We start from the raw sequence: 56,030 nt of genomic DNA on the forward strand, positions 1-56,030 counted from the left end.
TGGTGCCGTCCCGCCGGTTGCGTTCCCGCAACAGGGTGAGGACTTCGAGCTGGTGGCGCAGGTCAAGCCACGTGGTCGGCTCGTCCAGCAGCAGGTAAGGCGTGTCCTGCGCCAGTACGAGGGCGATCCATGCTCGCTGGCGCTGCCCGCCGGACAGCGTGTTGAGCGGGCGGTCCATTTGGTCGTCCAGGCCGACATGCCGTAGGGCGGTGGTGCATTTCTCCAGATCCTGCGCGCTCCAGGCCGCCAGCAGCCCGCGCCACGGTGTCCGGCCGCGCTTGATCAGCTCCATGACAGTGATGCCGTCAGGCGCATTAGGCGCTTGCGGCAGGATCGCCATGCGTCGGGCCAGAGCCCGTGTGTCGAGGGCGAAGACATCTTCTCCGTCCAGGGTGACGGTCCCCCGCGACGGACGGAGCAGTCTGGCAAGGGCGCGGAGCAGGGTGGATTTCCCACAGCCGTTCGGGCCGAGAATCGAGGTTACCTGCCTGTCCGGGAAGGCGAGCGACAGGTCGTCGATCACGGCCCGGTCGCCATAGCCGAGGGTGAGCCCTTCGGTTTTCAGAACGGTTTGCGTCACAGGTCCCCCGTCTCCATTTCCCGTACCAGAAGCCAGATCAGATAAGGCGCACCCAATATTCCCGTCATCACCCCGACCGGCAATTGCAGGCCGGGAATGGCCGCCCTTGCCGCCAGATCGGCCAGCACCGTGATGATGGCGCCTGCCGCCGCCGCCGAAGCCAGCCGGCCTGCGGGGTGCCTCGCGCCGGTCAGTCTTGCCCCCAGCGGGGCGGCCATCAGGGCGATGAAAGGAAGTGGGCCGGCTACGGCGACGCCGGTTGCGGCAAGCAGCACGCCGGTCAGGGCCAGTAGCCCGCGCGACCGGGAAATCCGTGTGCCCAGTCCGGTGGCGAGGTCGTCCCCCAACTCCAGCAGCGAAAGGGAGCGGACCTGCAAGGCGAGGGCGAAAGTCAGGGCCGCGCCCAGGCCGAGAACCTGAAGCGCATGGCCCCAGTTCCGGGCGGCAAGCGATCCCGTCAGCCAGCGCTGCGCCTCGGTGGCTTCCTGGTGCGGCAGACGGGTCATAATGAAACTGCTGGCAGCGGCGGCGAAGAAACCGACCCCGAGCCCGACGAGGATGAGTGTCAGGGGCGGCTGCGATCCATTCCGGTCTGTTGCCAGGAAAATCACGGCGCCGGCCGCGACCAGGCCGCCGATGGCGGAGAATAAAGGGATGGGAAGGGCGATCCCGGCGGACACCCCCCAGATCGCCGCCAGCCCGGCACCGGAAGTGAAGCCCATGACGTCCGGCGAGGCGAGGGGGTTGCGCAGCAGGATCTGGAAGATCGCACCGGACATGCCGAGCACAGCGCCCGCGCCGAGTGCCGTGCCGACGCCGGGGCCGCGCAGCACCCGAAGGAACAGCGCGCCTTGGCCGGACCCGTGCCAGAGCCCGTCCCACAGCGCGGCGGGGCCGATCATGACCTGACCGACAGAAAGGCTGAGCAGTATCGCGAGCAGGAGAAGGGCGATGACGAGCAGCGTGCCTTTCATGTCAGCGCTCCGGGTCTCAGGCGTCTCGCGATCCAGATGAAGACCGGCGCCCCGATCAGGGCGGTCATGATGCCGACGCGGATTTCCGCCGGGGCAATCAGCAGGCGCCCGGCCGTATCCGCCAGCAACAGGATGGTGGCGCCAAACAGGGCGGAGATCAGAATTTCGAAACGCAAGGTGTGGCCGCTGATGCGCCGTGCCAGCGGCGGTACCATCAGGCCGAGGAAGGCAATCGGACCGGCGATCGACACGGCGGCCCCCGTCAGCATGGTCACGACTGCGAGCGCGCCGAGCTGAATGCGCCCCGGCCGCGTGCCGAGGCCCTTGGCGAGCCCGGAGCCGAGAGCCAGAGCCTCCAGCCTGGGTGCCAGGAGCAGGGCCAACCCGGCACCGAGGGCGGCAATGGTGCTCATTTCCAGCAGCGGGCGCACATTGGCCTGGGCGAGCGATCCGGCGGCCCAGAAGCGGAAGACTTCCAGCGCTTCGGTCCGCGTCAGCACGATGGCGGAGACGAGCGACATCAGCAGTGCATTGAGGGCGATCCCGGCGAGCGTCAACCGGACCGGGCCTGTCTCGCCGCGCAAGCCCCCGCCGATGGCGAAGACGGCGAGCGATGCCAGGGCGGCGCCGGGAAAGGACAGGGCGGCGATGAACCCGCCATCCGCCCGGCCCAATAGGAACGCACCCAGCACGATGGTGAAAGCGGCGCCAGCATTGACGCCCATCAGGCCGGGATCGGCCAGCGGGTTACGGGTGAGCGATTGCATGATGGACCCGGCCATGCCGAGGCTCGCACCCGCTGCCAGTCCGGCGATCAGGCGCGGCAGACGGATATCCCGGACCACGATATGCAGCGGGTTTGTTTGATCGAACGCCGTAAGGGCATGCCAGATCTCCGGCACGGGAACGGAGCGCACACCGGCGGCGAGAGTCGCGATGGCGGCAAAAACCAGCAGCAGGACGGGAAGGGCGAATCTCACCGGGTCAGCCCGGCCTTGACGCTGGAAGGCACGGGCGTATCCGTGCTGCCGTCGACGGCGAGGGCGATATCGCTCTCAAGGGCTTTCAGGGCAAAAGGCAGTGACAGCACGCTGCCGAACGACAGGGCGCCGGCAATGAACGGGCCGGCGAATACCTCGCGCCCCTGCCAGTGAGCGTTCAGGGTCTTGCGCATGGGGAGAGCGACGATGTCTGGCGCCTTGTCGACGGAGGATATCCAGATCAGCAGATCGGCATCGAGCGGGGCCAGGTCCTCCGGTGACAGCCGGGCAAAGAACGAGTCCGGCGCGGACAGGCTGGCGATCGCATCGGGCGCTGTAAATCCCAGCTCCTTCAGGAAGGTCGCCCGAGTATCGGTGCCGATAAACGCGCCGGTCTCGCCGCTATAATGATAGGCGCAAACGGCAGTCTTTCCTTCCCATTCCGGGTGGGCTTGCCGGGCGCCGGCAAAGGCGCCTCTGGTTTCCGCGATCAATTGCTCCGCCTTGTCGGCCTTGCCTGCGGCCCGGCCGAGAATGCGTGTAACCACATCCCATGACGTGCCGTATGCGTCATGGCCTTCCGGCTGCATCAGCACCGGTGCAATCTGTGAAAGCAGATCGTATTCCGCCCGGGAAATACCGGAGCCGATGCCGACGATCATATCGGGTGCGAGCGAGGCGACGATTTCAACGGAGACTTCGCCGGAAATCAGTGTCGGTTTGCCGTCGCCGAGATACGGGGCCGCCCAGGGCCAGACGCCGTAAGGCAGGTTCCCGTACCATTCGCGGATTCCAACCGGCACGGTGCCGAGCGCCAGGAGAGGATCGTGTGTCGTATAGCCGAGAGAAACCACCCTTTTGGCCGGTTTCGGCAGAACGGTCTCGCCGAATGCATGCTTGAAGCGGAGTTCCTGTTCCGACGCGAAGGCGGGTGGGGTAAAGACTGGCGGTGCGGCAAGGCTTGCGAGGAGCAGCCCGCCGCCGGCCAACAGTGCGCGGCGGCTCGGCTGCATGCAGGACGGTGTCGCCGAATTGCTCTTCTTTCCCGCGTCTTCCACGTCTCGTCTCCTGCAGGCCCGGCCGGGCACCGGCATTGCCAAAGATAGCCAGGCACCGGCAACGCCAAAGATATGCGGCTGAAATCGTTCGATGATGCGCGTAGGTCTATGGAAAATGCGAATGCAAGTCAATTGCGTCCGGGGCCCGGCGCCGATCTCTTCACGCAATGCTCAATTTCCGACGAAACCGCCGCGCTCCATGTCGCCGCCCGGCGCGCTTCGTTTCGGCCGGCCTGATGCACTAGTGTCAGATTCAAGACCGCCGGGCGCGCCGGTGGCGAGGGGAGACATATCGATGAAATCGCATGCGCAAGTCGTTGTTATCGGCGGGGGCGTCGTTGGCTGCAGCGTTCTCTATCACCTGACAAAACTGGGCTGGAAAGACGTGGTCCTGGTGGAGCGCAGCGAGCTGACATCGGGCTCGACCTGGCACGCGGCGGGCGGCATGCACACGCTGAACAGCGACCCGAACGTCACCAAGCTGCAGAAATACACCATCGATCTCTACAAGGAGATCGAGGAGATTTCCGGTCAGGCGACCGGGGTGCATCTCTCCGGCGGCATCATGGCTGCCGGGACGCCCGAGCGGCTCGACTATCTGAAGACGATGGTCGCCAAGGGCAAATATATGGGCCTCGATATCGACTTTATCTCGCTCGACGAGGCGCAGCGCCTGCATCCGCTGGTCGATGCCAGCCATTTCACCGGCGCCGTCTACGATCCGAACGAGGGCCATGTCGATCCGTCCGGTGTAACCAACGCCTATGCCATCTCGGCCCGGAAGGGCGGTGCGGAAATCTATCGCCACACCAAGGTCGAGGAACTGGTCGCGGAAAAGGACGGCACCTGGTCCGTCGTCACCGACAAGGGCACGATCCGGTGCGAGAAGGTGGTGAATGCGGGCGGCCTCTGGGCCCGCGAGATCGGCCGCATGACCGGGCTGGAATTACCGGTGCTGGCGATGGAGCACCATTACCTGATCACCGAGCCGCTGGACGAGATCAAGGCGCTGGATGCCGAGCTGCCGCACCTGATCGACTTCGAGGCGGAGATCTATACCCGCCAGGAAGGCCAGGGCTTCCTGCTTGGCACCTACGAGAAAGCTTGCGTCCCCTGGTCGCCGCACCAGACGCCGTGGGATTTCGGGCACGAGCTGCTGCAGCCGGATCTCGACCGGATCGCGCCGTCCCTCGACATCGCCTATCAGCACTTCCCGTTCCTGGCGAATGCCGGCGTGAAGTCGATGATCAACGGGCCGTTCACCTTCGCACCGGACGGCAACCCGCTGGTCGGCCCGGTGCCGGGCCTCAAGAACATGTATCTCGCCTGCGGTGTGATGGCCGGGTTCAGCCAGGGCGGCGGCGTCGGTCTGGCGCTGGCGCAATGGATGATCGAGGGCGAGCCGGACATGGATATCTATGCCATGGATTGCGCCCGCTTCGGCTCCTACGCGACCAAGGGCTATACCTACGAGAAGGTGAAGGAAAACTACTCCCGCCGCTTCTCCATCACTTTCCCGAACGAGGAGCTGCCGGCGGGCCGTCCACTGCGCAAAACCGCGATCTATGACCGGCTGGCGGCGCAAAATGCCGTGTTCGGTGCGTCATATGGGCTCGAACATGCACTCTGGTTCGCGCCGGAAGGCATGGAGCCGGTGGAGAATGTGACCTTCGGCCGCTCCAACGCTTTCGGCCCTGTGGCCGAAGAGTGCAAGGCCGTGCGTACCGGCGTGGGCATGATCGAGATTTCCAGCTTCGCCAAATACGAGGTGACGGGCGAGGGGGCGGAAGCCTGGCTGTCCGAGCTGATGGCGAACAAGATGCCGCGCACTGGCCGCATGGTGCTGACGCCGATGCTCAATCGTCAGGGCAAGATCATCGGCGATTTCACCATCGCCAAGCTGGCCGACGACCGGTTCATGGTCTTCGGCTCCGGCATCGCGGAAATGTTCCATCTGCGCTGGTTCTGGGATCACCTGCCGGAGAGCGGCGTCGCCATCCGCAGCCGTTGTCAGGAACTTGTCGGGCTCTCCATCGCCGGCCCGAAATCGGCCGATCTGCTTGCCAAGCTGACCCATGAGGATGTGTCCACCGAAGCCATGCCGTTCATGTCCTTCCGGGAGATGGACCTCGGCATGCTGAACGCCATGGTTGGCCGGGTTTCCTTTACCGGCGAGCGCGGCTACGAGATCTGGGTGAAGCCGGATTACCTGATCACGCTCTACGACATGCTGGTCGAGGCCGGTGCTGAATTTGGGCTGAAGCATTTCGGCGGCAGGGCACTCAATTCCCTGCGTTTGGAAAAGAGCTTTGGCGGTTTCCGGGCCGAATTCACGCCGGATTATTCACCTTTCGAGGCCGGACTCGACCGCTTTGTCGACATGTCGAAGAACAGCTTCATCGGCCGTGACGCGCTGGCAAAAGAACAGGAAAGTGGCGGTGGGAAATACAAGCTGATCACGCTGACCATCGATGTCGAGGACATCGATCCGATCGCCGACGAGCCGATCTTCCATGACGACAAAGCCATCGGCTGGGTGACATCGGGGGGCTACGGTCACTTCACGGGCAAGAGCATAGCCATCGGGTACGTGCCGAAGGAGTATGCCGCCACGTCAGACGGGTTCGAGGTCGAGATTCTCGGCAAGATTCTGAAGGCACACCGGGTGGCCGCGCCGCTGCACGACCCGAAGGGCGCCCTGATGCGGGGCTAAGCGCCTCGGCTCCGCTCCACGATGCGCAAGCTCGTCTCTACCCGAGCTCCCACCCGGTCGCGGCGGCGAGGTCTGTCTTGTTGACGCCGACCACGGTGACGGTGCCGCCGTCGGAGAACGTGACGAAGGTATTGCCGCCGCTCTCGACACCGCCGCTGACCCCGAGCCCGGCCTCGAGCGCCAGCGTGTCGGTGCCGGCCTGGAAGTCGTTCACCTGATCGTTGCCGCCGCCGAAGCTGAAGACGAAGGTGTCCGCGCCCGCGCCGCCCGAGAGCGTGTCGTCGCCCGCATTGCTGCAGATCAGATCATTGCCCTCTCCGCCGGCCAGCGCGTCGTTGCCTTGACCGCCATAGAGCGTGTCATCGCCGAGATTGCCGAACAGCGTGTCGGCGCCGGCATTGCCGTAGACGATGTCGTTGCCCTGGCCGCCATAGAGCAGGTCCAGGCCGCCGCCGCCGGACAGCGTGTCCGCGCCCTTGTTGCCGTAGAGCATGTCCGCGTCGTTGCCGCCGTTCACGATGTCCGCGCCCTGACCGCCGAAGAGCGTGTCCAAGCCGCCGCCGCCAAAGAGAGAGTCGGAGCCCTGGTTGCCGTAGATCAGGTCCTCGCCGAAGCTGGAGCCAAGCGTGTCGTTGCCGCCGCCTCCGGCGATCGTATCGTTCCCGTTGCCGAGCGAGACGAGTTGGGCGGCATCGTCGCCGACGACATAGTTCGTGCCGTTGCCGCCGATGACGGTGGCGTTGCCGAGGATGGCGGCGAAGTCGATATGGTCGAGCTGCAGGGTCGAGCCGGGTGTAAGGCCGGAGGTGTCGATGATGAAGGCCTCGCCGCTGTCCGAGGAGGTACCGGTGAACTGGATTGTCTGCTGCGATCCGCTGCTGTCTGAAAAGGTGATGGTCCGGATATCAACCGGGGCTCCGCCGAGGCTGTTCACGAAGGTCTGGCCGTGGCTGTCGAGGAAGGTCTGGGCCGTGGTTGAAGTGCCGGATCCCTGGATCTGGCTTGTGAATGTGATTCCCGCCGCATCGCCGCTGACCGCCGTGCCGGTGCCGCTGTTCGTAAGGGAGAGTCCGGCCGGTAGGGTGACGGTGACGGTATTGCCGCTACCGGTGTCCGAGATCAGCACGCCGCTCGCGACTGACCCGGTATTGTTTGTCAGCGTATGGCTGGTCTCCGTGCCGGAGCTGTCGCCGGAGCTCTGGCCGGTTTTCGTCAACCCGCTGTTGCCGGAGGATTGCGGCGCGTTGGAGAAGGTCAGTGTGGAATGCGTACCGTCGAACGAGACGGAGATTTGCAGGCTCCCTGAAACGTTGGTGACGTTGACCGCGTTCGAGCCGCCGAGGCTGATCGAGCTGCCGACGATAGACCCGTTGAGGGAGCTCAGATCTGAGCTTTTCACATAGATCGAGTCGCCGATCTCGAGGCCGTGGATCGTGTCGCCGTTCAGTTTTGAGGCTGCGCCAAAGGACGCGCCCGTGAAGAGGTCTGCGCCGGATCCGCCGACGAGAATATCTTTGTCACCGCCGCCATAGAGGCTGTCGTCACCGGTGCCGCCATAGAGCGTGTTCCCAGTTCCCCCGCCGCCGTCGTCGGCTTTCGAGCCGGCATAGATAACGTCGTTGCCCTCGTCGCCATAGAGCAGGTTGAGGGCCTTGCCGCCGTCATCGTCGCCGTAGAGCGTGTCGTTGCCGGTGCCGCCATATATCGTGTCCGGGCCGTCGTCCGAGTGGATCCAATCGTCGCCGGCATCGCCGTACAGCACCGCCCCGGTGGTGGTTCCGGTGCCGGAGCCGCCCGGGCCCTGGACGGTGTCGTTCCCATCGCCGCCATAGAACACCGCGCCGGTATTGAAGATGAAGCCCGAGCTGAAATCGTCCCCGGCCCCGCCATAGAAGGTGTCGGCACTGGTGTCGGAGTCGCTCGAAGATCCGAGCGTATCGTTGCCGTCGCCGCCGAAAAGCACGTCGCTGCCGGTCCCGGCCCGGAGCGAATCATTGCCGTCGCCGCCATAGAGCGTGTCGTCGCCACCGTCGCCATAAAGGATGTCGTTCAGGGCATTGCCGTAGACGAGGTCTTCACCCAGGCCGCCATACAGCGTGTCGTTGCCGGCATTGCCGGAGAGCGTGTCGTTCCCGGCATTGCCGTAGATGATGTCGTCACCGCCGAGCCCGTCGATATTGTCGGCGGCGGCATCGCTGGTCAGCGTGTCGTTCCCTGCGGAAGGCGTCCCCGTCACCGCGAGGCGGTGCGGATAGGCCTCCAGCGCTGATGCCGTGAAGAGTGTCGCCGCGTCCGGTAGGCCGAGCCATCCTGCATCCCCGCCGAGCGGAATGGCGGAGGCGCGCGCACTGACGCCGAGGGTCTCTTCCAGTGTGTCGATCAACTCCGCACCGGTGCGCCCGGCTCCGGCGAGGCAGGAGATCAGCACCAGCTCCGCGCCGGGCGCGAGCGTGTCCCGGATGCGGTCGAGATTGTGCCGGTTGGCCGTCAGCGCCGCGCTGTCGACCCGCCGTTCGGAGAGTTCGACGGCGCCAGGGGAGCCATGTGCCAGGATCGAGATTTGCCGGACGCCCGATGCGCCGGAAAGCACGGCCGCGATTTCCGCGATCGGATCGCCTGAAGTCGCAAGCGTGCAGACCTCGGTCCCCGCCCGCAGATTGGCGGTGAGGAGGTTCGTGTCATGGACCGCCGGATCGACGAAGAGATAGCGCTTGTTGTGATTCATACTGCACGTACCCGCTGGCTCTGAGAGATGAAGCGATAGTTCGGGAAGCGCACAATGCTGGTGTGGGGAGTATCAAGATATTGGAATTATGGGAATTTTTGGAAAACGCTTTGGAAAAATTGGAAAAATTGGAAAACGTTTTGGAAAAATTGGAAATTGGGTGTGAAGCTGATGGATGGGGTGGATTTCGCTGATTTTTGCCGGTTTTGGCAGGCGCCGGGCAGGCCGCTCGTCGATTGACATCTGAGGTGCTACCGCTCAGCCTCCGGGACTTTCATTTGGGGCGGCTGATGATCATGGCAGAACTCGTTGGCAAGGTGGCGATCGTGACCGGGGCTTCCGCTCCACGTGGCATCGGCCGGGCTGTTGCCCTGCGTCTGGCGGCGGAAGGCGGGTCCGTCATCGTCAGCGACATCGGGACACCTGAAACGACGAACCTACTCGCGGATATCGTCTCGGAGATCACGGCGGCCGGGGGAACGGCATTGGCCGTGACGGTCGACATTACCCGGAAATCAGATATCGAGACCGCGGTGAAGCTGGCGAGGGAGCATTTCGGCCACATCGACATTTTGGTGAACAATGCGGGCTCTCTCGCCGGGTCCGCGCCTTTCCTGGAAACGAAGCCGGCCGAATGGGAAGCGAGCTTTGCCGTGAACCTGCTAGGCCCGGCCATGTTCACCCAGGCGGTGATCCCGGAGATGCAGGCGTCCGGTGGCGGCAGCATCGTCAATATCGGCTCCACCGGCAGTCTCGGTGCCGATGCCGGATTCGGCGCCTATACCGCCATGAAACACGGGCTGGTCGGTCTGACCAAGACGGTCGCGGCGGAGTTCGGCGTGGATGGCATTCGCTGCAACGTGGTCTGCCCCGGCTTCATCGCAACGGACATGCATGCGGCGGCGAACGAGCGTCTGGCGCGCGAAAGCGGCCGTCCGGTCAAAGTGGTGAAGCAGGAACGCTATAAAACCGTGGCGATGCGCCGGGCAGGGGAGCCGGAAGAGGTGGCCGAGGCCGTTGCATTTCTTGCCGGCCCGCGCGCGGAATACATCACCGGGATCGCCATGCCGATCAGTGGCGGTACGCCCGTCGGGCTTTGACACATACCCGCGCCGGTCACTGTTTGCGGGCGATTACGAATAGCGCCTTTGCCGGTCCGGGGTGCCAGCTTTCCTCTATCTCAAGCCCCGCCGCTTCGAAGTCGGCGATCAGGGTCTCGGCGGTGAAGAAGCCGACCCACGGTACGAGACCGAGCCAGCGTGCCGGTGGGAGAACGAAGCGCAACCAGCCCAACCGGCCACCGGCAAGGCACGGGGTGGAGCTGATGAAGAGCCCTCCCGGCTTCAGCAGGCGCACCGCTTTCGCGATGGCGGTCCGGCGGTCCCGCAGCAGGTGCAGGATGCTGTGCGCCATGACGATATCATAGTCTCCGTCTTCAGCCTCCAGGCTGTCGAAATCCGCAACCTCGAAGGTGATATTCCCGACGCTGGCGGTTTCCGCCTTGCGGTGTGCGATTTCCAGCATTTTCGGTGAGATATCCACCGCCCGGATATGCGCGACATGCGGGGCATGATGCAGGGCCGTGGTTCCAGTGCCGCAGCCGAATTCGAGAACCTCCATGCCGTGGGTGAGGCGTGCGCGGGTCAGGGCGAGCTTGCGTTCGTACGCTGCCTCGTCCCCGACGGGGCGTTTCGCATAGCCTTCTGCGTGTTTGTTCCAGAATTTCGCCGTATTCGTCATCCGAATCTCCCCTTTGCGGGAGCTTTGTGTGGCGAAAGAGGCATTCTGTCGACCGGGTAAAAAGGATGCGGACACACAAGACTGTGAGCGCTGCAGGACACCCGTTCAGCGTTCTGTTCCGGCCCGGTGCAATTCACTCACGGCCATGCGTTTATAGGTATCGACGAGTTTCGCTCCTTCGTCCGGCTCGACCGAAATCGCGAGCCGCATGGCGGCTTCGCCAAAATGCATGATCAGGAAACAATCTGTGGCGGCGCGCTCGGGGTCACAGTCCGGCGCGACACGGCAGAGAGCCTCGGAAAGCAGGGCGCCGCTCTTGCGGCTTTCCGCGATTTCCATGTCTCTCAGGGTCTTGTCGGCGCCTATGCCGGAATAGATGTCGCGAATGACCGGTTCCGCTTCGAAGAGAGCGTAATAGACGTCGATCAGCTCGTTCAGCGCATCGCAGAGGGCGTCTAGCGTCTCCGCTTCCGACAGCCCGTCCCTGATGCATCTGAGGCATTCCGCACCGTAATGCTCGGCGAGTGCCCGGATGATTGCGCTCTTGTCCGGAAAATACTGGTAGAGCGAGCCGATGGAGACGTCGGCCAGCCGCGCCACCTCGCTCATCGTCATCGCCTCGCTGCCCTTCTCGGCGATCAGCTGGATGGCGCAGTTCAGCATGTGTTCGACACGTGCGCGGCTGCGTTCCTGATTGGGCATGCGGCGGAGCGAGATGTGCTCCAGCGCGACCTGCGACATGTCCGGCAAATTCTTCGACATAACCACTCCGTGAACTCACCCCGCATCTGAGCAAATTTCGTTGACTTGGTAAATGTGAGAGTTTATCAGATTTCAAAATATGAGTAATCCTCACATTTATGGAGAACGTGATGAACAGATACGACGAGACGGCGCCGATCCTGGTGTTGGGCGGGACGGGCAAGACCGGACAACGGGTGGTGAAGCGGTTGATCGAACAGGGACAGCCTGTCCGAATCGGCTCCCGTGAAGCAGCGCTGCCGTTCGACTGGGACGCGCCGGAAACCTGGGCGCCTGTGGTCGAGGGAACGCGGGCCATCTACATCGCCTATCATCCGGATCTTGCTGTTCCGGGCGCCCTGAAAACGGTCGGCGACTTTGTCGAGACGGCGCTCCGTGCAGGTGTGAAGCGCATGGTTCTTCTGTCCGGCCGGGGCGAGGAAGAGGCCGAGCAGACGGAACAGATGCTGATCGCCTCGGGCGCTGACTGGACCATCGTCCGGGCGAGCTGGTTCTTCCAGAATTTCAGCGAGACCTTCCTGGCCGACGCCATCAATACGGGCGAGGTCGCGCTGCCGATCGGCGATGTGAAGGAGCCGTTCATAGACGTCGAGGATATTGCCGATGTGGCGGCGGCGGCCCTTACCGATCCAGCGCATATCGGCAAGCTCTATGAGGTCACCGGCCCGGAGCTGCTGAGCTTTTCCGAAGCCGTTGCCGGTATTGCAGCTGCATCGGAGAAGCCGATCCGTTATCGGCAGATCCCGGCGGCGGACTACAAGGCCGCGATGGAGCAGGCCGGCGTGCCGGAAGATATGATCTCGCTTGTCCTGTACCTCTTCACCACTGTCCTGGACGGGCGCAATGCCAATGTGACGGATGGTGTAAGCCAGGCGCTCGGCCGTCCGCCGCGCCGTTTTACAGACTATGCGAAGCGGACCTCACTGACCGGCATCTGGGGTGTCGAAACGGCTGCACTGGCCTGAGGGCTGGATTACCAAAACCGTCCCGCGCCTGAATGAAAAACCCGCGACAAAAAGCGTCGCGGGTTTTTCATTTGTCGTGTGAAGGATCGGGCGCACATTGACAGCATGGTTAATCCTAAACTTCTCAGCGTCGCGACCGCCGTGCCCCGTCACCGCCTGTTGCAAGCCGATGCCCTTGCCCATGCCCGCCAGATCTTCGAAGAGCGGGTGCCGGCCTTTGCCCGGTTGGCACCGGTCTATGTCAATGCCGGGGTCGAGACGCGCTATCTGTCCGTACCGCTCGACTGGTTCGCCAGGCCGCGCAGCTGGGCAGAGGCGAACCGGATCTATCTCGAGGTCGCCGAGGACCTTCTGGCCGAGGCCGCAGGCCGGGCACTGGAGCAGGCCGGTCTCGCCGCTTCGGACGTGGACACTCTGGTCGTCGTCTCCAGCACCGGCATTGCAACGCCGAGCCTGGATGCACGGCTGCTGCGGCGGCTGGATTTCCGGGACGATGTGAAACGGGTCCCGCTGTTCGGGCTTGGCTGTGCCGGTGGTGTCCTCGGCCTTGGCAGGGCAGCACAGCTTGCGGCGAGTGGGGAGGGAGAGACGGTCCTGCTGCTGGTGGTTGAGCTGTGCAGTCTGACCTTCCGCTGGTCCGACACCGGTAAATCCAATCAGGTGGCGACCGCGATCTTCGGCGATGGCGCGGCGGCGGCTTTGTTGCGCGGTGGTGAAGGCGGTGAAGGTGCGGCTGTCTCTGCCTGGGGTGAGCACGCCTGGCCAGACTCCCTCGACGTCATGGGCTGGTCGGTGGAGGAGGATGGCTTCGGCGTGATCTTCAGCCCGCGCATTCCGGAGATCGTTCGCACTGGCATGCGCAGCGAGGTGGACCGTTTCCTGGCCCGCCACGGATTGAGCCTCTCTGATATCGACCTGTTCGCCTGCCATCCCGGCGGTGCGAAGGTTGCTGATGCGTTGGAAGAGGCATTCGACCTGCCGGAAGGCGGACTTGAGCATTCCCGGTCGGTGCTGCGGGATTACGGGAACATGTCGGCGGCGACTGTGTTTTTCGTGCTGGAACGGATGAAAGCGGACGGCATCGGCGGCCGGCGCGTTCTGGTGCAGGCGCTCGGCCCCGGTTTCACCGCCGGCTTCGCCGTGCTGGAAGGGTGAGCGGGATGGAATTGGGATGGGCACAATGGACGGCGCTGGTCGTGGCCGGGCTGCGCCTGGCTGAGCTGGTCTATGCGCGGCGCAACCTCGCGCGTCTGATAGCGCGGGGCGGGCAAGAGCATGGCGCCGGGCATTATCCGCTGTTCGTCCTGCTGCACGGAAGCTGGCTGCTTGCCCTGTTCTTTCTGGTGCATGAGGCAAAGGCGCCAAGCCTGTCATTGCTCGCCGTTTTCGCCGCCCTGCAGGTTGTCCGCGTCTGGATCATCGCCAGCCTCGGGCCATACTGGACCACGCGGATCGTGACCTTGCCGGACGCGCCTTTGGTTCGGCGCGGCCCGTATCGCTTTCTCCGGCACCCTAACTATCTGCTGGTCGCGGTGGAAATCCCGCTGCTGCCGTTCGCCTTCGGCGCCTGGGACATTGCCGTGTTGTTCGGTGCCGCCAACCTGGCCCTGCTGGCCTATCGGATACATGTCGAGGAAGCGGTTCTGCAAGAACGTCGAACGCTTTAGGCAATTCCCAAATCCGTCGTCCCGCTTTCCGGCCGGGATGACGATCGGTGAATTGCAGAGTGATTCACTACTGAAGAATCTCCCTTATCCTGAAGTCACTTAAATTTGAGTATAAAATTACTCATAATCGCGCTATGATTGCGTTTCTCATTAAGAGGAGGGTGAGATGACGTTAAAACTCATATCAAACGTGTTCGGCGTAGCTGCTGTTTGTGCCGCTGCAATGAGCGGATTGCCCCGGCCGGCACATGCGCAACAGCTTCTATGCTCGGGGTCGGAGGGCGTGGGCCAGGGACTGCAATTTGTGATCCCGGCTTCCGAGGCGACATCGGCGGAGGCAACCCGCGAGCTGTTCTCGGATTTTCAACAAAACCGGCATACGGCGACGGTTTGCCTCTGTCAGGGCAACGGCACGCAGGTGAGCTTCAATATACAGCTGATCGATCCGTCAAATAGTGTGAGCGAGGGGACGTTGCGTGTGTCCCCAGGCTCGTGTGGAACCGTGCAGTCCGTTGGTTTTGTGAAGGCGCAATTACCGCAAGGTGGCCAGACCGTTCGCGGAGTGATCTACGTTTCCGCCGATGCGGAATAAGGCGTAGTGATAGGGCCACCGCCGCTTCTCCACCCGGAGCGGCGGTGGCCTATTTCGACGTATGGAAAGCGGCTCAGAACCCGGCGTCGCCTTCCCAGTATTTGTCGTTCAGGTTCCGCATCAGCTTGTCGTGGCTCTTCTCGAGGCAGCCGCGCAGGCGGACCTTGTAGCCCTGATCGCCATAGGCCTTGCAGCGCGCGTAGGCGTCGCGGGCGGCCTCGATGCCCTGCGGTGCGAACTGCCGGAGATTGGCGGGTGTGGTCGCCTTGTCCCAGACGCCGCCGCGCAGCGCTTTCCCTGCATACCCGTCAGCCGGCAGGAGGTTGATCATCCGGGAGATCAACGCGCCGCTATCGGCGCGGGGCGAGCCATTCTCGAAATAGCCTTCCGCCAGCACCCGCTTCTCGCCGAGCGCCGTTTCCAGATCCTCTTTACTGGGCAGGGCCGCGACAGTCGGCTCGGAACGCGGCAGCAGGGAGACCCGGCGCGGCACGCTCAGGGAGATCGAGGCGGCATCGAGGGAGGCGAGCCGCCCTGCATCCATGGAGATCCGGACCGAGGTATAGGCGCCGGTGCTTTCGAAATGCAGTAGGCCCGCGGCCGAGAACTCGGCTGTGCTGCCGTCCTTCTTCGCGACCACCATGGTGATATCGCCTTCCCCGGCGACGTCATAGACATGGCCGGCGTCCGGCTTCGGGCGATGTTCCTGCAGGCAAAAGGCGGAGAAGAAACCGGTGCAGGTGCCGTCTGTGCAATTAAGCGGGACGGGGAGCTTGGTGGCGATGAGGCCGAGAACCTGGGGCAGTTTTGTTTCGGCCGCGCTGGCCTCGGCTTTGCTGCTGGCGATACCGGCGGCAAGGCCCAAGCAGAGGGCGAAAGACGCAATATGTCGGAACATGGCTATCTCCTCCGGAGCTGGCCGGTCTGTCCCGCAACCATGAAGGCCGGGACGTCCGGCTTTATGCGTTGAAGAAAGCATCTCACCGCCCGCGCATAGGTTCAATTGCCTATTCATGCATGCCTATGGCCCTGTGCCGTGCTCCGAACATGGCTCGCCCGGCTGTGTCGCAGGCTCAGCAAGGGATTGCGCCAGATCAAAATCTGGCTCAAGGGCGACAACAGATGACGCGCATTTGAAAGTTCACACTTCCAATCGTGCTCATATCGATGAAGCGAACAAACTTTGGAGGACACGAGATGGCCGCGGAAGCTCGGGATCTCGAAAACGCCGGTAATGGTATTGATGCTTCTGGCGAAGCGCGCGGCCGTCGTGGCCGCAGCGGCGGCGGCAGGGAAGCCCGCCGCGCCTCCCGGTCGAAGCCGAGCCAAGTGCAGGCGCCTTACATCACCCGCAACGTGCCGGTCTATGAAGTCCTCACAGAGGAAGGTCTCGAGATCATCGAGGCCAATGCCGAGACCATCATGGAAGAGATCGGCATCGAGTTTCAGGACGACGAGGAAGCCCTCGCCCTGTGGCGCGATGCTGGCGCGGACGTGCAGGGCACGCGGGTCCACATCCCGCGCGGTCTCGCCCGAAAGCTCTGCGCGACGGCGCCCTCGACCTTCACCCAGCATGCCCGCAACCCGGCCCGCTCGGTCGAGGTCGGCGGCAAGAACACGATCTTCGCGCCGGTCTACGGCCCGCCCTTTGTCAGCGATGTCGATGGCGGCCGCCGCTACGCGACCATCGAGGACTTCCAGAATTTCGTGAAGCTGACCTACATGCTGCCGTCGCTGCACCATTCCGGCGGGACGGTGTGTGAGCCGGTCGATCTGCCCGTGAACAAGCGGCATTTCGACATGGTCTATGCCCACATGAAATACAGTGACAAGCCGTTCATGGGCTCTGTCACCGCGCCAGAACGGGCGCAGGACACGGTGGACATGGCGAAGATCCTGTTCGGCGCCGAGTTCGTCGAAAACAACACGGTCTGCACCAGCCTGATCAACGCCAACTCGCCGATGGTCTGGGACGGCACCATGCTGGGCGCCCTGAAGACCTATGCCCGCAACAATCAGGCCTGCATCACCACACCCTTCATCCTCGCGGGCGCCATGTCGCCGGTGACGGTGGCGGGCACGCTCGCCCAGACCCTGGCCGAAGCCATGGCCGGGATCGCCTTCGCCCAGCTCGTCCGGCCCGGCGCCCCGGTGATCTTCGGCTCCTTCGCCAGCTCCATCTCCATGCAGTCCGGTGCCCCGACCTTCGGCACGCCGGAGCCTGCCATGGTGCTCTATGGCTGCGCCCAGCTCGCCCGCCGTCTCGGCGTGCCGTTCCGTTCCGGCGGCTCGCTCTGCGGCTCCAAGACCCCGGATGCTCAGGCGGCCTATGAGTCCGCACAGACCCTGAACCCGACGGTGATGGGGGGCGTCAATTTCGTCCTGCACAGCGCCGGCTGGCTTGAAGGCGGGCTCGTGGCCTCTTACGAGAAGCTGCTGATGGATGCGGACCAGCTCGCCATGATGCCGACGCTTCTAGGCGGCGTCGACCTGACCGAGAACGGTCAGGCCATGGACGCGATCCGCGAGGTCGGCCCCGGCAAGCATTTCCTCGGCTGCGCTCACACCCAGGCGAATTTCGAAAACGCCTTCTTCCGCTCCCAAGTGGCCGACAACAACACCTACGAGCAATGGCACGCCGAAGGCGAACGCGACGCCTACCGCCGCACCGGGGACCGGGTGAAGACCATGCTGGCGGAATACCAGGCCCCGGAAATCGATCCGGCGGTGGACGAGGCGCTGGTCGAGTTCATGACCAAGCGCAAGGCGTCCTTCCCGGACTCGATGGTCTGATCTGATTGAGGACGGCGCGGCGGCTTACCAGCCGTTGCGCCGGTCCCACCGCGCGATAATCTCGTCCGAGCCTTCCTCGAACACTTCATAATTCTCATAGGCCGCGACGGTCATGCAGACATGGTTCGGCAGGACGCGGACGCGGGCGCCGATAGGCAGTTCCTCGAACAGTGACGGGTCGGGCAGGTGGACTTCGCCGTGTTCCTGGTGCGTGCCCCGGATGGTGAGGTCGTGCAGCGGTTTTCCGGTCTCCAGATCCGCGAGCAGGCCGAAGCCCATATCGCCATCCTTGCCGAGCGCTTCGGTCGAGCGGTCCTTGGAGAGGGCGATGCCGCCCGCATCGAGGATCAGGGTGCCTCGGGCCTTGTTGTGGGAGATCACGCTGGCGACGACGGATGAGGCGATATCGTCGATGCCGTGGCTGCCGATGCCGGCCTGGAACAGATCGCCGAGCGTATAGACGCCGGGGCGCATTTCGGTGACGCCGTCGAGGTGATCGGCATAGAGCGCGGTCGGGGTCGAGCCGACGCTGACGATCATGCAGGCGATGCCGTCGGCCCGGATCAGCTCCGCCGCCGCGACGGCCGCGTCCCGTTCGACGCTGGCGACGGCTTTCATGTCTTCCGGCGTGCGGCCGCGATAGGAATGGCCGGCATGGGTCATCACACCGGCGAGGCGTGCGCGCGGGGACGTGTCCAGAATGCGGGCGATGGCGAGCAGGCGGTCATTGTCATGGTCGACACCGGTCCGGTGCTCGCCGCAATCAATCTCGATCAGGGCCGCGTGGCTGCCCGGATGGGCGGCGATGGCCTCTGCCACCTCCACACTGTCGATCAGGATCTTCAGATCCGCGCCCTCAGCCGTCAACGCGGCGGCACGGTCCAGTTTCGAGGGCGGGATGCTGACGGCATAGAGGATGTCGGCAAAGCCGTGTTCGAACAGATATTCCGCTTCCGCCAGCGTCGAGACGGTGACGCCGCCAGTCTGGCCCGCCGTTGCGATCTTCGCGATCTCCGCCGATTTGCCGGTTTTCATATGCGGGCGCAGGGCCACGCCGAGCTCTTTGGCACGCGCGCTCATGCGGGCACAATTGCGCTCCACCCGGCTCTTGTCGAGGATCAGGCAGGGGGTCTGGAGGTCGGAGAGTTTCATGCTCGCTCGCGGGGCTGATGTCGGCGGGAGGAGCAGCCTAGAGCCGCCCGGCCGTTCAATCAATGAAACAGCGGTAAAGAGACTGGCCGTTTGCGTTCGCCTTTCGCCGGGTTTTGTTTTCAATACAACCGGATATGGGTTTGTATGGCACCGGGTCTGACCTTTCGGGGGCGGTCAGTGAAATGCGCGGACGGGGTGACGAGTCAAATCCATGGCTGAGACGAAACTTAAAGAAGCGATAAGACTGCTTTACACCGGACGGAGCCGCAGGGCGGAGCTGTTCCGCTACGCGCTGATTGCGTTTGATGTTTTCACGATCGCCTTCTTTATCGTCACAATCCCCATGACCCCGTCGACCAAGATATTCCTGATCGATATTGCGGTCGGATTGCTGATTTTTGGCGATTTCATGGCCCGGCTCTGGATTGCGCCGAACAAGTTCCGCATGCTGCGGCAAATCTACACGATCGCGGATATTTTCGTGATCCTGTCACTGCTGCTGGCGCCGATCTTCAGCCAGAGCTTCGCCTTCCTGCGCATTCTCCGGGCGCTTCGGCTGCTGCATTCCTATCACGTGCTGCGTGACCTTCGATCCGAAACCCCGTTTTTCCGCCGCAACGAGGACGTCATCCTCGGCGCGGTCAATCTCGGCGTGTTCGTCTTCTTCGTGACGTCGCTGGTGTTCGTGCTGCAGTTCGGCGCCAATCCGGGGATCGAGGATTTCATTGCCGCGCTCTATTTCACCGTGTCCGCGCTGACCACGACCGGGTTCGGCGATATCGTGCTGACCGGAACGACCGGGCGGCTGCTTGCGATTGGCATCATGATCGTCGGCGTGGCCCTGTTCCTGCAACTGGCCCAGGCAATTTTCCGGCCGCGGAAGGTGTCCTATACCTGTCCGTCATGCGGTTTGAACCGGCACGAGGAAGATGCGGTTCACTGCAAGCATTGCGGCGAGCCGCTGAAGATTGAAACAGAAGGCAGCAATTAGTCCGTTTCAATGGATCGGCGACATTGATCCTGAAAGCGCCGGTCGCGCAGTAAGCCTAGGCCGCGGCGACTTCCTTGCGTTTCTTCAGTTTGTGCCCGACTTCGATGATGGCGTTGATCGCAGGAACCAGTTCCAGACCGAGATCCGTCAGCGCGTATTCAACCGATGGCGGAGAGGTTGGCTTTACCGTGCGGGAGATGACGCCGTGCTGCTGCAGGTCCTTCAGCCGTGCCGTCAGCATTTTCGACGAGACTCCGGGGATATCCGACTTCAACTCGCTGAAGCGGCGCGGGGCCTCGCTCAGATACCAGATGACGTTCGGCGCCCAGGCGCCGGAGATGATACTGAGGCAGGTTCCGAGTGGGCACTCTTCCGGCGGCGGGGTGACCGTGTTCTTCCGCATCTTCAGGGCCATGGCGGGATTACCTTTTGGTGTGCTGGTTACCAAGCTGTAACAGGATAATAAGATTACCAAATGTAACTTGATTTACAATAGTAACCAGTAGCCCTAAGTGAAGAACGTCATCGCAGCAGGAGGAGCGCAGAATGACGTTCACCCAAGACGCCGTTGCCCGGCTGGGCATCCGGCACCCGATCATCCAGGGGCCATTCGGCGGCGGCCTTTCGACCGTCGAGTTGGCGGCCACGGTCTCCAACAGGGGCGGGCTTGGTTCCTACGGAGCCCATATCACCGCACCGGAGGAAATTGGCGCGCTCACGCATGAGCTTGCAAGCGCCACCGCCAAGCCATTCGCACTCAATCTCTGGGTTTCGGATCATGATCCGGGCGGGGAGCATCTGAGCGATGCAGGTTTCGAGCGGCTCTATCCGGTCTTCGCGCCCTATTTCGAGGAGCTCGGGCTGGCCAAACCGACCCCGCCGGAACGTTTCCACCACCGCTTCGAGGACCAGATTGAAGCATTGCTGGAAGCGCGTCCTCCGGTGTTCAGTTTCGTTTTCGGTATTCCATCCGGGAAGGTTCTGGAGGAATGCCGCAGGCTCGGTATCCGTACCATGGGCGCGGCGACCACGCTGGCCGAGGCGGAAGCGCTGGATGCGGCCGGTGTCGATCTGATCGTTGCCACGGGGCTTGAGGCCGGCGGGCATCGGGTCTCCTTCCTGAAATCCGCGGAGGAGAGCCTGACGGGAACCTTCTCGCTGACGCAGGTCGCCGCATCTCATGTCGAGGCGCCCGTGATCGCCGCTGGCGGTATTGTCGACGGACGCGGTATCCGTGCGGCGCTGACGCTCGGCGCCGGGGCGGCGCAGATCGGCACCGCCTTTCTTGCCTGCGCCGAATCCGGCACCAAACAGGCGCACCGGGACATGCTCTTCACCGATGCTGCCCGTGATACGGCTCTTACCCGCTCCTATACCGGCCGACTGGCCCGGGGCATCCGCAATCGCTGGATCAACGAGATGGCGGAACGGGAGAGCGAGCTGCCGCCATTCCCGGTGCAGAGCTGGTTCTTCGGCGCCATCAAGGCCGCCGCGCTCAAGCAGGGGAGGGACGATCTGGTCTCGCTCTATGCTGGCCAGTCAGCGCCGAACCTGAAACACCGCTCGGCCATCGCGTTGATGGATGATCTGACCGGCGATCTCGACTCCGTCCGCGCCGCCTGAATGCCGCGGGACACCCCTGCTGTCGGATCGTCTCATCCATTGCCGCAGTGTGCGGCGCCGGTCCGGCGGTTTTATCCAGAGGAGACCAAGACAATGAAGCTCTATTACATCCCCGGCGCCTGTTCCCTCGCGTCTCATATCATCCTGCACGAGACTGGAGCCTCCGTCGATATCGAGAAGGTCGACGGCGCCACGCACAAAACCGAAACAGGTGCCGATTTCTACCAGGTGCACCGCAAGGGCTACGTTCCTGCTCTGCAGCTCGATGACGGGGAGGTGCTGACCGAAGGTGCAGCCATCCTGCAATATCTCGCGGACACCTCCACCAGGACAGAGTTGTCCCCGGCGCAAGGCAGTATCGAGCGGGCCCGGTTGCAATCGCAGCTCAACTTCGTTTCCGCCGAATTGCACAAGGCGTTCAGCCCGCTGTTCAAGAAGGACTCAACCGAGGACGAGAAAACCGCCGCGCGCAAGAAGGTGGCATTGCGTCTGGATGACGTTGAAGCAGTGCTGTCCGACGGGCGGGCATACTTCCTCGGCAAGGATTTCTCGATTGCGGACGCTTATCTCTTCACCGTCACCAACTGGACCAACCCCACCGGCCTCGGGCTCGGCGAACGACAGAACCTGGCAGCCTATATGGGCCGGATGGCAGAGCGTCCGTCGGTGCAGGCAGCAATGCAGGCTGAGGGTCTGATCGGCAAGGCTGCCTGATCAGGCTCCGGCTATCGTGGCGAAGGTCTCGTTACTGATCCATCCGGTGGCGAGACCTTCCGCCCAATCAGGACGTCCGCGCTCCATGGCAAGTGTCGCCATGTCCAGATGGGCGTATGGCACGTGCCGGTGGGTGACAGACCAGCCCTCCGGCCGTTTTTCCAGAATGGCGTAGCTGGCGTGGGGCTTCCCGGCCTGCACCTTGTGCGGTATGGGCTCGAGGTCGATATAGGCCGGGCAGCCGACAGAGCCGGGATTGACGACCAGGCGCCCGTCCGCGAGGGCCACTGTCCGGGGCAGATGGGTATGGGCGCAGAGGATCAGCGGCTGCGTGATGTCCTGCGCCCGTGCTTCGATGTCGGTAAGCGCCGCGCTGCGAACCCTTCCGTCCGGGGTCACCTGTTCCAGCCAGTAGGTGTTGTCGTCTTCCGGCGTGCCGTGACAGAGAAAGACTTCGTCGCGCCAGACCATGGTTGCCGGAAGCTCCCGGATCCAATCGAGCGTTTCCGTCGCCAGTTGGTCATAGGCGAGGCGGTCCGACGTCCCCATATCCTCGGGCGCGAGTTCGATGAGCCAGCGATCATGATTGCCGCGGATCGAGACGGCGTTGATGCCGCGCAGCAGTTCCGCGGTTCCTTCGGCATCCAGCGGACTGCTGAAGAAGTCCCCGAGATTGACGATGTCGGAAATCCCCTCGGCCTTGATGTCGGCGAGGACGGCTTCCAGAGCGAGGCTGTTTCCGTGGATGTCGGCAATGGCGGCAAATTTCATGGTGTGATTGTATCGCACCTTGAGTGGATCAGCCTACGCTTTCTATTCGGACACCGAATTCCAACCCGGCATCTTCCAGATACATCCATAGATATTCGGCGAAGCTGGCCCGGACGAGGATGTCGTAGGTCGGTGTCTCGTCGGTCTGGTCGAACAGGACCGTGATCCGGCCGAGATGGCTTTGTACGCACTGACCGGGACCGAACTCGCGGGGATGCAGGTCGATGGCGCAGCCCTTGATCATCACATCCCGGGCGTGTCTGCCGGAAAGCCGGATCAGCGTGTAATGCTCGGTCACGTCGGTGACGGCGGCATGCAGTCCGGCGACGGCCTTCGCCAGCGTGGCGGCAAGGTCCGCATCGTCGCTATAGACCATCCACTCGTTCGGGCCGGTCCACAGCACGCGGGCAGTCTTGGAGCTGGTGACAGTGCCCGGCTTAGACGGAGGTTCGACACCCAGCGCGGCTTTGACGGCGGCGGTGAATTTTTTGTCCGACGTCAGGCCGCGCAGCACCAGCCTGGTCTGGAACGGGATCTCGGTCAGTGTGATCCCGGCATCGGACAGGCCACCAATGACGATATCCAGCGGGTCGAGCGCGGTGCGGGCGGTGAGGGTTTCCAGATCAGCCATTGATCCGCTCTCCTTCCAGATCAAAGAACCGGGGTTCGGTCACCGTGACCTTCACGACCTTGTCCTCAAGCGGGACATGCAGGGTTTGGCCGTGCCGGGCATGACCGCCCTTGATCAGGGCCATGGCGATGGAACGGCCGCAATTCGGGCTGTAATAGCTCGAGGTGACATGGCCGAGCATTTCCATTGGCGGCTGCGGTTTCAGCTTCTCCACAACATGGCCGCCTTCCGGCAGGACTGTCTGCGGATCTTCCGTCAGCAGGCCGACAAGCTGTTTGCGATCCGGTGAGGCCATGCTTTCGCGCTCAAGGGAGCGCTTGCCGACAAAGTCCGGCTTCTTCTTCGAGACGATCCAGTCCATGCCGAGATCGAGCGGGTTCACCGTGCCGTCGGTTTCCTGCCCGACGATGATGAAACCCTTCTCGGCCCGCAGCACGTGCATGGTCTCTGTGCCGTAAGGCGTGATGTCGTACTCCTTGCCGGCTTCCATCAGCGCTTCCCAGAGGGCCAGGCCGTAGCGGGCCGGGACGTTGATCTCAAAGGACAGCTCACCTGTGAAGGAAATCCGGTAGAGCCGCGCCGGGATGCCCGCGACGGTACCGTCCTTCATCGCCATGAAGGGGAAGGCCTCGGCGGAAAAATCCACATCCGTGCAGAGCTTCTGCATCACCGCCCGGCTTTTCGGGCCATTGATTGCCACCACGGACCATTGCTCGGTCACACTGGAGAAGAAGACCTTCAGGTCCGGCCATTCAGTCTGGTGCCATTCCTCCAGCCAGGACAACACGTTCGCCGCGCCGCCGGTGGTGGTGGTCATGTGATAGTGATTTTCGCCGATGCAGGTGGTCACGCCGTCATCCATGACCATGCCGTCTTCCTTCAGCATCAGCCCATAGCGGCAGCGGCCGACACCGAGCTTCAGCCACGCATTGGTATAGATGCGGTTGAGGAATTCGGCGGCGTCCGGGCCCTGGATGTCGATCTTGCCGAGGGTCGACGCGTCGAGGATGCCGCAGCCGTCGCGCACGGCCTTGACCTCGCGGTCGATGGCCTGACGGAAGGTCTCTCCCTGCTTCGGAAAATACCAGGCCCGCATCCACTGGCCGACATGCTCGAATTTCGCGCCGTTGGCACGGGCCCATTCGTCGATCCGGGTCTTGCGGATCGGCTCGAACAGCTTGCCGACATTCCGGCCCGTATAGGCGCCGATGGTGGCGGGCGTGTAGGGCGGACGGAACGTCGTGGTGCCGACCGCCGGAATGTCCGAGGCCAGCACGTCCGACAGGATGGCCAGCGCGTTGACGTTGGAGGTCTTGCCCTGATCCGTGCCCATGCCGGTGGTGGTGTAGCGCTTCAGGTGCTCGACCGAGCGGTAGCCTTCGCGAGCGGCGAGCTGCACATCGGCGGCGGTCACGTCGTTCTGGAAATCGACGAAATGCTTGCCCTTGCGGCCGAGTTTGGCCTTGCCCGGTGCGATCCAGAGCGGACGCAGGCTGCCCTGTGCAGGCTCGGTGGCTTTCGGGGCGGCTGGTGCACGGCCCTTGTGTCCGGCCTCGCGGGCGGCTTCGGCGCCGAGTTTGAGGCCTTCCTTCAGGCTGTCGGCCAGACCCATGGTGCCGTTGCAGGCGCCGGCGCTGGCCAGAGCCTGGCTTGCCGTGCCGGGGATGAACGCGGCCATCTCCGGCTCCCAGGTAAGCTTGCCCTTGGACTGGGAGAACAGGTGGACCGTCGGGTTCCAGCCGCCGGACATGGCGATCAGGTCGCAATTGACCGATTTGGCCGTACCGGTGACGCCGGTGCCGTCTGCGTCGAGCTGCATGACCTCAACGCCTGACACTTTCTGCGAGCCCTGCACCGAGACGATGCCGTGGTTCTCATAGACGGTAATGCCCTTGGCCCGGACCGCATCGGCCAGCGGGCAGGTGACGGATGTGCGGACATCGACGATGGCGGCGATGCGGCCGTGTGCTTCCTCAAGGGCGAGGGCGGTGCGGTAGGCATCGTCGTTATTGGTGAAGATCACCGCCTTGCGGCCCGGCAGCACGCCATACCGGTTGACGTAAGTGCGCACGGCCGAGGACAACATGACGCCCGGACGGTCATTGTCCGTGAAGACCAGCGGCCGTTCGAGGGCGCCTGTCGCCAGTACCACGCGCTTCGCCCGGATCTTCCAGAGCCGCTGGCGCGGTGTGTGTTCCGGCGCGGCGCCGAGATGATCGCTGACCCGCTCCAGGCCGGTCAGATAGTTGTGATCGTAGTAGCCGGTAATGGTGCAGCGCTTGACCAGAGTGACCTCCGGCATCGCTTCCAGCTCCGCCACACTCTCCTCGACCCAGCGGGCAGGCTCCTTGCCGTCAATCTCGCAATCGCTCTCGGACAGCAGCGATCCGCCCCAGTCAGCCGTCTCGTCAGCCAGGATCACCCGGGCACCGGTCTTGCCGGCCGCCAGCGCCGCGGCCAGACCGGCAGGTCCGCCGCCAACAATCAGAACGTCGGCATGGGCATGGACTTTCTCGTAACGGTCCGGATCGCGGTCCGGCGGGGCCTTGCCGAGACCGGCTGCATGCCGGATGACATGCTCGTATTTCAGCCAGAGCGAGGCCGGCCACATGAAGGTCTTGTAATAGAAGCCCGCCGGAAACAACCGGTGGAACACCGAATTGATGGCACCGACATCGAACTTGAGGTTCGGCCAGCGGTTCTGGCTGGCGGCTTCCAGACCGTCGAAGATCTCGATCTGGGTTGCCCGCAGGTTCGGCTCCGACTTGTTGCCGCCGCCGAGCTGGATCAGCGCGTTCGGCTCTTCGGATCCGGCGGCGAGGATGCCGCGCGGGCGGTGATACTTGAAGCTGCGGCCGATCAGGTGGACGCCGTTGGCGATCAGGGCGGAGGCAAGCGTGTCGCCCTCATAACCCTCGTAGCTCTTGCCGTCGAAGGTGAAGCGGACCGGCTTGGAGCGGTCGATACGCCCCTTGTCGCGGATCCGGAAAGACTGCCCGCTCATGTGCCCGACACTCCCGCTTTCGCGTTCTTCTCAGCCGCGCTCTGGCGCCGCCAGTTGCCTTCATAGGCCTTGATGCCCTCGGCACTCTTCGGCAGCGCGCCCATCGGATAGATCTCGATGATCTCGTCGGTGGCGGTATTGCGCACCACGTTGAACCACTGCCGGCAACCGGCGCTGTGCGACCAGCGCTCCAGGAACGGGCCCTTGGCGTTCTGCCTCAGGAACAGATACTCGGCCCACTCCCCGTCGCTCAGCTTTTCCGGCGTGGCCGGACGCAGGATGTGGGCCTCGCCGCCATAGTGGAATTCGTTGTCGTCGCGCGGTCCGCACCAGGGACAGGTGATATGCAGCATGTTGTGTCTCCCTAGTGCGCGACGCCGGCGGCGCCGTGCTCGTCGATCAGGTAGCCGGTCTCGAAGCGCTTCAGGCTGAACGGCGCGGCGATGGCGTTCGGCTCGTCCCGGGCGATCAGGTCGGCGAAGACATGGCCGGAACCCGGTGTTGCCTTGAAGCCGCCGGTGCCCCAGCCGCAATTGAAATAGAGCCCGTCGACCGGGGTCTTTGAGATGATCGGCGAGGCGTCCGGGCAGGTATCGACGATACCGCCCCAGGTCCGCAGCACCCGCAGGCGCGAGACGATGGGGTAAAGCTCGACCGCCGCTGCCAGCAGGCTCTCCACCGTCGGGATGCTGCCGCGCTGGCTGTAGGAATTGTAGCTGTCGACACCGGCGCCGAACACCAGCTCACCCTTGTCGGACTGGCTGATATACATATGCACCGCGTTCGACATCACGACCGTGTCGATGCAGGGCTTGATCGGCTCGGAAACCAGCGCCTGCAGCGGCCGGGAATCGATCGGCAGGTTCAAGCCCGCCATGGAGGCGACGACGCCGGAATGTCCGGCGGTGACAACGCCGACCTTCTTCGCCTTGATGGTGCCGCGGCTGGTCTCGATGCCGGTAACCTTTCCGCCGTCGCGCAGGATGCCGGTGACTTCGCAATTCTGGATGATGTCGACGCCGAGATCGTCGGCCGCGCGGGCATAGCCCCAGGCCACGGCATCGTGCCGGGCGGTGCCGCCCCGGCGCTGGATAAAGCCGCCCATCACCGGATAACGAATGCCGGGATTGGTATCGATGATCGGCACGAGTTGTTTGATCTGGGCCGGGCTCATCACCTCGCTGTCGATGCCGTTCAGGCGGATCGCCTCAACCCGGCGACGCATTTCCTTCAGCTCGTGCTCCGAATGCGCCAGCGTCAGCACGCCGCGCTGGGAGAACATGACGTTGAAATTCAGCTCCTGGCTCATGCCTTCCCAGAGCTTCAGCGCGTGCTCATAGATGCCGGCGCTTTCGTCCCAGAGATAATTGGAGCGGATGATGGTGGTGTTCCGGCCGGTATTGCCGCCGCCGATCCAGCCCTTTTCGACCACGGCGATATTGCGCACGCCGTGCACGGAGGCGAGGTAGTAGGCGGTCGCCAGCCCATGGCCGCCGCCGCCGACAATGATCACGTCATACTCGGGCTTCGGCTCCGGCGAACGCCAGGCCTTTTGCCAGTTCTCGTGATAGCTGAGCGCGTTGCGCGCCAGTGCGAAGATCGAGTAGCGGGAAGCCCCGCCTCTCAGTGCCCGCATGCCGTTCGCGGAACCTTTCATCGCCTTGCCCCCATAGGACCTAGATTCGCCAGAATGATCCGGACGGTAATCGGAGCTGTCCAGCCCCTGTTGTTCCGGCCCGACCTGCCGTGACGCCGCTGGAACAGGCCGGATGCGTTCTTTTACCGCAAGCGAGGGAGTTTAGAGATTCGGAATGTAATCCGCCGCGTCCGGTCGTTTGTCCGGGTTGGCGTGCAGGTCGATCGCCATAAGCATGTCATGCCCGTCGATTTTGTCGCGGATCGGCAGCCGGACACAGCAAATGCCGTATGTCTGATTGCGCCATATGAAGCGGTTTTCGTGAATAGTCGGGCTGCCCGATGACAGGCATTGCCGGTTCTGCCGGATGAGGGTGGCGGCATAGTCCGGATAGGGCATGTCGCTGACAAGCATGTTTGTAAAATCCATGCCGCCCTTGTTGGCGGCAATGACCGAGTAGAGCCGGTAGATGAAGTCTGCGCCGTCTTTGACGGGTTCCAGCAGGGAAATGCGGCCCATCAGTTTACCGAAGCTCTCGGGCGGGAAATGAGAACGCGGCGGCAGGCCCGGCCCGGTCCAGCTTTCCCAGCGCTCCAGCATGTGAAGGGAGGGCCGCACCGCTGGTGCGTCGCGCGAAAGCTCGACGGCGGAGATCAGTCCGCCCCGTCTCGTGCCGTCGAGGTTCGGGACGAGGTGGTCTTCATCTGGCATGTGTCATCGGAGGGTTAGTTGAGACGAAACTTCCGCTTTAGGCCTTCATGGAAAAGCCGCTCTGCATGGTCGGACGGGGTCGCTGTACCAGCTGGATTGTCCGCATACCAGTCCCGATAATCGGCAAGCCGGATGGCATTCAGGAATTCCTGGCATCCTCTGCCGCGATTGGCTGCTTTGAAACGCAGGATATCGTCGAAGGTGACGCCAGCTACCTCGACCTTTTCAACCTGTCCCCCGGCGTCGAACCCGAGAACGATGCGGTTAAGATAAGGATATTGCGCCTCCGCCAGCATCATCGCCATCCCGCGTGCACCATTAGACGGCGCGTAGATCCAGCACCCGACATGGGCCCATTGCTGATGCAGCATGCGTAATACGGAATCGCGGGCTCCAGGCGTTGTCTCACCCTTACGGCCAAAGCGGATGGCGACCGGGTCATTGATGGCTGCCTTGATGTCCTGAAGACGGGCGCCGCTCTTGGCCGCGGAAGCAAAGTCGAGCAGCAGCTTCTTGACGAGCTCCTGGCCGGCTTCACCGGCGTCGGATGCTTTTTCCGTCTCGCTTGCAGACACCATGACAAGTTCGACCATTGGCGCATTCAGAGCCAGCCAGTCCGCCGCCAACTCTGCGGACCGCCCGGAGTTGCCGTTATCGGTGCAGCCATGCGGATCAGCCGGTGAGAGCGCAGTAAGAAGCCCGGTCGGCCTGGCCGCCAGATAGGTGGCGACAGCCGCGTCGAAGCGACTGAAATCCTCACGCATGGCGCTGTAGAATGCGACACATGCACGTCCGGCGGTCTGTAGTTCGTCCGGCGCCTCGTCGCTGGCCGTGATGCGCGATACCGATTGCCGTTGCAGAGTGTCGTAGGTCGCGCCGATACCGGCTAAGCCGCTTGGACCAGCCGATGCGATCCTGCGCATCAGCCAGCCGTCATCGGCCCGCTGAAGCCCGCTTGGGGCGGTCAGGATCTCCGCCGCGTTTCCGCCACCGGAAAGCGTATCGCTGAAAAGCAGGGTGCCGGATGTCCGTGCGCGGATGCTGATCTGCTGAAATTCGGGCGTGCCGGTGGAAATGCGCACCATGGTTCCGCCCTCGGTCAGAGGAACGTCTTTCTGGATGACACGTTCTTCCACTGCGCTCGGGGCGATAGCGGCGATCAGCCGCTCAACGGGAACGCCGGTGGGGCGGCCAAGGAATGTTTTGGCCTGCTCCAGCAGCGGCATGGAAAACTCCGGCACGGCGGATAGATGAAGGGAACGCTGCGGGGGTGAGGTGCCGCTCAGCAGAACGGGGTTTCCTGTGATACGGGCGCCATCGTCGAGAGACAGGCTGTTTCCGTCCGCATTCAGGGTCTTCGGCAGGGTGCCGGACGCATCAGTGTACTCGGCCTTGAGTATCAAAGATCGCTCGACGGCAAAGTCGCAACAGAATGCCTCCATGCCCGACTTAGCCGCCGCAGCGGGAGCGGATACCGTGATTTCTTCAGAGAGATAGCAATCATCGAAATGTCCGGCGACCACCGGGCAGGCGACCGGGCCGCCGGTCGGTGCGATGGCGGCATCGAAGGTCTGTGACGATTGCGACAGGCAAAATGCGAACAGAGCCGGGCCGCCGAGCAGGATAATTGCGAGACCAGCGGCAATCGTGATGCCTAGGCGCCTGCGCCTGTGCGGCGGTTCGGCGGCCGTTTCGGCCTGCGTGTCTTCAGTATCTCTCTTGGCGGAAAGATCAGGTTTCTTGCCGGATTGAGCCGAGGCGCTTTTGGCGTTCGTCGGGCTGTCCTTTTTCGGGGAGGCCGGATCTTTTTTAGAGGAGGCCGGATCCTTCGCATCGGACGCCGCTACACCGGATGCTGCGGCATCTTTTTTTTCGGTGGCGGATGCTTCCGGCTTTTGATCGTTCGGAGTCTTTTTCGGATCGTTCTTCTCGTCGGGATTGTCCGGTGCCGACATATTGAAACTCCAACTGCATAACGCGTGGTGAAAAGATAAGCGAAAACAGCAGGAAATACCAACTTGTTGGCATGCTGGTGACGGCGTCCACGAGCTAAGCGCGGCAGGGCGCTGTCATTCCGCGCTAATGACCCTGAGTTCAACCGTTGATGACGTGGCCCCAGATGCCGGTTCCGGGCGGATCTCGAGGCATAAAAGCTCTGAGAGGCGCATAAGAAAAAGGGCCGGCAAACATGCCGACCCTTTGTCTTTTACACGCTCGTGCCAGATCAGGCGACGGCCTGACCTTCCTTGCGCAGATGTTCCAGCCCGCGGTCGAGGGCGCGCCGGAAGCAGCCGAACATCTCGTCGATCTCGGTCTCTGTGATGATCAGCGGCGGGCAGAAGGCGATGCTTTCGCCAACGGCGCGAAGCATCAGGCCTTCCTCGGTTGCCAGATTGGCAATCATCGGGCCGACGCCGGCAGAGGCTTCGAACGGTTTCTTAGATGCCTTGTCCTGCATCACCTGGATGGCGCCGAGCAGGCCGACACCGCGCGCTTCACCAACCAGCGGATGGTCGGCGAAAGAACGGATGCCCTTCTGGAAGTGCGGAGCCACGCCCTGCACCTTCTCGATGATGTTTTCCTCGTCGTAGATCTTCATGGTCTCGAGGGCGACGGCGGCGCAGACCGGGTGGCCGGAATAGGTATAGCCGTGGCCGAAGGCGCCGAGTTCGGCGCTGGCTTTTTTCACCGGCTCGTAGACCTTGTCGTTGATGATGGTCGCGGAGATCGGCAGATAGCTGGAAGACAGGGCCTTCGCGCAGACCAGAATGTCCGGCTTCATGCCGAAGGTCTCGGAGCCCCAGTAATTGCCGGTCCGGCCGAAGCCGCAGATTACTTCGTCGGCAACCAGCAGGATGTCGTATTTGTTGAGGACCTTCTGGATCTTCTCGAAATAGGTTCTCGGCGGAACGATCACGCCGCCGGCGCCCATCACGGGTTCGGCGAAGAAGGCGGCAACCGTGTCCGGGCCTTCCTCGATGATCATGTTCTCGAGGTTCTCGGCCAGGCGGGTCGCGAAATCCTCTTCGCTCTCACCCGGATTGCACTTGGAATAATGGTGCGGCTCGTCCGTGTGGATGAAGTTGGCAAGCGGCACGTCGAAGCCGCGATGGTTCATCGTCCGGCCGGTCAGGCTCGACGCGGCGAGAGTGATGCCGTGATAGCCGTTCATCCGGCCAATGATCTTCTTCTTGTGATGCCGGCCGAGGGCATTGTTGTAATACCAGATGATCTTGATCGCGGTATCGTTCGCTTCCGAGCCGGAATTGTTGAAGAAAACCTTGGACATAGGCACCGGCATCTTGGAGATCAGCTTCTCGGCGAGGTCGATGCTCGGCAGATGCGCCTTGTGCGCGAAGGTATGGTAGTAGGGCAGGGTATCGAACTGCTTCATGGCAGCCTGTTTCAGGCGCTCTGAATTGAAGCCGAGCGAGGTCGACCAGAGGCCGGCCATGCCTTCGATATATTTCTTTCCGGCATCATCATAGACATAGATGCCTTCACCACGCTCGATGATCATCGGGCCCTTCTCTTCGTGGGCCTCGAAGTTCGTGTAGGGATGCAGCACATAAGCGACGTCGCGCGCCGCCGGTGAATTCGGCTGGAAAGGCATTGCGATTCTCCTTCGGGAACGGCGCTGAACAGGCCGTGGGGACAGACCGCCAACATAGCACGCCATTTTGGCTTGAAAAGCCAGAGCGCGATCCCTGAAATAAAATGGATCGGCGAACTGTATTGCCTATGTTGCACTGCACTGAAGCATAGGTAATGCGCGCGGTGTGCTATTTCGCGTTGTGCGTTTCTGCGCTGTTTTTCTAGGGGTTCCGAAGGCATCAATGTCATTGACGCCACCAGGGCGAGAGGGTTTTATGCATTGATCCCGGCCAGTAGTTCTGCCGGGCCGCGCCCTGTTCGGGATCCCGAAAGTCATAGAAGGGTCAGCATTGGGCGCGACAGAGGCATCATTGGGGAGCTTTTCATGCGCAAAGCATTCACCGCCCTTGCGGTAGCGGCCGTCGTTGCCGCTTCCGGAGGTCTCGCCGAGGCGAAGACCTTGAAGTGGGGTTTCCAGACAGACACGACATCTCTCGATCCGCACGCCCACAACGTGACCTTCACCCTCGGTTTCCTCGGAAACATCTATGAGGGTCTGGTCCGTCGTGACGCGGATCTTAAGTTCGAGCCGGGTCTCGCGACCAAGTGGGAAAACCTTGAGCCGACCCGCTGGCGGTTCCATCTCCGCAAAGGCGTCAAGTTCCACAACGGGAACGACTTCAACGCGGACGACGTACTCTTCTCCTATGAGCGGACGAACAACGAGGACGCCAACCTGCGCGGCCGCGTCGTCGGCATCAAGGAAGTCGTAAAGGTTGACGATTACACGGTCGACTTCATCACGGAGAAGCCGAATCCCATCATTTATTATGAGTGGGATACCTGGTTCATCATGGACAAGGAGTGGTCCGAAGAGAAGGGCGCCACGACCCCGACCAACACCTCTACGGGTGTCGAGAGCTATGCCGCTCACCACGAAAACGGCACAGGCGCTTTCATGATCACCGAGCGCCAGACCGACGTGAAGACGGTTCTGGTTCCGTTCAAGGACTGGTGGGACAAGCCGCAGCACAACCTGACCGAGGTCATTATGACCCCGATCGGCCAGGACGCGACCCGCGTCGCGGCTCTGCTGTCCGGTGAAGTCGACATGGTCTATCCGGTGCCGGTGCAGGACATCAAGCGGGTGAACAGCAACGACGGCACCAGCGTGCTCGTCGGTCCGGAGCTGCGGACGATCTTCCTGTTCTTCGATATGTTCCGTGACGAGCTGCTCTATTCCAACGTCAAGGGCAAGAACCCGTTCAAGGACCTCAAGGTCCGTCAGGCGATGTATCACGCGATCGATATCGAGGCGATCAAGAAGAAGATCATGCGCGGTCTCTCCGATCCGTCCGCGATCATGATTTCTCCGAAGCTGTTCGATAAGTCCGAAGGCTTCCAGCGTTTGCCGTACGATCGGAACAAAGCCAAGGCTCTGCTGGCCGAGGCCGGTTATCCGGACGGGTTCGAAACCCGGATGGATTGCCCGAACGATCGCTATGTCAACGACGAGCAGATCTGTCAGGCCATCGTCTCGATGCTTGCCAAGGTCGGCATCAAATCCTCTCTGGTTGCGCAGCCGAAAGCGAAGTATTTCGCCGCGATCAACCCGAAGGGCGGCAGCGACTACGCGTTCGGCCTGCTCGGCTGGACCCCGGGCAGCTTCGACTCCTGGAACGTGCTGTTCAATCTTCTGAACACGCCGACACCGGCCGAAGGCCGTGGCCCGTATAACTATTCTGGCTACAGCAATGCACGTGTCGACGAGTTGACCGACATGATCGGTGTCGAAACGGACAAGGCAAAGCGCGACGCGATGATCGAGGAAGCTTTCAAGATCTCAACGTCTGAAGTTGCCACGATCCCGCTTCACCAGCAGGCTCTCGCCTGGGGTAAGCGCGACAACATCGAGCTGAAGCAGCGTGCTGATAACCAGTTCCGCTTCTACTACGTCAACGTGAAGTAATTCACGGGCGAATGGGTGCGGGCCGGTCTTGGGACCGGCCCTTGCCTTTCTGAGAGATTTGCTAACCTGCCGGAAAGCGTGACCGTTCATGGCCGCATTCATTCTTCGTCGGCTGGCCCAGTCCATCATTGTGATGCTCGTGGTCGGCCTCGTTGCCTTTTTCATGTTCCAGTTCCTCGGGGATCCCGTGAACCAGATGGTCGGGGTCGACACTCCGGTCGCTGAGCGCGAAGCTCTGCGCGAACGGCTCGGCCTGAATGATCCGTTGATCATTCGTTTCGGGAAGTTCGTCGTGAACGCGGCGCAGCTCGAATTTGGTTTGTCATACCAGCACAAGTCGCCTGTGACAGACCTGCTGCTGGAGCGGATGCCCGCTACCATCGAGCTCAGCATGGTCTCCGCCGTAATCGCCTTCGCACTGGCGCTTCCGGCGGGTGTCTATACTGGTCTGTACCGGAACCGTTGGAGCAGCAAGGCGATGCTGACCCTGTCGCTGATCGGGATTTCGGTACCGACCTTCCTGATCGGTATTCTGTTCATCTATCTCTTCGCGGTGGTGCTCGGCTGGCTGCCGTCTTTTGGGCGAGGCGATGTCGTAACGCTGCCGGGTGGCTGGACCACCGGCCTGCTGACGGCCAGCGGCCTCAAGGCGATCATCCTGCCGGCCCTGACGCTCGGCCTGTTCACCCTGACCCTGATCATGCGCCTGATACGGGCCGAGATGCTGGAAGTGCTGCGTACCGACTACATCAAGTTCGCACGCGCCAGGGGGCTGACCAACCGGGCTGTCAATTTCGGCCATGCCCTGAAAAACACGCTGGTGCCGGTGATTACCGTGACCGGCCTGCTGCTCGGCAACCTGATCGCCTTCGCGATCATCACCGAGAGCGTGTTCCAGTGGCCGGGGATGGGACGTCTGTTCCTGCAGTCGATCCAGGAAGTGGATCTGCCCGTCATGTCCGCCTACCTGGTGATGATTTCGTTCCTCTTCGTCGTTCTGAACCTGGTCGTCGATATTCTCTATTACGTCGTGGATCCGCGCTTGCGCGTCGAAGGCCACGGCAGCGGACACTGAGGGCCGGCAGATGACTGATACAACCTCACCCAAACTCGCCTCGGCGAAGCCAAGTCTGCTCTACCGGATCTGGGATCACGAGCTCTGCTACAGCTTCCGGAATTCTCCTCTTACCGTGGCGGCGGCGGTGGTCACACTGCTGCTGATCCTGTCGGCCGTATTCGCCGGGTTCATAGCGCCGCACAATCCCTTCGATCTGGCCTCCATCGACCTGATGGATTCAGAGTTGCCACCGGCCTGGACCGAAGATGGCGAAGCCCGGTTCCTTCTCGGAACGGACAATCTCGGCCGCGATATCTACTCGACTATCCTGTACGGCATGCGGATCTCGCTGCTGGTCGGTTTCGCCAGTGTCGTGCTGTCGGCGGTCATCGGGATTTCGGCTGGTCTCGTTGCCGGCTATATCGGCGGCAAGGTCGATGCCGTCATCATGCGGATCGCGGATATCCAGCTTTCCTTCCCGACCATCCTGATCGCCCTGCTGATCGACGGCATCATGCGTGGCATTCTGGACCGGGAACAGCATGATGCGATGATCATTCCGGTGCTGGTGCTCTCCATCGGCATTTCCAACTGGGTGCAGTATGCCCGTACGGTGCGCGGCTCGACCCTGGTCGAGCGGAACAAGGAATATGTTCAGGCGGCGCGGATTATCGGCCTGCATCCGATCCTGATCATGATCAGGCACGTGCTGCCGAACGTGATGGGTCCGGTGCTGGTTATTGCAACGCTGGGGCTTGCCTTCGCCATCCTGACGGAAGCGACCCTGTCCTTCCTCGGCGTCGGCATGCCGCCGACCGAGCCGTCGCTTGGCACCCTGATCCAGATCGGTAACGATTTCCTGTTCTCTGGCCTCTGGTGGATCTCGATCTTCCCGGGAATGACGCTGGCGGTCCTCGTGCTCGCCGTCAATCTCCTCGGGGATTGGCTCCGTGACGCCCTCAACCCGAAGCTGCGCTGATGTCGAAACATCTTCTTGAAGTCAAAAACCTCCGTATCGAGTTTCCGACGCGGAGGGGCTTGCTGACGGCCATCGACGATGTGTCTTTCCATATCGACGAAGGCGAAGTGCTCGGCGTGGTCGGGGAATCCGGCGCCGGTAAATCCCTCACGGGAGCGGCCATCATCGGCCTGCTGGAGCCGCCAGGGCGCGTCGCCGGTGGCGAGATCATCATGAACGGTCGCCGGATCGACAACCTCGGATACGAGGAAATGCGGAAGATCCGCGGCCGGGAGATCGGCGCGATCTTCCAGGATCCACTGACCAGTCTCAACCCGCTCTATACTGTTGGCCGCCAGCTTACCGAGACGATCATGACCCATACGGACATGACGCCGACGAAAGCCCGGGAACGTGCCATCGAATTGCTGACGGAGGTCGGCATCCCGGCACCGGAGAAGCGGGTCGATCAGTATCCGCACCAGTTCTCCGGCGGTATGCGCCAGCGCGTCGTCATCGCGCTCGCCCTGTGCGTCAATCCGAAGCTGGTGGTGGCGGATGAGCCGACAACGGCGCTCGACGTCTCGATCCAGGCGCAGATCATCGCGCTCTTGAAGAAGCTGTGCCGGGATCATGGCACAGCGGTCATGCTGGTGACCCACGATATGGGCGTTATCGCCGAAACCGCCGACCGCGTGGCCGTCATGTATGCCGGCCGCATCGCCGAGGTCGGTCCTGTTCGTCAGGTTGTGAAGCAGGCCAAGCATCCCTATACCGAAGGTCTGATGGGCTCGATTCCGATGATCGGCCATACTGGTGAAAAACTGCAGCAGATCGAAGGCTCCATGCCGCGTCTGACTAACATTCCGACCGGCTGTGCTTTCAATCCGCGTTGCCCGAAGGCGTTCGATCGCTGCTTCAAGGAGCGGCCGAACACGATTGATGTGGACGGAACCGAGGTGGCTTGCTGGCTCTATGACAAGGAGGCGGCCCATGTCTGATGCGATGACGTCTGATAAGATGGTCGCCAGGGAAAAGGCCGAGGCGAAGGTGCCTTTCGAAACGATCCTCGAGGTGAAGGGCCTGAAGCGTTACTTCGACGTTTCAGCTCCATGGCTGAACCGTGTCCTCGAAGGGGCACCGAAGCAGATCCTGAAGGCCGTGGATGGCATTGATTTCGCTATCAAACCGGGTGAGACCTTCAGCCTTGTCGGAGAATCCGGCTGCGGCAAGTCCACGGTGGCGAAACTGATCGTTGGCCTGCATGGGCCGAGCAGCGGTTCCATCGAGTTCGAGGGCATGGATATCGCAGGTCGCTCCCGCAAGGAGATGGCGCCGATCCGCCGCCGCCTGCAGATGATTTTCCAAGATCCCTATGCCAGCCTCAATCCGCGCTGGAAAGTCAGGGATATCATTGCCGAGCCGATCCGCGCTTTCGATCTGGCGGACAGTCCGGACGAGGTGCTGGAGCGGGTCGGGCGGTTGTTGACACAGGTCGGCCTGGCGCCGGCGGATGGTGACAAATATCCGCATGAGTTCTCCGGCGGTCAGCGCCAGAGACTCTCCATCGCACGCGCCCTCGCGAGCGAGCCGGATTTCCTGGTCTGCGACGAGCCGACCTCGGCGCTCGATGTCTCGGTGCAGGCCCAGATCCTGAACCTGATGCGGGATCTGCAGAAGGAACTGGGGCTGACCTATCTGTTCATCAGCCACAACCTCGCGGTGGTCTGTCACGTCTCCGACCGCGTCGGCGTCATGTATCTGGGCCGTCTGGCTGAGGTGGCGCCGACTGACCTCCTGTTCAGCAAACCACGCCATCCCTATACGCGGTTGCTGCTGGATACGATTCCGGATCTGGAAATGTCCGGCCGTGAGCGGATGCCGGTGGCTGGTGAAGTCCCGAACCCGATCAATCCGCCGGACGGTTGCGCCTTTCATCCGCGTTGCCCCTTCGCGAATGATCGTTGCAGGAGCGAACGCCCGGATCCTAGGCCGACCGGAGACGGTGCACTCGTCGCCTGTCATGGCATCGAGGAAGGCCGCATTCCGGACGCACCGATCATCAGCAAGCCGGCTGTGCCGGAAGGGCTGAGCGCCTAGAGCTCGGCTATACGTCCGGTGCAGAATTCTGACACCAACAAGAGAGGCCCGGGGCTCGGACATTCAGTACGTGCCTCGGGTCTCTGCTTTACCGGTGGGTTCTAAAGAACAGTGGGCCTGTTGCTGTTCTGCCTGGGCATGGAAATCATCCCGGTGGCGCGTTCCGTTATGCCTGGTCCCATCCTGTCCGCTGTCGACGGAGAAGAGTATCTTTACGGGTTCTCCTAATGCCTTGGTGGCAGGTACGGGCCCAGACACAGAACCGCCGCCCCGCATTGCGAGGCGGCGGCCTGAGAATGGAATGGTATGTAGCTTCCTGCCGAAGGCTTATGGGCGTGGCGGATACAAGCCTACAGTCGCGATGCAGTGCGTGAGCGCCGTCACTGGGCCCTCGACCGAGAAAGCCGCGCCATTCCCGGCATTCCCAACCACTACTGTTCCGCCACCAGTAGCCGTTACTCCGGCAAGCTCCACGAGTTCGGCACCAAGTCCGCCTGCTCCGAACATGGTGCTACCCCCGCCACCTGAGATGTAATTTCCGGCGGCTGGGGTTTCCGTTACTGCTCCTGATGTGTAGGCCTCAAAAGTGACCGTCACATCACTGCCTCCGCCCCCACTGGGAGTAAATGCTGCGCTGTGATTATGCGTTGGCAGTTGGTTCGGACCTAAAGCCTGAATTTCCTGTCCGCGTGATTGTCCTAATTGGATCGTTGTCAACCCGGGCCCTGCTCCTGTGCCCATCGGTGATCGTCCGCGCATGTCCGGTAATGCAAAAGTTGCGCTGCAGTTTCCGCCCCACTTGCATCCCAGTAGCGAGAATAATGCCTCGTTGCCCGCGACCGCCTGAATCTGACCAGCCAATGGCAAATAGCCTTGAGGACAGAAATTGGCGGCGGTGGCGCAGACCGACCCAAGATATGGCTCTGGCACGCAGGTAGCGATTGCTTCGACTGATGGAAGCATCACAAGGGCCCCGACCCCGAAAATCGTTTTCAGGCGAGTTAGTTTTTTACTCATTCGAATACGAAGCATTTTCCTCTCCATTTGTTGGATGCGGTGAAGGCAAGATGGAGAGAGTATTATGTTATTCACGATTGGGTATAGAAAAATACAACCTAAAGAGGTAAATGTAAAAAATTACGGCCTTAAAAGGAGGTTTTACGGATGCGGATTGCCTCTGATTCCATCGGTGATGAGCGACGCCGGCCAGTAAAGCCGGGGCCGCTCATCACCTTTTCAGCTACTTCGCGTAGCCGATATCTTCCAGTGCTTCCTTGATTTCCGGCAGGATCGACGCATCGTCGATGGTGGCCGGCATCGGGTAGTCCTGGCCGTCGGCGATTTTTTGCATGGTGCCGCGCAGGATCTTGCCGGAGCGGGTTTTCGGTAGGCGATGGACAATCGTGGCCTGCTTGAAGGCGGCCACCGGCCCGATCCGGTCGCGCACCATCTGCACCAGTTCTTTCAGGATCTGCTCGTCCGGCGTGTTCACGCCATCCTTCAGCACCACGAAGCCGAGCGGGACCTGACCCTTGAGCTGGTCGGCGACGCCGATGACAGCGCATTCGGCGACGGCCGGATGCGCCGCCAGCACCTCTTCCATGCCGCCGGTGGAGAGCCGGTGTCCCGCGACGTTGATGATGTCGTCTGTCCGGCTCATCACGTAGAGATAGCCGTCCTCGTCCATGTAGCCCGCGTCTCCGGTCTTGTAGTAGCCGGGATAGTCGGCGAGATAGCTTTCGACGAAGCGGTCGTCATTCTGCCAGAGAGTCGGCAGGGAGCCGGGCGGCATGGGCAGCTTGATGGAAATGGCGCCGATATCGCCGCGCTTCATTTCCTTGTTCGCCTCATCGAGGATTTGAACGTTCCAGCCGGGTACCGCCCGTGTGGGCGAGCCCGCCTTGACCGGAAGTTCCTCGATGCCGAGGCAGTTGGAGGCGATCGGCCAGCCTGTTTCGGTCTGCCACCAGTGATCCACCACGGGAACCTTCAGCTTCTCCTCGCACCAGTGCAGCGTGTCCGGATCGCACCGTTCGCCTGCCAGGAACTGGGCCTTATAGTGGCTGAGGTCATACTGCGCGAGCAGCTTGCCGTCCGGGTCTTCCTTCTTGATCGCGCGGATCGCGGTCGGTGCCGTGAACATCGTGCTCACCTTGTGCTCCGAGATGACCCGCCAGAAGGCGCCCGCATCCGGCGTGCCAACCGGTTTTCCCTCGTAAAGCATGGTGGTGCAGCCATGGAATAGCGGCGCGTAGACGATATAGGAATGGCCGACCACCCAGCCGACGTCCGACGCGGCCCAGAAGACTTCGCCCGGATCGACCCCGTAGATATTCTTCATCGACCACTTGAGGGCGACGAGATGCCCGCCTGTGTCGCGCACCACTCCCTTCGGTACACCGGTGGTTCCGGAAGTGTAGAGAATATAGGCGGGGTCGGTCGCAAGCACTTCGGCGCAGGGCGCTGGCTCCACGCCGTCATGGGCGGCGTTCCACTCAATGTCGCGTCCGGGCGTCAGTGTGGCCTCCGCCATGGGACGCTGATGGACAATGCAATGATCCGGCTTGTGGGTCGCCATCTCGATGGCGCCGTCGAGCAGCGGCATGTAGGCGACGGTGCGGCCGGGCTCGATGCCGCAGGAGGCGCTGACGATCAGCTTCGGTTTGCAGTCGTCGATCCGCTTGGCCAGTTCATTCGAGGCGAAGCCGCCGAAGACGACGGAGTGCACTGCGCCGATCCGTGTCGCGGCCAGCATGGCAATCACGGCTTCAGGGATCATCGGCATGTAGATGATCACCCGGTCGCCATAGCCGAGCCCGTATTTCGAGAGCACGCCGGCAAAGGCGGCAACCTTGTCGGTCAACTCGCTGTAGGTGAAGGTCTGTTTGGTGTTGGTGACGGGGCTGTCATAGATCAGGGCCGCCTGTTCGCCGCGGCCTTCTTCGACATGCCGGTCAAGCGCGTTGTAGCAGGTGTTCGTCGTGCCGCCGGCATACCAGCGATAGAATGGCGGATTGGTGTCGTCGAGGACCTTGTCCCAGCGCTTGAACCAGAAAATGTCTTCGGCCGCCGCGCCCCAGAATGCTTCCGGGTCGTCGAGAGAATGCCGATAGACGGCGTCGAACTGGCCCATATTCCGAGCCTCCCTGATAACGTTTTTTATAGTGTTTCTCTGACCGCATGGTCGATGGCCATGCCGCGCAAATCAAGCCCCAGATTGCCGCAGCTTCGGGCGCTTCGGGAAGTTGGCACTATCCACCAAGAAATTTTCCGAGAATTCCTTTGCTGCCGCCGTTCAGGTCGGTCTCGTCGGCAAGTTGTTCGTCCTGCTCATCGCGTTCCTGTGCATGCAGGAGTTCGACCCGGTCGCGGCGGATGAATTCCTCGACACCACGGCCCTGGAACAGGGTGATACCAAGCGCGTGCAGATCCGGGATCGCCGTACCGTCAACGCAATTGTAGAGGATGAAGCGCTCGGGGCCGAGCTTCGCTACGCATGCCGAAAAGGCGGCCCAGTCTGTTTCGTTCCCCGGTGTCAGGTGCGGATCCCACATGACTTTCAGATAGGCAAAGTTCTCTGGCGGCACTTCTAGTTTCGGCAGGGATGTCCAGCGAACACCGTCGAGGGCAATGGGAAATTTTTCATGCTTGAGATCATCCACCATGCGGTCGAAGTCGGCCCGCTCGTGCAGTGCCTCGACATAGGGCACTTCAAGGATGATGCGCTTGCGGGTGGTCATCGGAATGTCGGCGAAGGCCTCGTCCAGCTCGCTCTCGATAACCACCGTGCTGTTGACGTTCACCGTATAGGTCCTGTCCGCCTTGAGGCGATCTTCCACCAGATGGTCGAGCATGCGGATATCGACGACTTCGATCACTTTCTCGAAAAGCCAGGGATTGGCCCGGATGTCCTGCCCGAACATATCGTCGAGCGCGTCGATGGAGACGGTAAGCGCACTGGCCAGGGAAGTCGGCTGATGCAGGTTGGTAAGATCCCAGATCGCCTGCTCACGGACCAGATTGGAGATATCGGCATTTCGGAGCGACTCGAAGAGCCGCATGAAACTCTGCAGCTCGCCGCTGTCGCGGCTGGGTTGCCGCGTGTTGTCGACTTCTGACATGAGTTTGCGACAGATCTTCGCAAGCTTGTTTGCTTCCGTCTTGATACTGAATTCCTGATGCCGCGCGGCACCGCGTCCGCTGCGCTTCAGGAACGCGTCGAGCCGGTCGACCGCCTGGACGGCCAGATGTGTCTGGTCGTCCGGGGTGACGATGGCGACGATATGGTGGGCAAGCCGGTACATCCGGGATTTGCCGTCTTTCGGGACCACGTCGATGCGCGCAATCAGCGTCCGGAAGAAAATCGGATCGTTGATATGGGGAATGGAAGACAGGTCTATCAGGATGGTCGTGAGACCAAGTTTGTTGGCCGAGGCGTCTTCTGTCAGAGCCAGCAGCTCCGCTTCTTCGGTCTGCATGCGGGCGTCCATCCTGTTCTTGTTACAGTGAGTTTGCCCGATCAATGCGGTGCAAGGCAATCTCGGCAGTTCAGCTAGAACAGGGCGCGCCCCGCAGCGACGCTCGCGGTGCCGACAGCCACAGCCACGAGCGGGTTGGCGCCGAGCAGTGAGAGAGCGGCGACGATAACCAGGGCAGCGCGCTCCAGCCAGCCCGTATGCCAGATCGTCGGGGCCAGGATCGCGACCAGGACGGCGCCCGGTATGGCGGCGAGCCAGCGGGACACGAACCCGCCTTCCGGCACCCAGCGCATCATCAGGAAGCCGCCGACCCGGGTGAAGTACGTCACCACTCCCATCAGCAGGATGGCAACCATCGCGGTCCAGTCGAACGCGAGGTATGGGGCGAGAAAATCAGCGTTCACGGAGCAGGCCTCCGACCAGGGATCCGGCAATGCCGCCGATGATCACATGGGCCTCACCGGGCACAAACTCGTTGGCGAGGATGGCGCCGGCAGCGGCTACGAGCCACGGCAGGATCTGCTTCCTGCCGGTCCATATCGGTTTGATCATGATGACGAAGAAGGCCGGCAGCAGCACATCGAAGGCGAGGGCCTTCGGGTCCAGCGCGGCGCCGAGCGCATGGCCGAGCCCGGTGCCGAACACCCAGCTGAACCAGAGCGCGATGCCGGAGCCGAGAAGAATTCCGGCATCCGTTGCGCCTTTCCGGCGTTCCGAAATCGCGACGGCCCAGTTGGCATCGGTCAGGAAGAAGAGGCTGATCCAGGTGAGGTGCCGGGGCAGGGGGGCGAACCATTCCCGGATCGATGCGCCCATCAGCAGCATGCGGGAATTGATACCAAGTGTCGTGATCGCGATGATCAGCAGTGGAAGCGGATCCTGCCAGAGATCGATGATCGCGACCTGGGAGGCACCGGCGAACACGAAGCCGCTCATGGTGACGGCCTCCAGCCAGGTCATTCCCACATTGCGGCTGATCACACCAACCGCGACAGCAAAAAAGAAGCCGCTGACGGCAATAGGCCAGATGAGGAACGCGCCCGTGCGCATGCCTGCTGAAGTGAAGGTCGTCATCTTAAATCCTGCCAGGTACCGGATAGGTGTGCGTCCGGGGGCGGGCAAGGTCAAACGAGATTTTGTTGCGATGCAATTAGACTGGGTAACGCGTCGATCTTAGCCTGCGAGTTTCTGCATCACCAATGTGGGCGCGTCATGCCGGACCGCACGCTCGGCACGGGGTGTCCGGCCGAAACATTCCCGGTAGCATTTCGAGAAATGGCTGGCGGAGACGAAGCCGCAGGCAAGAGCGACCGAGAGGATCGACATGCTGGTCTGGGCCAGCAGCTGGCGGGCGCGCTGCAGGCGGAGGTTCAGGTAGTAACGTGTCGGCGTGCTGGAGAGATATTTCCGGAACAGCCGCTCCAGCTGACGGGTCGAGAGCCCGGCCTTGTCCGCAAGGGCGGTCTGGCTCAGCGGCTCTTCCAGATTGGCTTCCATCTCAGCAATCACATTGATCAGTTTCGGATGGCTGACACCAAGGCGGGCACGCAATTCCATGCGCTGATGATCGTGCGGCTCGCGGATGCGGTCGTGGATGAACTGCTCGGAGACCTCGTTCGCCAGCTTGAAGCCGTGCTGCTTGGCGATCAGGTGCAGCATCATGTCGAGCGCGGCCGTCCCGCCGGAGCAGGTAAAGCGGTCCCGGTCGATCTCGAACAGGTCCGACGTCACTTCGATCTCCGGGAACTCTTCGGTGAAGCCGCCGAGATTTTCCCAGTGGATGGTGCAGCGCCGGTCTTCCAGCAGGCCGGCCCGGGCCAGCACATGCGCGCCGGTGCAGACCGACCCGATGGCCGCACCCTGACGGGACAAGCGCCGCAGGGCGCCGAAAACCCGGTCGTTGCGATAATGCTGGGCGTCGATTCCGGCAGCGACGATGACGGCGTCGGAATCCTTCAGATCATAGAGTGTTCCGACAGTATTTACTTCGACGCCGTTGCTGGCCTGTACGGGCTTGCCGTCCTCGCTTAGCACGCGCCAGTGATACAGCGTCTTTCCGGCCATGCGGTTGGCAGAGCGCAAGGGCTCTACGGCCGCAGTAAAGGGAAGCAGTGAAAAGTTCGGCGTCAGGAAGAAGTCGATGGTGAGCGGGACATCATTTGGGTCGTCGAACATATTTGGCCATACTCTCCACCGAACGGGTTTTGGGTTTTTTCCAGTCCCGTAATTCTGTCGTGAAAAGGATAAAGCCAAGTCGGTGCCCCGGAGCAATGAAAATAAGGTGTTGGTATATGTTTTCGGGTAGCTCTGGCTCTAGCTATGTCGGCGGCGGGACACTGGGTCGGGAATAGGCGATTTCCAGCGTGGCTTTGAGGGGGCGAAGGAGGGTCCAATGACCGACTGTGACAGGATCGAGGCCGCTCTCGCGCGCCATGGACTGTTATTACGCGGCGGATTTCATCCGGATGCGGGGGAAACAGCGCTCGCGGGGGGCGAATCAGCCGGGACCGTCCTGCTCGTCGGTAATGCGGGGTCGGGAATGTGGGAGGCTTTTTCCGCACAAATGCCTGCGGGTGCGGACCCGCTGGATCGCTGGAGCGGAGATGTGCTGGGTGCCGCGGCTCGACAGTTCGGTGCTGAGGTGGCGCTGCCGTCCGACGGCCCGCCCTACCGACCGTTCCAACAATGGGCGATGCGGGCCGAGCCGGTTTTCCCGTCCCCGATCAGTATTCTGATCCATCCCGTCTACGGTCTCTGGCACGGTTACCGGGGTGCTTTATTGTTCGGGCGGGTGCTGGATCTACCGGACAAGGATATGTCGGCGAACCCCTGCGACAGCTGTACCGCGCGACCCTGTCTCGCAACTTGCCCTGTCGGGGCGTTCTCTGGGCAGGGGTATGACGTGCAGGCATGCCGTAGGCATCTGCGGTCCGGTGCGGGGGATTATTGTCTCGACGGTTCTTGCCTGGCACGCCAGGCCTGCCCCGTTGGCCGTGATTATGCCTACGGAGCAGGTCAGGCGGCCTTTCACATGGCGGCCTTTGTGTAGCGCCTCAAACTCAATGCTAGCTGTAGTAGGGTGAGTTTAGGTCGCGGCTTGCGTCAGCGGCCGGCGGTGCCTCGAAGATTCGTGCATAATAGGCTGTATCAAGGCGCGCTGTTTCGGCCGGAAAATCCTCTAGAGCGAACCGTTGTGCATGCTCGACGGTTTCAAAGGCGTAGAATCCGCCAATGCTGTTGTTATTCAGTCCGCTCAGCCAGGTCTTGTTCAGTAACCCCGGCTGGTTCTTCAGGATGGGGTTACGCTTTCGCCATGGGGCTTGCTCGAACGGAATACTGAGCTGTAACTCCGTGTAGACATAGGCGCCGGGGGCTTGCTCGGTGATCCCACCGAAATAGGGCGACCCCATATCTGTGCTCGCTTCGGCGACACCCTCCGCATCAAACACCCGGGTTGTATGGGTGACGCCAAACCTGCGCGTTTCCGTCGGGAAGTACCCGGTTACGAATTTCTTGGCGTTCTCGACAGAATCGAAGCTGTAGAATCCTCCGAGCGATTTCGTGCCGAGACCGAATAGCCAAGTCTTGCTCAGGAAGCCGGGTTGTTGCCGGATGACTGGATTGACTTGGCGCCATGGTCCTTGGTCGAACGGTACTGAAATCTGGAGTTCTGTGTAAACGAAGGCATGTGGGGGCATCTTGATCTCCGATGTTGATGATTGGGCGTGTCCGGTCCCAAGCCGCAATATTGCGCTGCCGATGAGGGGTGCCGTCGCTGTCGCAGCCATGCCGCCGGCGAGAATTTCGCGCCGGGATGGATGCCGTTCGGATCTTGGTGGTCGGTTTGCTTCCATATAAATTTCTCCGATATAACGATCGTTATATAACGGTCGTGATGTTACCTATGGCGGAGATCGCAGCGAGTCAACAGATATATAACGATCGTTATTTTTTGCTGGAGTGACGGCATGAATGCGCGCAGGGACGAGACGAGGAAAAAGATGCTGGCCGCGGCCAGTGCCGGATTTAGGGCGCGTGGCTATGCCGGGATCGGGGTTGATGGAATTGCAAAGGCCGCCGGGGTCACGTCCGGGGCGTTCTATGCACACTTAAAGTCGAAAGACCGTGCTTTCGCCGCAGCGTTGGAACTTGGTCTGGACGAGGTCCTGGATGGCATCCGGCTGTTCAGAGGTGAGCATGGAGTTAAATGGCTGGAGGCGTTCGCCAACTATTATCTTGGAAAGCCGCATCGCGCAGACCTCTCCTGCGGCTGTGCCATGGCGAGTCTGTCGCCGGAGGTAGCGCGAGGACAGGGGCATCTGCATCAGGCTTACGCGGACAGGATGAACCAGATTGTGGACCGGATTGCGGAAGGGCTGGCTGGCGGTGACCATGCAGGCAGGCGTGCGCGGGCCTGGGCTTTCCTGACCGGCTTGATCGGCGGGCTGACGATGGCACGGGCGGTCGGGGAAGATGGACCGGCGGAAGAGATTGCCGCTGCGGTGCGTAGTGCCGCCCTTGTGGCCGCTGGACCGGCCAGATAGCAAAACGGCCGGTCATATGACCGGCCGTTTGTCGTTCTGATGGACTTGAATCAGGGTACCTCGGAAATCGACTCTAGCTGAGCTTCAGGCGGGGCGACGGTGCCGCCGGCCTTGGTCACGGCCTGATCCAGATCGATCTGCGAGCAGAGGCCGAGCAGGACTGGATGGCGTGCTGTGATGTTCTGGGAATTCCAGTGCGTGCGGTCGCGTACCTTGTCGATCGTGTCCTTGGTCGTGCCGACCAGTTTCGCGACCTGGGCATCCTTAAGTTCCGGATGGTGCTTGACCAGCCAGGCAATCGCGTCCGGCTTGTCGCCGCGCTTGGAAACCGGGACGTATTTCGGTCCCTTGGAACGGGCTTTCGGTTGCGGCAGCGTGCTGACCAGAATTTTCATCCGGTAGGACGTGTCGGCCTCGGCCTTGTCGATCTCGCTACGGGCCACCTGGCCGTTCTGCAGAGGATCAATGCCCTGGATTCCGGAGCTGACCTCGCCGTCGGCGATGGCCTGAACTTCGAGGGGGTGCAAGCCGCAAAAATCGGCGATCTGTTCGAACGACAACGCCGTATTGTCGATCAGCCAGACGGCCGTCGCTTTCGGCATCAGCGGATTCGCCATGATATCTCCTTTGAAGCGCGTTATCCGTATGCCTTAAGGAATACGGATCCGTTCTTTCTTGGTTGTCTGAAATGTTCTGAATGATGGTTATATAGAGCAAGATACGGAACGATCCAATCATAGTCTTCGTCAAATGTGCGATGCTTGAACACGGATCGAGGCGAAACCGGATAACGGGAGAAGGGCTGATGACATTCGAGGATCTGGAGCCGAAGAACGTAACCCGCAAGCCGGTCGATCTTTCGACCTGGAATATCGAGGACCTTGAGCTCTATATCGAGAACATGAAGACGGAAATCAGTCGTGCGGAAGCGATGATAGCTGAAAAGCAGTCTGTTTCCTCGGCGGCGGAATCTCTTTTCAAGCGCTAGGCGGCGGCCTGCCGAACCTTGCGGTGCAGCATTATTCTCTGTATCGCACGAGATAGACAAAAATGGACGGATACGGGGACAGGGGCATGAAGGGCAAGACGGCAGTCGTTACTGGATCGACCAGCGGCATCGGCGCGGCCATGGCGGCGGCATTCGCAGCCGAAGGTGCAAACATCGTCATCAATGGCCTGGGCGAAGCGGCCGAGATCGAGAAAGGACGGGCGGCTCTGGAAGCGGAGCATGGCGTCCCGGTGATCTACCATGGCGCCGACATGACCAAGCCGGAGGAGATCGAGGATCTGATCCGGACAGCCGAGGGACAGTTCGGTTCCGTCGACATCCTCGTGAACAATGCGGGCATCCAGCATACCGCGCCGATCGAGGATTTCCCGGTGGACCGTTGGAATGCGGTGATTGCTATCAATCTTTCCGCGGCTTTCCATGGCATGCGGGCCGCTCTGCCCGGGATGCAGAAGCGCGGCTGGGGCCGGATCATCAACGTGGCCTCGGCGCACGGCCTTGTCGCTTCGGTGAACAAGTCGGCTTATGTCGCGGCCAAGCACGGCATCGTCGGTCTGACCAAGGTGGCCGCGCTGGAAAATGCCCAGAGCGGTGTGACCTGCAACGCGATCTGCCCCGGTTGGGTGAAGACACCGCTGGTCGTCGCTCAGATCGAGGCGCGTGCCGCGGCCAACGGCACCAGTGTCGAGGACGAGACCCAGGCGCTGCTGCTGGAAAAGCAGCCTTCCGGACAGTTCACCACGGTCGAGCAGCTCGCTGGCGCTGCCGTGTTCCTGTGCGGCGATGCCGCCAGCAACATGACTGGCACGACTGTCACGCTCGATGGCGGCTGGACCGCACAATAACGTCTTCTCTGGCTGCGCTCCCACTGCCGATATTTGCTTGATATAGCTCTGCTATTCGAAAGGGCTTCCGTGAAAGGCAAGACAGTTCTCGTAACCGGCTCGACCAGCGGAATCGGCGCGGCACTGGCCGAAGGCTTTGCCGCCGAGGGCGCGAATATCGTGTTGAACGGCCTGGGCGATGCAGCGGAGATCGAGAAGGGACGGGCCGCTCTGGCAGCTGAGCATGGTGTTCCGGTGATCTACCATGGCGCGGACATGAGTAATCCGGACGAGATCGAAGATCTGGTTCGGACCGCCGAGGGGCAATTCGGAGCCGTCGACATCCTCGTGAACAATGCAGGGGTGCAGTACACCGAAACGATTGAGGCCTTTCCGGTCGAGCGCTGGGACGCACTGATCGCGATCAACCTTTCGGCTCCGTTTCATGCGACGCGCGCGGCCCTGCCGGGCATGAAGCGGCGTGGATGGGGGCGTATCGTCAATATTGCGTCCAATGCGGGTCTCGGCGGGTCGGTCCGCAAGTCGGCCTATGTGGCGGCCAAGCACGGTGTCGTCGGTCTGACCAAGGTGACCGGCCTTGAGAACGCCCGGAGCGGTGTGACCTGTAATGCGATCTGCCCCGGCTGGGTGAAAACACCGCTGGTCGAAGTGCAGATTGAAGACCGGGCGAAAAGGGACGGAACAAGTATCGAGCAGGCAACCTATGACCTGCTGATTGACCAGCAGCCGTCTGGAAGGTTCACCACGGTCGAACAGCTTGCGGGCGCCGCTCTGTTCTTGTGCAGCAGTGCCGCCGACAATATGACCGGTACCACGCTGACACTCGACGGCGGCTGGATGGCTATCTAGCGATTATTGGAGCGGAAAAACAAACACCCGCCGAAAATCCGGCGGGTGCGAATGGCTTTCTGATAAAAGCGGTGAAGTAACGGGATTGCCCGGCTAGGGCCTGAGATTCTCCATCTCATCTTTAATCGCAAGTTTCTTCCGTTTTATTTCTGCGACAGCAGCGCTGTCCGGCATGGGTCTGGTACGTTCCTGATCAAGGTTTCGCTCCAAGGTCTCGTGGCGTTGTTTCAGCGATTCAATCCGCTGTGCCTGGGCCATGCCTATGCTCTCCTTTTTTGATCGTGAACTTTCAAACGTTACAATTCAGAGAATAGGTATCTTTAGGGGCTTGTGCAATGAGTCCGCTTCGGGCATGTTGCGCGGTTTTTTGGTTAAAACTCCCAACATGCTGGATTCCCGAGGTAAATTTTTTTCATGAGAAATCCTCAAAAAAACAAGCTGATAATCGGGATCAGCGGGGCCTCGGGAGTTGTCTACGGCATCCGGTTGCTTGAAATGCTCAGGGCTCTGCCCGAAGAGCAAAAAATCGAGACACATCTGATCATGAGCCGGGCAGCGGAAATCACGCTGGCGCATGAAACGACCTTCAAGGTCAGGGATGTCGAGAAGCTGGCCGATGTGGTGCATGCCAACAAGGATATCGGTGCCGCCATCGCCTCCGGATCGTTCCGGACAATGGGCATGATCATTGCCCCATGCTCGGTGAAGACACTGGCGGAGATCGCGACGGGCGTCACCGACACGCTGTTGTCGCGCGCGGCTGATGTGATCCTGAAGGAGCGCCGCCGTCTGGTCTGCATGGTGCGGGAAACACCGCTGCACTCCGGCCATCTGCGGAACATGCTGGCATTGTCCGACATGGGCGCGATCATTGCGCCGCCGGTTCCAGCCTTCTACGCGAAGCCGGAATCCATCGCGGATATGGTGGACCACTCCGTTGGCCGGGTGCTGGATCTTTTCGATATCGACAGCGGCACGGTTCGCCGCTGGAAGGAAGACGCTGCGCCGTGAGCCTGGATGGGGAAACAGCCGTTTCTGTCCGTGCGCTTGACCATGGCGAAGAAGCTGCGTTCCTTGCCCTGAGACGAGAGGCGCTGATTGGGTGCCCAACATCATTTGCCGCCGCCCCCGAAGATGATTTCCTGAAGAACTAGAAGATGCGCGTGAGCTGTTCGCACGGCGGAACGGTGATGTCGTCTTCGGAGCCTTTACCGATCGTCTGTGCGGAATGGCGGGGCTGTAGCGGGAGCAAAAACAGAAAACACGGCATAAGGTTCATATATGGAGCATGTATGTTGCACCGGTTGCGAGGGGGCTTGGCGCGGGACGCGCCTTGATGGAAATCGTGATCTCTCATGCGGATACACTCGACGGTGTCGCGGGCATACTTTCGAGTGTCTCAGAGCAGGCCGGACCGGCTCGTGCGCTTTATGCCAGTCTCGGATTCTCTGTCTGGGGGGCGGAGCCGGAAGGACTTTTCGTTCAAGGCGTTAGCGTGCCGTTGCAACATATAATTCTGCCGCTACCATGAGCTTTCCCGGGCGGTATTGGAATGTTCGTTCGCACGGTTCGATGTCACATTTTTGTCGCCCCGCTGACTCCGACTTGACATTTCTGGTGGGGGCTTTACCGTCTGCCTCGGGCAAGTTGAACAGGGTGCTCAAACTCTAAAAAGAATAAAAAAGGGGCCGCGCTTTTGCGCGGTCCTTTGATTCTGGGCCGATGGTCCGGACGACTCTACAGAGTGGAGCCGGACTCCTTAAAATATCCTCCCAGAAGCGCCATCGCGCTTGCGTCCAATCCTCCATCCGTTAAAGATCGCGCCGAACCTGACAACAGTGCAGGATGGAGGGGCAGAACATGGCTTCAGACGGAAATCTCTTCGGTTTCGACACGCTCGCGCTGCATGCCGGACAGCAGCCGGACAGCGATACAGGCGCCCGGGCGGTGCCGATCTACCAGACCACGTCCTATGTGTTTCGGGACTCCGAGCATGCGGCCTCGCTGTTCAACCTGGAGCGGGCCGGGCACATCTATTCGCGGATTTCGAATCCGACCGTCGCGGTGCTGGAAGAACGCATGGCTGCGCTTGAGGGCGGGGTCGGCGCGGTGGCAACGGCCAGCGGTCACGCGGCCTTGCATCTCGCTATTGTCACGCTGATGGGCGCGGGCTCGCACATTGTTGCCTCCAGCGCGCTCTATGGCGGTAGCCACAACCTTTTTAGTCATACCCTGCCGCGCTTCGGCATCGAGACTACCAAGGTGCATCCGCGCGACATTGACGGCTTCCGCAAGGCGATCCGGCCGGAGACCCGTCTGGTCTTCGCAGAGACCATCGGCAACCCTGGCCTTGAGGTGCTGGATATTGCGGCGCTCGCCGAGGTCGCGCACGAAGCCGGTATCCCGTTGATGATCGACTCGACCTTCGCCACCCCCTATCTCTGCCGGCCGTTCGAGCACGGGGCCGACATCATCATGCATTCCGCCACGAAATGGCTTGGCGGGCATGGCGTGGCTATCGGCGGCGTGCTGATCGATGGCGGGCGGTTCGACTGGGAGGCCTCCGGCAAGTTCCCGACCCTGACGGAACCCTATGCCGGCTATCACGGCCTCGATTTTGCCGAGGAATTCGGACCGCAGGCCCTGTGCATGCGCGCCCGGGCCGAGGGCTTGCGCGATTTCGGCGCCTGCATGTCCCCGACCAATGCCTTCCATCTGATGCAGGGCATAGAGACCCTGCCTCTGCGGATGGACCGGCATGTCGCCAACGCCCGCAAGGTCGCTGCCTTTCTGGAAGCGTCGGAGGCGGTGGAATGGGTGCTTTATCCCGAACTGGACAGCCACCCGGATAAGGAGCTGGCGGCACGGATGATGCCGAAAGGCGCCGGCTCGATGATCGCTTTCGGGATCAAGGGCGGCCGGGAGGCAGGCCGGACTTTCATCGACCGGCTCGGTGTCTGGTCTCACTTGGCGAATGTCGGTGACGCAAAGTCCCTTGTCATTCATCCGGCCAGCACGACGCATCAGCAGATGGATGCGGAGATGATGAAGGTGGCCGGGTTGTCCGAGGATCTGGTCCGGCTTTCGGTCGGGCTGGAGGATGTGGACGATCTGATCACCGATCTGAAACAGGCGCTGCGCGCCGCAACTGTGCGCAAGGCAGGGTAAGCCGATGAAATTCGACGTTGCTGGACGTGAGGCTTTTGCCGCCACGGGCGGGCGCCCCTTTGACGGTGCGCTGCCTGCGATACTGATGCTGCACGGTGCCGGAATGGATCATACGGTCTGGTCCATGCAGGCGCGTTATTTCGCCCATCACGGCTTCTCCGTTCTGGCGGTCGACCTGCCGGGGCACGGACGCAGCGAGGGGCCTGTGCCGGAGAGCATTCCTGACTTGGCGGACTGGTGTCTCGCGGCGCTGGATGCGGTCGGCGCTGGCGAAGTGGTGGTCATGGGGCATTCCATGGGCTCGCTCATCGCGCTTGAGGTCGCGGCCCGTCTGGGCGCTCGTGCGAAAGCGCTGGCCTTGCTTGGCTCGGTGCCGGAAATGAAGGTGCATCCGGATCTGCTGAACGCCGCCCGCACAGGCAATCACATGGCTCTTGAGACCATGGTCGGCTGGGGCGTCGGCAAGCGCGCCCAGATCGGTGGTCACAGGGCACCGGGGGCCTGGGTCTGCGGGGCGAGCATGCGGTTGCTGGAGGCTGGCGACTATGCGGTGCTGGCGACCGACCTTGCCGCCTGTGATGCCTATGACGGGGCGTTGAAGGCTGCTGCGGCGGTCTCATGCCCGGCGCTGGTGCTTTCCGGCTCCGACGACAAGATGACCCCGGCCAAGCTGTCCCGGCCGCTGGTGGATGCTCTGCCGGATGTCCGCACCGTTGTCCTGCCCCGTGCGGGCCACATGATGATGATCGAACAGCCGGACGAATCGCTTGATGTGTTGGCCGAGTTTTTCGGGGCGATAAAGTGAGCGGGGAATCCGTGACGGAGACCCGGCAGCGGTTCCGCTGGTGGCTCGAAATCCCGACGCGCTGGATGGATAATGACGTCTACGGGCACGTCAACAACGTCCAGTATTACTCCTATTTCGATACGGCCGTGAACACGCACCTGATCAGGGAGGCCGGGCTCGATATCCACAACAGTCCCATCGTCGGGTTGGTGGTGGAGACCCGCTGCCAGTTCAAGCAATCACTGGTTTTCCCGGATCGGATTGACGCGGGCATCCGGGTCGAGCGCCTTGGCCGGTCGAGCGTTACCTATGCGACCGGGCTGTTCCGCGAAGGCGACGACGAGATCGCTGCGCTCGGTCATTTCGTGCATGTCTATGTCGACCGGGCAACGCAGACGCCGGTCCCCATCCCTGAGCACATGCGCGCCGAGATGGAAAAGCTGTGCCTTGAGTAATGGCCTGCTTTGAGTGAGGCGGGAGCTTATTTTGTCTTGGTACGGGAAATCTTGTAGAGCCCGGCGACGATCTGCTGGCCGATAGCGCCCGCTTCGCCCTTCATCTTGGTCGCGACCACGGCTTTCAATGCGTCCACATGAGCTTTGATGGCATCCGCGTCATTGTGCCCGCGCTGCCCGGGCTCACCCAGCTCCAGATAACGGTTCATCGAGGTGGCGATCTTCTCGACCATGGGATAGCCGAAGCTTGATCCCTGAGAGCGCAGATCGTGCATGACCGTATAGATCGTCCGCTCGGGCCCGGCTGGCTCGGCACCTTCCGCCCGCAGTTTTTCGACAGCTTCGTCCAGCTTGATGATGCTTTCCTTGGCGGTTTCCGAGAGGTCGATCTTTGAGACGGCGTCTGCCAGCGCGGCCTCGGCTTTTGCGATCAGCCGATCGTCCATGCGGGCCGGTCCGCCAACCAGATCTTTCAGCTTATTGGGCTGATGAATGACCTCGTACGTACCTTTCGGGGGCTGGGCCATTGCTTTCCTCTCGTGAGCCGGTTTGTCCGGTCTGTTCCTGGTTCGGTTAAGCGCTGCGAGCGTCCCGATCGCGCAATTCTGCAGCCCGACGCTCTTCTCCGGTGAAAGATTCTACCTTTCGGCGACGGTCGGGCCCGAAATAGTCATCGGTTCGGACGAACGGGCGAGGATATTCGACCACGGCAACAAGCCGCTGGATCAGCCCTACTCCGGTGAGGGGCTTGGCCATGAACTCGGTAACACCTGCATCGCGGGCCATCTCGATACGGTTCGATTCTGTGTGGCCGCTGACCATGATAATGGGCAAGAACTCATCCGGGCTGGTCGGATCGTTCCGTATCCAGTGTGTCAGCTCTATGCCATCCATCTCTTCCATCACCCAGTCGGTGATGATCAGATCGACCTGATATTCGCTAAGTTTGCGGATGGCGTGCTGTCCGTCTCGGGCATCAATGATGTTCTTGACGCCGACAGACTGCAGCATCGCCCGCAGCACTTCCCGCATGGGCTGGCTGTCTTCGACGATCATCACCGAGAGACGCTGAAAGCGTGCTTCGTTGGTCGGACTTTGAGACATTCACCATGACTTCCCCGGTCTCGGCACGCCGAAATCCGTAGAATCTTAACAATTCGTTATCCTTGCCGGAGTTTAATCGACTTCCGGTGGCTAAGGCTATAGCCGGATTGCGCGCTTCTCAATTCAGGGTGGCGACGTTGTTTGCCCATTTGCACATGGTGCGAATTCTGCCCAAGCCCGGAAATCCGCCTCTTCTGGTGCGTGTTCATACAATATCTGGTATAGATCAACTTGGTTTTGACTAGGCTGTGTTCGGTTGCGATCGGCAGAAAACTGCGACGTGACGGCAAACAAGTTTGCCCGTCGCTCTTGACTTGAAGTCCGATTCGCC

General features: G+C 61.8%; 54 protein-coding genes and 2 pseudogenes (1 of these 56 running past the window's edge). 26 read left to right on the forward strand and 30 right to left on the reverse strand.

The annotated features are described in order from the left end of the window. The 4 genes in view from K328_RS0115970 to K328_RS0115985 are tightly spaced (each overlapping or abutting the next) and all read right to left on the reverse strand, a layout consistent with a single transcriptional unit that may run on beyond the window. Nucleotides 1-580, reverse strand: the 5' portion of a protein-coding gene (locus K328_RS0115970; RefSeq protein WP_028466832.1) for an ABC transporter ATP-binding protein. It extends 200 nt beyond the left edge of the window; only the first 580 of its 780 coding nucleotides appear in the window; it begins with the start codon at nt 578-580; the stop codon falls past the left edge of the window. Next, complete coding sequence (locus K328_RS24405; RefSeq protein WP_051284988.1) at nt 577-1,554, reverse strand: FecCD family ABC transporter permease; 978 nt, start codon at nt 1,552-1,554, stop codon at nt 577-579. Before K328_RS24405 ends, K328_RS0115970 begins: the two co-directional genes overlap by 4 nt. Then, complete coding sequence (locus K328_RS0115980; protein ID WP_028466833.1) at nt 1,551-2,534, reverse strand: FecCD family ABC transporter permease; 984 nt, start codon at nt 2,532-2,534, stop codon at nt 1,551-1,553. The genes K328_RS24405 and K328_RS0115980 overlap by 4 nt, the downstream gene beginning before the upstream one ends. Further along, the gene (locus tag K328_RS0115985) at nt 2,531-3,592 is read right to left on the reverse strand and encodes an iron-siderophore ABC transporter substrate-binding protein (protein WP_245577571.1); all 1,062 of its coding nucleotides are present in this window, start codon (nt 3,590-3,592) and stop codon (nt 2,531-2,533) included. The genes K328_RS0115980 and K328_RS0115985 overlap by 4 nt, the downstream gene beginning before the upstream one ends. 295 nt (nt 3,593-3,887) lie before the next feature. On the opposite strand from K328_RS0115985, the gene K328_RS0115990 reads away from it, so the two are divergent. Further along, nucleotides 3,888-6,305 (forward strand): GcvT family protein, encoded by a 2,418-nt coding sequence (locus K328_RS0115990; protein ID WP_028466835.1) that lies wholly within the window; start codon nt 3,888-3,890, stop codon nt 6,303-6,305. Between the two features lie 37 nt (nt 6,306-6,342). Here the strand turns inward: K328_RS0115990 and K328_RS0115995 are convergent, their stop codons facing one another. Continuing rightward, a complete protein-coding gene (locus K328_RS0115995; protein WP_028466836.1) occupies nt 6,343-9,030 on the reverse strand; it encodes a DUF4347 domain-containing protein in 2,688 nt (895 codons plus the stop codon). A 54-nt stretch (nt 9,031-9,084) separates the two neighbouring features. On the opposite strand from K328_RS0115995, the gene K328_RS26720 reads away from it, so the two are divergent. Then, on the forward strand, nt 9,085-9,270 hold the full coding sequence (locus K328_RS26720) for a hypothetical protein (RefSeq protein WP_156901406.1): 186 nt from the start codon (nt 9,085-9,087) through the stop codon (nt 9,268-9,270). 56 nt (nt 9,271-9,326) lie between these two features. Beyond that, nucleotides 9,327-10,130 (forward strand): SDR family NAD(P)-dependent oxidoreductase, encoded by an 804-nt coding sequence (locus K328_RS0116005; RefSeq protein ID WP_028466837.1) that lies wholly within the window; start codon nt 9,327-9,329, stop codon nt 10,128-10,130. Nucleotides 10,131-10,146: 16 nt separating this feature from the next. Here the strand turns inward: K328_RS0116005 and K328_RS0116010 are convergent, their stop codons facing one another. Beyond that, nucleotides 10,147-10,770 carry a class I SAM-dependent methyltransferase gene (locus K328_RS0116010; protein ID WP_028466838.1) on the reverse strand — a complete coding sequence of 208 codons (624 nt, stop codon included), beginning with the start codon at nt 10,768-10,770 and terminating at the stop codon, nt 10,147-10,149. A 105-nt stretch (nt 10,771-10,875) separates the two neighbouring features. Further along, nucleotides 10,876-11,532, reverse strand: coding sequence for a TetR/AcrR family transcriptional regulator (locus K328_RS0116015; protein ID WP_245577572.1), 657 nt, complete (start codon nt 11,530-11,532; stop codon nt 10,876-10,878). Between the two features lie 110 nt (nt 11,533-11,642). Here K328_RS0116015 and K328_RS0116020 point away from each other — a divergent pair, with 110 nt between their 5' ends. The 4 genes from K328_RS0116020 to K328_RS0116035 all read left to right on the forward strand — a co-directional run bounded on the left by K328_RS0116020 (nt 11,643) and on the right by K328_RS0116035 (nt 14,756). Further along, nucleotides 11,643-12,497: an NmrA family NAD(P)-binding protein gene (locus K328_RS0116020; RefSeq protein ID WP_028466840.1), complete on the forward strand. Its 855-nt coding sequence runs from the start codon at nt 11,643-11,645 to the stop codon at nt 12,495-12,497. 105 nt (nt 12,498-12,602) lie between these two features. Continuing rightward, nucleotides 12,603-13,652, forward strand: coding sequence for a type III polyketide synthase (locus K328_RS0116025; protein ID WP_028466841.1), 1,050 nt, complete (start codon nt 12,603-12,605; stop codon nt 13,650-13,652). 5 nt (nt 13,653-13,657) lie between these two features. Then, nucleotides 13,658-14,164 carry an isoprenylcysteine carboxyl methyltransferase family protein gene (locus K328_RS0116030; protein WP_028466842.1) on the forward strand — a complete coding sequence of 169 codons (507 nt, stop codon included), beginning with the start codon at nt 13,658-13,660 and terminating at the stop codon, nt 14,162-14,164. Nucleotides 14,165-14,330: 166 nt separating this feature from the next. Continuing rightward, nucleotides 14,331-14,756, forward strand: a complete 426-nt coding sequence (locus K328_RS0116035) for a hypothetical protein (protein WP_028466843.1) — start codon at nt 14,331-14,333, stop codon at nt 14,754-14,756. 73 nt (nt 14,757-14,829) lie between these two features. Here K328_RS0116035 and K328_RS0116040 read toward each other — a convergent pair whose 3' ends face one another. Then, nucleotides 14,830-15,654 carry a hypothetical protein gene (locus tag K328_RS0116040; protein ID WP_028466844.1) on the reverse strand — a complete coding sequence of 275 codons (825 nt, stop codon included), beginning with the start codon at nt 15,652-15,654 and terminating at the stop codon, nt 14,830-14,832. A gap of 299 nt (nt 15,655-15,953) precedes the next feature. On the opposite strand from K328_RS0116040, the gene K328_RS0116045 reads away from it, so the two are divergent. Continuing rightward, nucleotides 15,954-17,549 (forward strand): trimethylamine methyltransferase family protein, encoded by a 1,596-nt coding sequence (locus K328_RS0116045; protein ID WP_051284990.1) that lies wholly within the window; start codon nt 15,954-15,956, stop codon nt 17,547-17,549. Nucleotides 17,550-17,573: 24 nt separating this feature from the next. Here K328_RS0116045 and K328_RS0116050 read toward each other — a convergent pair whose 3' ends face one another. After that, a complete protein-coding gene (locus tag K328_RS0116050) occupies nt 17,574-18,701 on the reverse strand; it encodes an alanine racemase (protein WP_028466846.1) in 1,128 nt (375 codons plus the stop codon). 211 nt (nt 18,702-18,912) lie between these two features. On the opposite strand from K328_RS0116050, the gene K328_RS0116055 reads away from it, so the two are divergent. Next, nucleotides 18,913-19,692, forward strand: a complete 780-nt coding sequence (locus K328_RS0116055) for an ion channel (RefSeq protein WP_028466847.1) — start codon at nt 18,913-18,915, stop codon at nt 19,690-19,692. Nucleotides 19,693-19,747: 55 nt separating this feature from the next. Here K328_RS0116055 and K328_RS0116060 read toward each other — a convergent pair whose 3' ends face one another. Further along, on the reverse strand, nt 19,748-20,107 hold the full coding sequence (locus K328_RS0116060; RefSeq protein WP_028466848.1) for a winged helix-turn-helix transcriptional regulator: 360 nt from the start codon (nt 20,105-20,107) through the stop codon (nt 19,748-19,750). 131 nt (nt 20,108-20,238) lie between these two features. Here K328_RS0116060 and K328_RS0116065 point away from each other — a divergent pair, with 131 nt between their 5' ends. Then, a complete protein-coding gene (locus K328_RS0116065) occupies nt 20,239-21,315 on the forward strand; it encodes an NAD(P)H-dependent flavin oxidoreductase (protein ID WP_028466849.1) in 1,077 nt (358 codons plus the stop codon). Between the two features lie 93 nt (nt 21,316-21,408). Then, complete coding sequence (gene gstA / locus K328_RS0116070) at nt 21,409-22,029, forward strand: glutathione transferase GstA (RefSeq protein WP_028466850.1); 621 nt, start codon at nt 21,409-21,411, stop codon at nt 22,027-22,029. Here gstA and K328_RS0116075 read toward each other — a convergent pair whose 3' ends face one another. The 8 genes from K328_RS0116075 to K328_RS0116110 all read right to left on the reverse strand — a co-directional run bounded on the left by K328_RS0116075 (nt 22,030) and on the right by K328_RS0116110 (nt 32,395). Continuing rightward, nucleotides 22,030-22,800: a metallophosphoesterase family protein gene (locus tag K328_RS0116075; protein ID WP_028466851.1), complete on the reverse strand. Its 771-nt coding sequence runs from the start codon at nt 22,798-22,800 to the stop codon at nt 22,030-22,032. A gap of 28 nt (nt 22,801-22,828) precedes the next feature. Beyond that, nucleotides 22,829-23,431 (reverse strand): sarcosine oxidase subunit gamma, encoded by a 603-nt coding sequence (locus K328_RS24410; RefSeq protein WP_051284991.1) that lies wholly within the window; start codon nt 23,429-23,431, stop codon nt 22,829-22,831. Then, complete coding sequence (locus tag K328_RS0116085; RefSeq protein ID WP_028466852.1) at nt 23,424-26,435, reverse strand: sarcosine oxidase subunit alpha; 3,012 nt, start codon at nt 26,433-26,435, stop codon at nt 23,424-23,426. Before K328_RS0116085 ends, K328_RS24410 begins: the two co-directional genes overlap by 8 nt. Next, nucleotides 26,432-26,788, reverse strand: a complete 357-nt coding sequence (locus K328_RS24415; RefSeq protein ID WP_051284992.1) for a sarcosine oxidase subunit delta — start codon at nt 26,786-26,788, stop codon at nt 26,432-26,434. The genes K328_RS0116085 and K328_RS24415 overlap by 4 nt, the downstream gene beginning before the upstream one ends. Before the next feature lie 11 nt (nt 26,789-26,799). Then, on the reverse strand, nt 26,800-28,092 hold the full coding sequence (locus K328_RS0116095; RefSeq protein ID WP_051284993.1) for a sarcosine oxidase subunit beta family protein: 1,293 nt from the start codon (nt 28,090-28,092) through the stop codon (nt 26,800-26,802). Between the two features lie 141 nt (nt 28,093-28,233). Further along, nucleotides 28,234-28,782 (reverse strand): PAS domain-containing protein, encoded by a 549-nt coding sequence (locus tag K328_RS0116100; RefSeq protein WP_028466854.1) that lies wholly within the window; start codon nt 28,780-28,782, stop codon nt 28,234-28,236. 14 nt (nt 28,783-28,796) lie between these two features. Then, nucleotides 28,797-30,737, reverse strand: coding sequence for a hypothetical protein (locus K328_RS0116105; RefSeq protein WP_028466855.1), 1,941 nt, complete (start codon nt 30,735-30,737; stop codon nt 28,797-28,799). Between the two features lie 269 nt (nt 30,738-31,006). Next, complete coding sequence (locus K328_RS0116110) at nt 31,007-32,395, reverse strand: aspartate aminotransferase family protein (RefSeq protein ID WP_028466856.1); 1,389 nt, start codon at nt 32,393-32,395, stop codon at nt 31,007-31,009. A 366-nt stretch (nt 32,396-32,761) separates the two neighbouring features. On the opposite strand from K328_RS0116110, the gene K328_RS0116115 reads away from it, so the two are divergent. The 5 genes from K328_RS0116115 (at nt 32,762) to K328_RS24420 (ending at nt 38,460) form a co-directional block, all read left to right on the forward strand. Continuing rightward, complete coding sequence (locus tag K328_RS0116115) at nt 32,762-34,345, forward strand: ABC transporter substrate-binding protein (RefSeq protein WP_028466857.1); 1,584 nt, start codon at nt 32,762-32,764, stop codon at nt 34,343-34,345. Between the two features lie 88 nt (nt 34,346-34,433). Then, entirely contained in the window at nt 34,434-35,420 is a 987-nt protein-coding gene (locus K328_RS0116120; protein WP_028466858.1) for an ABC transporter permease, read from the forward strand. A 10-nt stretch (nt 35,421-35,430) separates the two neighbouring features. Further along, nucleotides 35,431-36,381, forward strand: a complete 951-nt coding sequence (locus K328_RS0116125) for an ABC transporter permease (protein ID WP_084608347.1) — start codon at nt 35,431-35,433, stop codon at nt 36,379-36,381. Next, nucleotides 36,381-37,361, forward strand: coding sequence for an ABC transporter ATP-binding protein (locus K328_RS0116130; RefSeq protein ID WP_028466860.1), 981 nt, complete (start codon nt 36,381-36,383; stop codon nt 37,359-37,361). Before K328_RS0116125 ends, K328_RS0116130 begins: the two co-directional genes overlap by 1 nt. Then, nucleotides 37,354-38,460 carry an ABC transporter ATP-binding protein gene (locus K328_RS24420; protein ID WP_245577573.1) on the forward strand — a complete coding sequence of 369 codons (1,107 nt, stop codon included), beginning with the start codon at nt 37,354-37,356 and terminating at the stop codon, nt 38,458-38,460. The genes K328_RS0116130 and K328_RS24420 overlap by 8 nt, the downstream gene beginning before the upstream one ends. A gap of 327 nt (nt 38,461-38,787) precedes the next feature. Here K328_RS24420 and K328_RS27015 read toward each other — a convergent pair whose 3' ends face one another. The 7 genes and pseudogenes from K328_RS27015 to K328_RS24430 form a co-directional block, all read right to left on the reverse strand. Next, nucleotides 38,788-39,057 carry a hypothetical protein gene (locus tag K328_RS27015; protein WP_245577574.1) on the reverse strand — a complete coding sequence of 90 codons (270 nt, stop codon included), beginning with the start codon at nt 39,055-39,057 and terminating at the stop codon, nt 38,788-38,790. A gap of 156 nt (nt 39,058-39,213) precedes the next feature. Then, nucleotides 39,214-39,504: pseudogene (locus K328_RS27185) on the reverse strand (phage tail protein); the annotation flags it as partial. Between the two features lie 196 nt (nt 39,505-39,700). Next, complete coding sequence (locus K328_RS0116140; RefSeq protein WP_028466861.1) at nt 39,701-41,593, reverse strand: propionyl-CoA synthetase; 1,893 nt, start codon at nt 41,591-41,593, stop codon at nt 39,701-39,703. A 118-nt stretch (nt 41,594-41,711) separates the two neighbouring features. Further along, entirely contained in the window at nt 41,712-42,938 is a 1,227-nt protein-coding gene (locus tag K328_RS0116145) for a hypothetical protein (protein ID WP_156901409.1), read from the reverse strand. Nucleotides 42,939-43,012: 74 nt separating this feature from the next. Then, nucleotides 43,013-43,342: an AzlD family protein gene (locus K328_RS0116150; RefSeq protein ID WP_051284994.1), complete on the reverse strand. Its 330-nt coding sequence runs from the start codon at nt 43,340-43,342 to the stop codon at nt 43,013-43,015. Continuing rightward, nucleotides 43,332-44,012: an AzlC family ABC transporter permease gene (locus tag K328_RS24425; protein WP_036554673.1), complete on the reverse strand. Its 681-nt coding sequence runs from the start codon at nt 44,010-44,012 to the stop codon at nt 43,332-43,334. The genes K328_RS0116150 and K328_RS24425 overlap by 11 nt, the downstream gene beginning before the upstream one ends. A 99-nt stretch (nt 44,013-44,111) precedes the next feature. Beyond that, the gene (locus K328_RS24430; RefSeq protein ID WP_051284995.1) at nt 44,112-45,113 is read right to left on the reverse strand and encodes a GlxA family transcriptional regulator; all 1,002 of its coding nucleotides are present in this window, start codon (nt 45,111-45,113) and stop codon (nt 44,112-44,114) included. A gap of 217 nt (nt 45,114-45,330) precedes the next feature. Here K328_RS24430 and K328_RS0116165 point away from each other — a divergent pair, with 217 nt between their 5' ends. Continuing rightward, on the forward strand, nt 45,331-45,987 hold the full coding sequence (locus K328_RS0116165; RefSeq protein ID WP_028466864.1) for a 4Fe-4S dicluster domain-containing protein: 657 nt from the start codon (nt 45,331-45,333) through the stop codon (nt 45,985-45,987). Nucleotides 45,988-46,003: 16 nt separating this feature from the next. On the opposite strand, the gene K328_RS0116170 is transcribed toward K328_RS0116165, so the two are convergent. Beyond that, nucleotides 46,004-46,636, reverse strand: a complete 633-nt coding sequence (locus tag K328_RS0116170; protein ID WP_028466865.1) for a YdhR family protein — start codon at nt 46,634-46,636, stop codon at nt 46,004-46,006. A 270-nt stretch (nt 46,637-46,906) separates the two neighbouring features. Here K328_RS0116170 and K328_RS0116175 point away from each other — a divergent pair, with 270 nt between their 5' ends. Beyond that, nucleotides 46,907-47,482 (forward strand): TetR/AcrR family transcriptional regulator, encoded by a 576-nt coding sequence (locus K328_RS0116175; RefSeq protein WP_028466866.1) that lies wholly within the window; start codon nt 46,907-46,909, stop codon nt 47,480-47,482. A gap of 50 nt (nt 47,483-47,532) precedes the next feature. On the opposite strand, the gene K328_RS0116180 is transcribed toward K328_RS0116175, so the two are convergent. Beyond that, nucleotides 47,533-48,099, reverse strand: a complete 567-nt coding sequence (locus K328_RS0116180) for a DUF1013 domain-containing protein (RefSeq protein WP_028466867.1) — start codon at nt 48,097-48,099, stop codon at nt 47,533-47,535. 188 nt (nt 48,100-48,287) lie between these two features. Between K328_RS0116180 and K328_RS0116185 the strand changes: the two genes are divergently transcribed. The 3 genes from K328_RS0116185 (at nt 48,288) to K328_RS0116195 (ending at nt 50,185) form a co-directional block, all read left to right on the forward strand. Beyond that, on the forward strand, nt 48,288-48,470 hold the full coding sequence (locus tag K328_RS0116185) for a DUF1192 domain-containing protein (protein ID WP_028466868.1): 183 nt from the start codon (nt 48,288-48,290) through the stop codon (nt 48,468-48,470). Between the two features lie 86 nt (nt 48,471-48,556). Continuing rightward, nucleotides 48,557-49,336 carry a 3-hydroxybutyrate dehydrogenase gene (locus K328_RS0116190; RefSeq protein WP_036554675.1) on the forward strand — a complete coding sequence of 260 codons (780 nt, stop codon included), beginning with the start codon at nt 48,557-48,559 and terminating at the stop codon, nt 49,334-49,336. A 69-nt stretch (nt 49,337-49,405) separates the two neighbouring features. Next, nucleotides 49,406-50,185, forward strand: coding sequence for a 3-hydroxybutyrate dehydrogenase (locus K328_RS0116195; protein ID WP_036554678.1), 780 nt, complete (start codon nt 49,406-49,408; stop codon nt 50,183-50,185). A gap of 93 nt (nt 50,186-50,278) precedes the next feature. On the opposite strand, the gene K328_RS26430 is transcribed toward K328_RS0116195, so the two are convergent. Then, on the reverse strand, nt 50,279-50,443 hold the full coding sequence (locus tag K328_RS26430) for a YdcH family protein (protein WP_084608349.1): 165 nt from the start codon (nt 50,441-50,443) through the stop codon (nt 50,279-50,281). 156 nt (nt 50,444-50,599) lie between these two features. Between K328_RS26430 and K328_RS0116205 the strand changes: the two genes are divergently transcribed. The 5 genes and pseudogenes from K328_RS0116205 (at nt 50,600) to K328_RS0116225 (ending at nt 54,595) form a co-directional block, all read left to right on the forward strand. Beyond that, nucleotides 50,600-51,196: a UbiX family flavin prenyltransferase gene (locus K328_RS0116205; RefSeq protein WP_028466871.1), complete on the forward strand. Its 597-nt coding sequence runs from the start codon at nt 50,600-50,602 to the stop codon at nt 51,194-51,196. Between the two features lie 265 nt (nt 51,197-51,461). Continuing rightward, nucleotides 51,462-51,716, forward strand: a pseudogene (locus K328_RS27190) (GNAT family N-acetyltransferase); the annotation flags it as partial. A gap of 329 nt (nt 51,717-52,045) precedes the next feature. Further along, nucleotides 52,046-53,353 carry an O-acetylhomoserine aminocarboxypropyltransferase gene (locus K328_RS0116215; RefSeq protein WP_028466872.1) on the forward strand — a complete coding sequence of 436 codons (1,308 nt, stop codon included), beginning with the start codon at nt 52,046-52,048 and terminating at the stop codon, nt 53,351-53,353. A gap of 4 nt (nt 53,354-53,357) precedes the next feature. Further along, nucleotides 53,358-54,158 (forward strand): alpha/beta fold hydrolase, encoded by an 801-nt coding sequence (locus K328_RS0116220; protein WP_028466873.1) that lies wholly within the window; start codon nt 53,358-53,360, stop codon nt 54,156-54,158. Then, nucleotides 54,155-54,595, forward strand: a complete 441-nt coding sequence (locus K328_RS0116225; protein ID WP_156901411.1) for an acyl-CoA thioesterase — start codon at nt 54,155-54,157, stop codon at nt 54,593-54,595. Before K328_RS0116220 ends, K328_RS0116225 begins: the two co-directional genes overlap by 4 nt. A gap of 26 nt (nt 54,596-54,621) precedes the next feature. Here K328_RS0116225 and K328_RS0116230 read toward each other — a convergent pair whose 3' ends face one another. Beyond that, complete coding sequence (locus K328_RS0116230; protein ID WP_028466875.1) at nt 54,622-55,122, reverse strand: hypothetical protein; 501 nt, start codon at nt 55,120-55,122, stop codon at nt 54,622-54,624. 46 nt (nt 55,123-55,168) lie between these two features. Further along, nucleotides 55,169-55,699, reverse strand: a complete 531-nt coding sequence (locus tag K328_RS0116235; protein WP_036554681.1) for a response regulator — start codon at nt 55,697-55,699, stop codon at nt 55,169-55,171. Between the last annotated feature and the right edge of the window lie 331 nt (nt 55,700-56,030).

Source organism: Nisaea denitrificans DSM 18348 (assembly GCF_000426505.1).
GTDB lineage: Bacteria > Pseudomonadota > Alphaproteobacteria > Thalassobaculales > Thalassobaculaceae > Nisaea > Nisaea denitrificans.

Coding starts and splice junctions, on each gene's coding strand:
- K328_RS24405 (WP_051284988.1), bottom strand. CDS start 1,554: ATGAAAGGCACGCTGCTCGTCATCGCCCTTCTCCTGCTCGCGATACTG.
- K328_RS0115990 (WP_028466835.1), top strand. CDS start 3,888: ATGAAATCGCATGCGCAAGTCGTTGTTATCGGCGGGGGCGTCGTTGGC.
- K328_RS0115995 (WP_028466836.1), bottom strand. CDS start 9,030: ATGAATCACAACAAGCGCTATCTCTTCGTCGATCCGGCGGTCCATGAC.
- K328_RS26720 (WP_156901406.1), top strand. CDS start 9,085: ATGCTGGTGTGGGGAGTATCAAGATATTGGAATTATGGGAATTTTTGG.
- K328_RS0116005 (WP_028466837.1), top strand. CDS start 9,327: ATGGCAGAACTCGTTGGCAAGGTGGCGATCGTGACCGGGGCTTCCGCT.
- K328_RS0116010 (WP_028466838.1), bottom strand. CDS start 10,770: ATGACGAATACGGCGAAATTCTGGAACAAACACGCAGAAGGCTATGCG.
- K328_RS0116015 (WP_245577572.1), bottom strand. CDS start 11,532: ATGTCGAAGAATTTGCCGGACATGTCGCAGGTCGCGCTGGAGCACATC.
- K328_RS0116020 (WP_028466840.1), top strand. CDS start 11,643: ATGAACAGATACGACGAGACGGCGCCGATCCTGGTGTTGGGCGGGACG.
- K328_RS0116025 (WP_028466841.1), top strand. CDS start 12,603: ATGGTTAATCCTAAACTTCTCAGCGTCGCGACCGCCGTGCCCCGTCAC.
- K328_RS0116030 (WP_028466842.1), top strand. CDS start 13,658: ATGGAATTGGGATGGGCACAATGGACGGCGCTGGTCGTGGCCGGGCTG.
- K328_RS0116035 (WP_028466843.1), top strand. CDS start 14,331: ATGACGTTAAAACTCATATCAAACGTGTTCGGCGTAGCTGCTGTTTGT.
- K328_RS0116040 (WP_028466844.1), bottom strand. CDS start 15,654: ATGTTCCGACATATTGCGTCTTTCGCCCTCTGCTTGGGCCTTGCCGCC.
- K328_RS0116045 (WP_051284990.1), top strand. CDS start 15,954: ATGGCCGCGGAAGCTCGGGATCTCGAAAACGCCGGTAATGGTATTGAT.
- K328_RS0116050 (WP_028466846.1), bottom strand. CDS start 18,701: ATGAAACTCTCCGACCTCCAGACCCCCTGCCTGATCCTCGACAAGAGC.
- K328_RS0116055 (WP_028466847.1), top strand. CDS start 18,913: ATGGCTGAGACGAAACTTAAAGAAGCGATAAGACTGCTTTACACCGGA.
- K328_RS0116060 (WP_028466848.1), bottom strand. CDS start 20,107: ATGGCCCTGAAGATGCGGAAGAACACGGTCACCCCGCCGCCGGAAGAG.
- K328_RS0116065 (WP_028466849.1), top strand. CDS start 20,239: ATGACGTTCACCCAAGACGCCGTTGCCCGGCTGGGCATCCGGCACCCG.
- gstA (WP_028466850.1), top strand. CDS start 21,409: ATGAAGCTCTATTACATCCCCGGCGCCTGTTCCCTCGCGTCTCATATC.
- K328_RS0116075 (WP_028466851.1), bottom strand. CDS start 22,800: ATGAAATTTGCCGCCATTGCCGACATCCACGGAAACAGCCTCGCTCTG.
- K328_RS24410 (WP_051284991.1), bottom strand. CDS start 23,431: ATGGCTGATCTGGAAACCCTCACCGCCCGCACCGCGCTCGACCCGCTG.
- K328_RS0116085 (WP_028466852.1), bottom strand. CDS start 26,435: ATGAGCGGGCAGTCTTTCCGGATCCGCGACAAGGGGCGTATCGACCGC.
- K328_RS24415 (WP_051284992.1), bottom strand. CDS start 26,788: ATGCTGCATATCACCTGTCCCTGGTGCGGACCGCGCGACGACAACGAA.
- K328_RS0116095 (WP_051284993.1), bottom strand. CDS start 28,092: ATGAAAGGTTCCGCGAACGGCATGCGGGCACTGAGAGGCGGGGCTTCC.
- K328_RS0116100 (WP_028466854.1), bottom strand. CDS start 28,782: ATGCCAGATGAAGACCACCTCGTCCCGAACCTCGACGGCACGAGACGG.
- K328_RS0116105 (WP_028466855.1), bottom strand. CDS start 30,737: ATGTCGGCACCGGACAATCCCGACGAGAAGAACGATCCGAAAAAGACT.
- K328_RS0116110 (WP_028466856.1), bottom strand. CDS start 32,395: ATGCCTTTCCAGCCGAATTCACCGGCGGCGCGCGACGTCGCTTATGTG.
- K328_RS0116115 (WP_028466857.1), top strand. CDS start 32,762: ATGCGCAAAGCATTCACCGCCCTTGCGGTAGCGGCCGTCGTTGCCGCT.
- K328_RS0116120 (WP_028466858.1), top strand. CDS start 34,434: ATGGCCGCATTCATTCTTCGTCGGCTGGCCCAGTCCATCATTGTGATG.
- K328_RS0116125 (WP_084608347.1), top strand. CDS start 35,431: ATGACTGATACAACCTCACCCAAACTCGCCTCGGCGAAGCCAAGTCTG.
- K328_RS0116130 (WP_028466860.1), top strand. CDS start 36,381: ATGTCGAAACATCTTCTTGAAGTCAAAAACCTCCGTATCGAGTTTCCG.
- K328_RS24420 (WP_245577573.1), top strand. CDS start 37,354: ATGTCTGATGCGATGACGTCTGATAAGATGGTCGCCAGGGAAAAGGCC.
- K328_RS0116140 (WP_028466861.1), bottom strand. CDS start 41,593: ATGGGCCAGTTCGACGCCGTCTATCGGCATTCTCTCGACGACCCGGAA.
- K328_RS0116145 (WP_156901409.1), bottom strand. CDS start 42,938: ATGCAGACCGAAGAAGCGGAGCTGCTGGCTCTGACAGAAGACGCCTCG.
- K328_RS24425 (WP_036554673.1), bottom strand. CDS start 44,012: ATGACGACCTTCACTTCAGCAGGCATGCGCACGGGCGCGTTCCTCATC.
- K328_RS24430 (WP_051284995.1), bottom strand. CDS start 45,113: ATGTTCGACGACCCAAATGATGTCCCGCTCACCATCGACTTCTTCCTG.
- K328_RS0116165 (WP_028466864.1), top strand. CDS start 45,331: ATGACCGACTGTGACAGGATCGAGGCCGCTCTCGCGCGCCATGGACTG.
- K328_RS0116170 (WP_028466865.1), bottom strand. CDS start 46,636: ATGCCCCCACATGCCTTCGTTTACACAGAACTCCAGATTTCAGTACCG.
- K328_RS0116175 (WP_028466866.1), top strand. CDS start 46,907: ATGAATGCGCGCAGGGACGAGACGAGGAAAAAGATGCTGGCCGCGGCC.
- K328_RS0116180 (WP_028466867.1), bottom strand. CDS start 48,099: ATGGCGAATCCGCTGATGCCGAAAGCGACGGCCGTCTGGCTGATCGAC.
- K328_RS0116185 (WP_028466868.1), top strand. CDS start 48,288: ATGACATTCGAGGATCTGGAGCCGAAGAACGTAACCCGCAAGCCGGTC.
- K328_RS0116190 (WP_036554675.1), top strand. CDS start 48,557: ATGAAGGGCAAGACGGCAGTCGTTACTGGATCGACCAGCGGCATCGGC.
- K328_RS26430 (WP_084608349.1), bottom strand. CDS start 50,443: ATGGCCCAGGCACAGCGGATTGAATCGCTGAAACAACGCCACGAGACC.
- K328_RS0116205 (WP_028466871.1), top strand. CDS start 50,600: ATGAGAAATCCTCAAAAAAACAAGCTGATAATCGGGATCAGCGGGGCC.
- K328_RS0116215 (WP_028466872.1), top strand. CDS start 52,046: ATGGCTTCAGACGGAAATCTCTTCGGTTTCGACACGCTCGCGCTGCAT.
- K328_RS0116220 (WP_028466873.1), top strand. CDS start 53,358: ATGAAATTCGACGTTGCTGGACGTGAGGCTTTTGCCGCCACGGGCGGG.
- K328_RS0116230 (WP_028466875.1), bottom strand. CDS start 55,122: ATGGCCCAGCCCCCGAAAGGTACGTACGAGGTCATTCATCAGCCCAAT.
- K328_RS0116235 (WP_036554681.1), bottom strand. CDS start 55,699: ATGTCTCAAAGTCCGACCAACGAAGCACGCTTTCAGCGTCTCTCGGTG.